This is a genomic window from Phenylobacterium sp. (assembly GCF_016124325.1).
Taxonomy (GTDB): Bacteria; Pseudomonadota; Alphaproteobacteria; order Caulobacterales; family Caulobacteraceae; genus Phenylobacterium.
Window position 1 is genome coordinate 55,495 of sequence record NZ_WGNY01000014.1, and the last position, 55,998, is coordinate 111,492.

The 55,998-nt window shown below is 71.7% G+C and carries 48 protein-coding genes (1 of these 48 only partly in view); 24 read left to right on the top strand and 24 right to left on the bottom strand.

The annotated features are described in order from the left end of the window. Nucleotides 1–299: the final stretch of a phosphate/phosphite/phosphonate ABC transporter substrate-binding protein gene (phnD, locus tag GC203_RS07225; RefSeq protein WP_293452850.1), read on the top strand. 697 nt of this gene lie to the left of the window's left edge; 299 of the gene's 996 nt are visible here — the last part of the coding sequence; the start codon falls outside the window, past its left edge; it ends in the stop codon at nt 297–299. A gap of 172 nt (nt 300–471) precedes the next feature. Here the strand turns inward: phnD and GC203_RS07230 are convergent, their stop codons facing one another. Both GC203_RS07230 and GC203_RS07235 read right to left on the bottom strand, forming a co-directional pair. Then, nucleotides 472–891, bottom strand: a complete 420-nt coding sequence (locus GC203_RS07230) for a PaaI family thioesterase (protein WP_293452852.1) — start codon at nt 889–891, stop codon at nt 472–474. Between the two features lie 4 nt (nt 892–895). Next, nucleotides 896–1,327, bottom strand: a complete 432-nt coding sequence (locus GC203_RS07235) for a PaaI family thioesterase (protein ID WP_293452854.1) — start codon at nt 1,325–1,327, stop codon at nt 896–898. 72 nt (nt 1,328–1,399) lie between these two features. Here GC203_RS07235 and GC203_RS07240 point away from each other — a divergent pair, with 72 nt between their 5' ends. Together GC203_RS07240 and GC203_RS07245 are read left to right on the top strand one after the other, a co-directional pair. Continuing rightward, nucleotides 1,400–2,413 carry a ligase-associated DNA damage response exonuclease gene (locus tag GC203_RS07240; protein ID WP_293452856.1) on the top strand — a complete coding sequence of 338 codons (1,014 nt, stop codon included), beginning with the start codon at nt 1,400–1,402 and terminating at the stop codon, nt 2,411–2,413. 141 nt (nt 2,414–2,554) lie between these two features. Further along, nucleotides 2,555–4,177, top strand: coding sequence for a cisplatin damage response ATP-dependent DNA ligase (locus GC203_RS07245; RefSeq protein WP_293452858.1), 1,623 nt, complete (start codon nt 2,555–2,557; stop codon nt 4,175–4,177). A gap of 9 nt (nt 4,178–4,186) precedes the next feature. Here GC203_RS07245 and GC203_RS07250 read toward each other — a convergent pair whose 3' ends face one another. Next, nucleotides 4,187–4,714, bottom strand: a complete 528-nt coding sequence (locus GC203_RS07250; RefSeq protein ID WP_293452859.1) for an HAD family hydrolase — start codon at nt 4,712–4,714, stop codon at nt 4,187–4,189. Between the two features lie 83 nt (nt 4,715–4,797). Here GC203_RS07250 and GC203_RS07255 point away from each other — a divergent pair, with 83 nt between their 5' ends. The 6 genes from GC203_RS07255 (at nt 4,798) to argE (ending at nt 10,932) form a co-directional block, all read left to right on the top strand. After that, nucleotides 4,798–6,582, top strand: coding sequence for a dipeptide ABC transporter ATP-binding protein (locus GC203_RS07255; protein ID WP_293452861.1), 1,785 nt, complete (start codon nt 4,798–4,800; stop codon nt 6,580–6,582). A gap of 308 nt (nt 6,583–6,890) precedes the next feature. After that, nucleotides 6,891–7,499: a PEPxxWA-CTERM sorting domain-containing protein gene (locus tag GC203_RS07260; RefSeq protein ID WP_293452863.1), complete on the top strand. Its 609-nt coding sequence runs from the start codon at nt 6,891–6,893 to the stop codon at nt 7,497–7,499. Nucleotides 7,500–7,689: 190 nt separating this feature from the next. Then, on the top strand, nt 7,690–8,898 hold the full coding sequence (locus GC203_RS07265) for a threonine ammonia-lyase (RefSeq protein ID WP_293452865.1): 1,209 nt from the start codon (nt 7,690–7,692) through the stop codon (nt 8,896–8,898). Between the two features lie 11 nt (nt 8,899–8,909). Continuing rightward, entirely contained in the window at nt 8,910–9,422 is a 513-nt protein-coding gene (locus tag GC203_RS07270; RefSeq protein WP_293452867.1) for an FKBP-type peptidyl-prolyl cis-trans isomerase, read from the top strand. 6 nt (nt 9,423–9,428) lie between these two features. Next, nucleotides 9,429–9,704 (top strand): hypothetical protein, encoded by a 276-nt coding sequence (locus GC203_RS07275; protein WP_293452869.1) that lies wholly within the window; start codon nt 9,429–9,431, stop codon nt 9,702–9,704. A 58-nt stretch (nt 9,705–9,762) separates the two neighbouring features. Continuing rightward, entirely contained in the window at nt 9,763–10,932 is a 1,170-nt protein-coding gene (argE, locus tag GC203_RS07280; RefSeq protein WP_293452871.1) for an acetylornithine deacetylase, read from the top strand. Between the two features lie 173 nt (nt 10,933–11,105). Here argE and GC203_RS07285 read toward each other — a convergent pair whose 3' ends face one another. Beyond that, complete coding sequence (locus tag GC203_RS07285; RefSeq protein WP_293452873.1) at nt 11,106–12,125, bottom strand: glycosyltransferase family 2 protein; 1,020 nt, start codon at nt 12,123–12,125, stop codon at nt 11,106–11,108. A 33-nt stretch (nt 12,126–12,158) separates the two neighbouring features. Between GC203_RS07285 and rfbC the strand changes: the two genes are divergently transcribed. Then, nucleotides 12,159–12,713, top strand: coding sequence for a dTDP-4-dehydrorhamnose 3,5-epimerase (rfbC, locus tag GC203_RS07290; protein ID WP_293452875.1), 555 nt, complete (start codon nt 12,159–12,161; stop codon nt 12,711–12,713). A gap of 197 nt (nt 12,714–12,910) precedes the next feature. On the opposite strand, the gene GC203_RS07295 is transcribed toward rfbC, so the two are convergent. The 5 genes from GC203_RS07295 to GC203_RS07315 all read right to left on the bottom strand — a co-directional run bounded on the left by GC203_RS07295 (nt 12,911) and on the right by GC203_RS07315 (nt 17,268). After that, nucleotides 12,911–13,252 (bottom strand): DUF1330 domain-containing protein, encoded by a 342-nt coding sequence (locus tag GC203_RS07295; RefSeq protein ID WP_293452876.1) that lies wholly within the window; start codon nt 13,250–13,252, stop codon nt 12,911–12,913. A gap of 58 nt (nt 13,253–13,310) precedes the next feature. Beyond that, nucleotides 13,311–14,447, bottom strand: coding sequence for a tRNA epoxyqueuosine(34) reductase QueG (gene queG, locus GC203_RS07300; protein WP_293452877.1), 1,137 nt, complete (start codon nt 14,445–14,447; stop codon nt 13,311–13,313). Beyond that, a complete protein-coding gene (locus GC203_RS07305; protein WP_293452879.1) occupies nt 14,428–15,117 on the bottom strand; it encodes a glutathione S-transferase family protein in 690 nt (229 codons plus the stop codon). The genes queG and GC203_RS07305 overlap by 20 nt, the downstream gene beginning before the upstream one ends. Before the next feature lie 68 nt (nt 15,118–15,185). After that, entirely contained in the window at nt 15,186–16,133 is a 948-nt protein-coding gene (locus GC203_RS07310; RefSeq protein ID WP_293452881.1) for a cation diffusion facilitator family transporter, read from the bottom strand. 52 nt (nt 16,134–16,185) lie between these two features. Next, nucleotides 16,186–17,268: a citrate synthase/methylcitrate synthase gene (locus GC203_RS07315; RefSeq protein WP_293452883.1), complete on the bottom strand. Its 1,083-nt coding sequence runs from the start codon at nt 17,266–17,268 to the stop codon at nt 16,186–16,188. An 80-nt stretch (nt 17,269–17,348) separates the two neighbouring features. Here GC203_RS07315 and GC203_RS07320 point away from each other — a divergent pair, with 80 nt between their 5' ends. Further along, nucleotides 17,349–18,512, top strand: coding sequence for a citrate synthase (locus GC203_RS07320; RefSeq protein WP_293452885.1), 1,164 nt, complete (start codon nt 17,349–17,351; stop codon nt 18,510–18,512). Between the two features lie 144 nt (nt 18,513–18,656). Here GC203_RS07320 and gltB read toward each other — a convergent pair whose 3' ends face one another. Both gltB and GC203_RS07330 read right to left on the bottom strand, forming a co-directional pair. Then, the gene (gene gltB, locus GC203_RS07325) at nt 18,657–23,228 is read right to left on the bottom strand and encodes a glutamate synthase large subunit (protein WP_293453190.1); all 4,572 of its coding nucleotides are present in this window, start codon (nt 23,226–23,228) and stop codon (nt 18,657–18,659) included. 92 nt (nt 23,229–23,320) lie between these two features. Next, nucleotides 23,321–24,769 (bottom strand): NAD(P)-dependent oxidoreductase, encoded by a 1,449-nt coding sequence (locus tag GC203_RS07330; protein WP_293452887.1) that lies wholly within the window; start codon nt 24,767–24,769, stop codon nt 23,321–23,323. 219 nt (nt 24,770–24,988) lie between these two features. Between GC203_RS07330 and GC203_RS07335 the strand changes: the two genes are divergently transcribed. Beyond that, a complete protein-coding gene (locus tag GC203_RS07335) occupies nt 24,989–25,789 on the top strand; it encodes an undecaprenyl-diphosphate phosphatase (protein WP_293452888.1) in 801 nt (266 codons plus the stop codon). A gap of 122 nt (nt 25,790–25,911) precedes the next feature. Here GC203_RS07335 and GC203_RS07340 read toward each other — a convergent pair whose 3' ends face one another. Further along, nucleotides 25,912–26,580 carry a 3-oxoacid CoA-transferase subunit B gene (locus GC203_RS07340; RefSeq protein ID WP_293452889.1) on the bottom strand — a complete coding sequence of 223 codons (669 nt, stop codon included), beginning with the start codon at nt 26,578–26,580 and terminating at the stop codon, nt 25,912–25,914. Next, the gene (locus GC203_RS07345; RefSeq protein ID WP_293452890.1) at nt 26,580–27,314 is read right to left on the bottom strand and encodes a CoA transferase subunit A; all 735 of its coding nucleotides are present in this window, start codon (nt 27,312–27,314) and stop codon (nt 26,580–26,582) included. Before GC203_RS07345 ends, GC203_RS07340 begins: the two co-directional genes overlap by 1 nt. A 112-nt stretch (nt 27,315–27,426) precedes the next feature. Between GC203_RS07345 and GC203_RS07350 the strand changes: the two genes are divergently transcribed. The 4 genes from GC203_RS07350 (at nt 27,427) to pbpC (ending at nt 37,775) form a co-directional block, all read left to right on the top strand. Further along, nucleotides 27,427–29,310, top strand: a complete 1,884-nt coding sequence (locus GC203_RS07350) for a monovalent cation:proton antiporter-2 (CPA2) family protein (RefSeq protein ID WP_293452891.1) — start codon at nt 27,427–27,429, stop codon at nt 29,308–29,310. 104 nt (nt 29,311–29,414) lie between these two features. After that, nucleotides 29,415–30,368: a 2-oxoglutarate and iron-dependent oxygenase domain-containing protein gene (locus GC203_RS07355; RefSeq protein WP_293452893.1), complete on the top strand. Its 954-nt coding sequence runs from the start codon at nt 29,415–29,417 to the stop codon at nt 30,366–30,368. Between the two features lie 337 nt (nt 30,369–30,705). Next, nucleotides 30,706–35,733, top strand: a complete 5,028-nt coding sequence (locus GC203_RS07360; RefSeq protein ID WP_293452895.1) for an alpha-2-macroglobulin — start codon at nt 30,706–30,708, stop codon at nt 35,731–35,733. A gap of 41 nt (nt 35,734–35,774) precedes the next feature. Then, the gene (gene pbpC, locus GC203_RS07365) at nt 35,775–37,775 is read left to right on the top strand and encodes a penicillin-binding protein 1C (protein WP_293453192.1); all 2,001 of its coding nucleotides are present in this window, start codon (nt 35,775–35,777) and stop codon (nt 37,773–37,775) included. 221 nt (nt 37,776–37,996) lie between these two features. Here the strand turns inward: pbpC and GC203_RS07370 are convergent, their stop codons facing one another. The 4 genes from GC203_RS07370 to GC203_RS07385 are packed head-to-tail and all read right to left on the bottom strand — an operon-like array spanning nt 37,997 to nt 41,383. Next, nucleotides 37,997–38,623: a carbonic anhydrase gene (locus tag GC203_RS07370; protein WP_293452897.1), complete on the bottom strand. Its 627-nt coding sequence runs from the start codon at nt 38,621–38,623 to the stop codon at nt 37,997–37,999. Next, on the bottom strand, nt 38,623–39,267 hold the full coding sequence (maiA, locus tag GC203_RS07375; RefSeq protein ID WP_293452899.1) for a maleylacetoacetate isomerase: 645 nt from the start codon (nt 39,265–39,267) through the stop codon (nt 38,623–38,625). The genes GC203_RS07370 and maiA overlap by 1 nt, the downstream gene beginning before the upstream one ends. Further along, nucleotides 39,267–39,947 (bottom strand): fumarylacetoacetate hydrolase family protein, encoded by a 681-nt coding sequence (locus GC203_RS07380; protein ID WP_293452901.1) that lies wholly within the window; start codon nt 39,945–39,947, stop codon nt 39,267–39,269. The genes maiA and GC203_RS07380 overlap by 1 nt, the downstream gene beginning before the upstream one ends. Before the next feature lie 56 nt (nt 39,948–40,003). Continuing rightward, entirely contained in the window at nt 40,004–41,383 is a 1,380-nt protein-coding gene (locus GC203_RS07385; protein ID WP_293452903.1) for a PAS domain S-box protein, read from the bottom strand. 235 nt (nt 41,384–41,618) lie between these two features. Between GC203_RS07385 and GC203_RS07390 the strand changes: the two genes are divergently transcribed. Next, nucleotides 41,619–42,854: a CoA transferase gene (locus tag GC203_RS07390; RefSeq protein WP_293452905.1), complete on the top strand. Its 1,236-nt coding sequence runs from the start codon at nt 41,619–41,621 to the stop codon at nt 42,852–42,854. Between the two features lie 215 nt (nt 42,855–43,069). Here the strand turns inward: GC203_RS07390 and GC203_RS07395 are convergent, their stop codons facing one another. Next, nucleotides 43,070–44,362, bottom strand: coding sequence for an HWE histidine kinase domain-containing protein (locus GC203_RS07395; RefSeq protein ID WP_293452907.1), 1,293 nt, complete (start codon nt 44,360–44,362; stop codon nt 43,070–43,072). 280 nt (nt 44,363–44,642) lie between these two features. On the opposite strand from GC203_RS07395, the gene GC203_RS07400 reads away from it, so the two are divergent. The 3 genes from GC203_RS07400 (at nt 44,643) to GC203_RS07410 (ending at nt 45,602) form a co-directional block, all read left to right on the top strand. Beyond that, a complete protein-coding gene (locus tag GC203_RS07400) occupies nt 44,643–44,948 on the top strand; it encodes a hypothetical protein (RefSeq protein WP_293452909.1) in 306 nt (101 codons plus the stop codon). After that, nucleotides 44,945–45,346 carry a hypothetical protein gene (locus tag GC203_RS07405; RefSeq protein WP_293452911.1) on the top strand — a complete coding sequence of 134 codons (402 nt, stop codon included), beginning with the start codon at nt 44,945–44,947 and terminating at the stop codon, nt 45,344–45,346. The genes GC203_RS07400 and GC203_RS07405 overlap by 4 nt, the downstream gene beginning before the upstream one ends. A gap of 73 nt (nt 45,347–45,419) precedes the next feature. Beyond that, on the top strand, nt 45,420–45,602 hold the full coding sequence (locus tag GC203_RS07410; protein WP_293452913.1) for a DUF1328 family protein: 183 nt from the start codon (nt 45,420–45,422) through the stop codon (nt 45,600–45,602). Between the two features lie 47 nt (nt 45,603–45,649). On the opposite strand, the gene GC203_RS07415 is transcribed toward GC203_RS07410, so the two are convergent. Continuing rightward, entirely contained in the window at nt 45,650–46,444 is a 795-nt protein-coding gene (locus GC203_RS07415; RefSeq protein ID WP_293452914.1) for a metallophosphoesterase, read from the bottom strand. Next, a complete protein-coding gene (locus GC203_RS07420; protein ID WP_293452916.1) occupies nt 46,441–47,313 on the bottom strand; it encodes a diacylglycerol kinase family protein in 873 nt (290 codons plus the stop codon). Before GC203_RS07420 ends, GC203_RS07415 begins: the two co-directional genes overlap by 4 nt. Nucleotides 47,314–47,576: 263 nt before the next feature. Between GC203_RS07420 and GC203_RS07425 the strand changes: the two genes are divergently transcribed. The 4 genes from GC203_RS07425 (at nt 47,577) to GC203_RS07440 (ending at nt 50,886) form a co-directional block, all read left to right on the top strand. Next, a complete protein-coding gene (locus tag GC203_RS07425; protein ID WP_293452918.1) occupies nt 47,577–47,879 on the top strand; it encodes a hypothetical protein in 303 nt (100 codons plus the stop codon). A 4-nt stretch (nt 47,880–47,883) separates the two neighbouring features. Further along, nucleotides 47,884–48,273: a DUF559 domain-containing protein gene (locus GC203_RS07430; RefSeq protein WP_293452920.1), complete on the top strand. Its 390-nt coding sequence runs from the start codon at nt 47,884–47,886 to the stop codon at nt 48,271–48,273. A gap of 171 nt (nt 48,274–48,444) precedes the next feature. Next, nucleotides 48,445–49,557, top strand: coding sequence for an alanine dehydrogenase (gene ald / locus GC203_RS07435; RefSeq protein ID WP_293452921.1), 1,113 nt, complete (start codon nt 48,445–48,447; stop codon nt 49,555–49,557). 468 nt (nt 49,558–50,025) lie between these two features. Beyond that, nucleotides 50,026–50,886 carry a dienelactone hydrolase family protein gene (locus GC203_RS07440; RefSeq protein ID WP_293452922.1) on the top strand — a complete coding sequence of 287 codons (861 nt, stop codon included), beginning with the start codon at nt 50,026–50,028 and terminating at the stop codon, nt 50,884–50,886. Nucleotides 50,887–51,003: 117 nt separating this feature from the next. Here the strand turns inward: GC203_RS07440 and GC203_RS07445 are convergent, their stop codons facing one another. The 4 genes from GC203_RS07445 to GC203_RS07460 are packed head-to-tail and all read right to left on the bottom strand — an operon-like array spanning nt 51,004 to nt 55,817. Further along, the gene (locus GC203_RS07445; RefSeq protein WP_293452923.1) at nt 51,004–52,374 is read right to left on the bottom strand and encodes a M20/M25/M40 family metallo-hydrolase; all 1,371 of its coding nucleotides are present in this window, start codon (nt 52,372–52,374) and stop codon (nt 51,004–51,006) included. Nucleotides 52,375–52,423: 49 nt separating this feature from the next. Beyond that, on the bottom strand, nt 52,424–53,356 hold the full coding sequence (locus GC203_RS07450) for an ABC transporter substrate-binding protein (protein WP_293452924.1): 933 nt from the start codon (nt 53,354–53,356) through the stop codon (nt 52,424–52,426). Further along, complete coding sequence (locus tag GC203_RS07455; protein WP_293452925.1) at nt 53,356–53,901, bottom strand: hypothetical protein; 546 nt, start codon at nt 53,899–53,901, stop codon at nt 53,356–53,358. Before GC203_RS07455 ends, GC203_RS07450 begins: the two co-directional genes overlap by 1 nt. Before the next feature lie 8 nt (nt 53,902–53,909). Continuing rightward, nucleotides 53,910–55,817, bottom strand: coding sequence for a TonB-dependent receptor (locus GC203_RS07460; RefSeq protein ID WP_293452927.1), 1,908 nt, complete (start codon nt 55,815–55,817; stop codon nt 53,910–53,912). Between the last annotated feature and the right edge of the window lie 181 nt (nt 55,818–55,998).

Genomic DNA, 55,998 nt, shown 5'->3' on the forward strand with positions numbered 1-55,998 from the left:
CGCTGATCTGGCGCAAGGACCTCGACCCGGAGCTGAAGAAGAAGCTCGGCGACTTCATGTTCTCGTACGGCGTCGGCGACACCGACGAGGCCAAACGCCAGCGGGCGATCCTGGCCCAGATCCAGACCCTGCCCTTCAAGCACGCCGACGACAGCCACCTGATCCCGGTGCGCGAGATGGAGGCGACGGAACAGCTCGTCGAAGCCCGCAACAAGAACGACGCGGCCGCCATCGCCAAGGCCGAGGCCGCCCTGGCCCAGATCGCCAAGGAGAAGGCGGCGCTGCCGCCCGCCCCCTAGGGCTGCGCCGTCCAACGGGTTGTGCGAGCCGCCAACAAGGCGCCTCGTCATCCTCGCCCTTGTGGCGAGGATCCCTCGGCCAGGCGCCATTGCGCCCGGGCCGGGCGCACATGTTGTCGGCCGGCTCATAGGCGCCGATAGAGGGATCCCAGGCACAAGGCCTGGGATGACGCTAGCTCTCGTTCCGCAGCAGGAAGTGGCCGGTCATGCCGGCGACCGGCTTGGCGGGGCTGTCCTGCCAGGCTTCCACCTGCACGTTGGCGACGCGGCGGCCCAGCTTGCGGACGGTGGCCCGGGCGTAGGTGTCCTTGGGGCCCGCCGAGCGCAGGTATTCGATGGTGATGTCTATGGTCTTGGGCACGCGGCGGCCGGGCTGGGCGAGCGAGAGCTGGGCCAGGGCGGCCATCTCCAGGAAGCCGCCGATCACCCCGCCGTGCAGGGCCGGCAGCATGGGGTTGCCGATCAGGTGTTGGGCGAAGGGCAGGACGGCGGTCAGCTCGTCGCCGGCCCGCTCCACCCGCATGCCGAGGAAGCGGACGTAAGGCACGGTCTGCAGGAACGCGTCGAGGCTCTCGATGGCGGCCTGATCCATCGCCTCAACCCCGCGACGTGATCATGAAGGCCGCCTGGGCCGTGGCCACGGGATCGCCGGCGTCGACGTCCCAGGCCTGGGCGCGCACGAAACCCACCGAGCGGGTGATCTTGTAGCCGTGCGCCTCGCAGACGAGGCCCGCGCGCGGGGCGGCGGGGCGCAGGTAGTCGATGCGCAGGTCCAGCGTCGCGATCGGCTGGGGCACGTCGAAGGCGGCGTTGATGGCCAGGCCGCAGGTGTGGTCGATCAGGGCGGTGACCACGCCCGAGGCGATCACCCCGCTCTCCGGGTCGCCGACCAGATCCTCGCGCCACTCCACCCGCATGGTCCCCTTGCCCTTGCCCGATTCCACGAGGGTGAGGCCCAGCGCCGCGGCGTGGGGCACGTGCATGGTCATGCGGTCGCCGAGCGGGGCGGTGTCGTAGGTGTCTCCCATGCTTCCGGTAGGACCCCGCGCCCCTGGGGAAGTCAATGCGCGAGCGCCCGGGCGCGCCTACATTGGCGGGCGATGATCCGGCCGCAGGACCTGCTCTGCCCCAAGCCCGAGGGACTCTACTGCCCGCCGGGCGACTTCTACGTCGATCCCGTCCGGCCGGTGGCGCGGGCGGTGATCACCCACGGCCACGCCGACCACGCTCGCGCCGGCCACGGCGCCGTGCTGGCCACGGCCGAGACCCTGGACATCATGGCCGAGCGCTACGGTGCGGGATTCTCGCGGACGGCCCAGGCCGCGGCCTATGGCGAGGCCGTCCCGCGCGACGGGGTCGAGGTGACCCTGGTCCCGGCCGGCCATGTGCTGGGCTCGGCCCAGGCGGTGGTGCGCTGGAAGGGCCTCACCATGGTGGTGAGCGGCGACTACAAGCGCCGGCGCGACCCTACCTGCCCGCCGTTCGAGCCCGTGGCCTGCGACGTCTTCATCTCGGAGGCCACCTTCGGCCTGCCGGTGTTCCGCCATCCCGACGACCGCGAGGAGATCGCCAGGCTGCTGCGCTCGGCGGCGCAGTTCCCGGAGCGCTGCCACATCGTGGGCGCCTATGCCCTGGGCAAGGCCCAGCGGATCATCCGCCTGCTGCGCGAGGCGGGGTGGGACAAGACCATCTACGTCCACGGCGCGCTGGAGCGGCTGAACGCCCTCTATGAGCGCCACGGGGTCGGCCTCGGCCCGCTGGCGCCGGCGACCACGGGGGCGAAGAAGGGCGACTTCGCCGGGGCCATCGTCATCGCGCCGCCCTCGGCGCTGCAGGACCGCTGGAGCCGCCGCTTCCCCGATCCCGTGGGCGCCTTCGCCTCGGGCTGGATGCAGATCCGCGCCCGCGCCAAGCAGCGCGGCGTCGAGCTGCCGCTGGTGATCTCCGACCACGCCGACTGGGACGAGCTGACCGCCACGGTCGACGAACTGCGGCCTGGTGAACTGTGGATCACGCACGGCCGCGAGGAGGCGCTGGCCCGCTGGGCCAGCCTGCACGACATCTCGGCCCGCGCCCTGGCGCTGGTGGGCTACGAGGACGAGGCGGATGACTGAACCCCACCGCTCATCCCGGCGAAGGCCGGGATCCAGGTGGCAGGGCTCCGACCTGGGCTCCACGCGTGCTGAGGTCGTCCCGGCGCCGTCTCGCGCCCTGGATCTGGGTCCCGGCCTTCGCCGGGACGAGCGGAGGTCGTAGTGCGCGCCTTCGCCGAGATGCTGGACCGCCTGGCGCTGACGCCGTCGCGCAACGCCAAGCTGACCCTGGTGCGCGACTACCTGGCGGAGACGCCCGATCCGGACCGCGGCTGGGCGCTGGCGGCGCTGACCGGCGAGCTTTCGTTCGATGCGGCCAAGCCCGCCTTCATCCGCAAGGCCGTCGAGAGCCGCATGGACCCGCAGCTCTTCTGGTGGAGCTACGACTACGTGGGCGATCTCGCCGAAGCCGTGTCGCTGGTGTGGCCGGCGCGACCGGGCGCCAACCGCGAGCCGGGCCTGGCCGAGGTGATCGAGGGGCTGAGGAGCGCCACGCGCGCCGAGGCGCAAGGCCGTATCGAAGCCTGGCTCGACGCCCTGCCGCAGGCCCGCGAGCGCTGGGCTCTGCTGAAGCTGGTCACCGGCGCGCTGCGGGTGGGCCTGTCGGCGCGGCTGGCCAAGCAGGCGGCGGCCGACGTCGGCGGCGTGGCGGTGGCCGAGGTGGAGGAGCTCTGGCACGCCCTGCATCCGCCCTACGAGGACCTGTTCGCCTGGCTGGAGGGCCGCGCCGAGAAGCCCTCGTCCGAGCATCCGGCCCGCTTCCGCCCGGCCATGCTGGCCCAGGCGATCGACGAGGCCGTCGATTTCGCCCGGCTCGATCCGGCCGACTACGCCGCGGAGTGGAAGTGGGACGGCATCCGCGTCCAGGCCGCGCACGAGGGCGGCGTGCGGCGGCTCTACACCCGCACCGGCGACGACATCTCGGCCACCTTTCCGGACGTGCTGGAGGCGCTGGCGGGCGAGGGGGTGGTCGACGGCGAACTGCTGGTGATGCGCGACGGCCGCGTCGCCCCGTTCTCCGACCTCCAGCAGCGGCTGAACCGCAAGACCGTGGACGCCAAGCTGCTGGCGAAGTTTCCGGCGGCGATCCGCGCCTACGACCTGCTGCAGGCGGGCGCCGAAGACCTGCGCGTCGCGCCGTTCGCCGAGCGGCGCCGGCGGCTGGAGGCCTTCGTGGCGGGTCAGGGCAGTCCGCGCCTGGACCTGTCGCCGATGCAGCCGTTCGAGACCTGGGCCGAGTTGGCCGCCCTGCGCGCCGACCCGCCCGCCGGCGATCCGCAGGCGGCAGAGGGGCTGATGCTGAAGCGCTGGGATTCGGTCTACGAGGCCGGCCGGCCCAAGGGGCCGTGGTTCAAGTGGAAGCGCGACCCGTTCCTGATCGACGCGGTGCTGATGTACGCCCAGCGCGGCCACGGCAAGCGGTCGAGCTACTACTCCGACTACACCTTCGGTGTCTGGACGCAGGACGCCCTGGGCCAGCGGGCGCTGACCCCGGTGGGCAAGGCCTATTTCGGCTTCACCGACGAGGAGCTGATGCGCATCGACAAGTTCGTGCGCGACAACACGATCGAACGCTACGGACCGGTACGATCCGTCCGCGCCGAGCCGCACGCCGGGCTGGTGTTCGAGGTGGCGTTCGAGGGCCTGCAGCGCTCGACCCGTCACAAGAGCGGCGTGGCCATGCGCTTTCCCCGCATCCACCGCATCCGCTGGGACAAGCCGCCCGGCGAGGCCGACGAACTGGCGGCGCTGGAACGCCTGCTCCAGCGGATGGAGGCGCGCTGACCTACGGCTTCAGGGCAGCAGGTCTTCGGCGCGGAGGAACGCCATCAGGTCGCCGCCGGGGAACAGCACGCTCCTGATCCCGGCCCGCATGGCGGCCTCGAGGTCCGACGGCTTGTCGCCCACCAGGAACGAGGCGTCGCGGTCGATCGGCCAGTCCTGCAGCGCCTGGAGCAGCATGCCGGGGTTGGGCTTGCGTAGCGGCGGGTCGGGATGGCGATAGGCCGCCAGCCGGGACTCCGGGTGCTGGGGGGCGTGGTAGAAGGCGTCGATCCGGCCGCCGGCCGCCGCCAGGTCCTGCTGCATGCGGGCATGCAGGTCGTGCATGGCGTCTTCGGTGTAGTAGCCGCGGCCGACGCCGGACTGGTTCGTCACCACGATCACCAGCCAGCCAGCCCTGTTGAAGGCGGCCACCGTCTCGCGCGCGCCGGCGATCCAGCGGAAGTCCTCCCAGCGGTAGACGTAGCCGCGATCCTCGTTGAGCACGCCGTCGCGATCGAGGAACAGGGCGGGCGTCAGTGGCGGCGCGGAATCGGGCAACGCGGGGTCCTGTGGGTCTCGGCAATTCCCAATGCCCGATTCAGCCCCTAGGGTCGCCTGCGTTCTTTGTTGTTGGAGTCGCCTTGGCCGCCGTCCTGACCCTCGACGACCTGCGCGTCGACTTCGAAACCCACGACGGAACGGTCCAGGCCGTGCGCGGCGTGACCCTGAGCGTCGCCCGCGGCGAGACCCTGGGCGTGGTGGGCGAGAGCGGTTCGGGCAAGAGCCAGACCTTCATGGCGGTGATGGGCCTGCTGGCCGGCAACGGCCGGGCGACCGGCTCGGCGCGGCTGCACGGCGAGGAGCTGATGGGCCTGTCGCCGCGCGCGCTCAACCGGGTGCGCGGGTCGAAGATGACCATGATCTTCCAGGACCCGCTGACGGCGCTGACCCCGCACGTGCGCATCGGCGAACAGATCGCCGAGCACCTGCGCCTGCACCTGGGGCTGTCGGATCGCGACGCCAGGGCGCGCGCCCGCGAGTGGCTGGACCGGGTGCGCATCCCCGACGCGGCCCGCCGGCTTTCGCAATATCCGCACGAGCTGTCGGGCGGGATGCGCCAGCGGGTGATGATCGCCGCGGCCATGGCGCCGGGCCCCGACCTGCTGATCGCCGACGAGCCCACCACCGCGCTCGACGTCACCGTCCAGGCCGAGATCCTCGACCTGATGGCCGAACTCCAGCGCGAGACCGGCACGGCCCTGGTGCTGATCACCCACGACATGGGCGTCATCGCCCGGCTGGCCGACCGGGTCTGCGTCATGAAGGACGGCGCCTATGTGGAGGAAGGGGCCGCGGCCGATCTCTTCGCCGCGCCCCGCACCGACTACGCGCGCGACCTGCTGGCCGCCATCCCGCGGCTCGACCGCGCCGACCGCGGCGGCCGGCCGGAGATCGCCCCGGTGGCCGCCGACGCCGCCACCGTGGTGGAGGGCCGCGACCTCAAGGTCTGGTTCCCCGTCCGCGAGGGGGCGTTCGGCAAGCCCCGGATGCTGCGGGCCGTGGACGGGGTGTCGTTCGCGGTGCGCCAGGGCGAGACCCTGGGCGTGGTGGGCGAAAGCGGCTCGGGCAAGTCGACCCTGGCGCGCGCGGTGATCAAGCTGCTGCCGGCCAATGCGGGCGCGATCACCCTGCTGGGGCGCGACATCACCCACGCCGACCGCGCCGCGATCCAGGCCGCGCGCAAGGACCTGCAGATCGTCTTCCAGGACCCGCTGGCCAGCCTCGACCCGCGCATGACCATCGGCGCCTCGATCGCCGAGCCGCTGACCGCCTTCCAGCCCGGCCTGTCCCGCGCCGCCCGCGAGACCGAGGTCCGCGCGATGATGGAGAAGGTCGAGCTGGATCCGGCGCTGATCAACCGCTACCCGCACGAACTCTCGGGCGGCCAGAACCAGCGGGTGGGCATCGCCCGGGCCATGATCCTGAAGCCGAAGCTGGTGATCTGCGACGAGGCGGTGTCGGCGCTGGACGTCTCGATCCGCGCCCAGATCATCGACCTGCTCATCCGGCTCCAGCGCGAGACGGGCCTGGCCATGATGTTCATCAGCCACGACCTGGCCGTGGTGCGCGAGATCAGCCACCGGGTGCTGGTGCTCTATCTCGGCCGGGTCATGGAGCTGGCCGACCGCGAGGCGATCTGGCGCGGCGCCCGCCATCCCTACACCCAGGCGCTGTTGTCGGCCGCGCCGATCCCCGATCCGGCGGTCGAGCGCTCGCGCGTGCGCAAGCGGCTGGAGGGCGAGCCGCCCAGCCCGCTCGACCCCGACGCGGCGTTCCGTTTCGCGCCGTCGAAGCGGGCGGGCGGAACGCCGCCCGAACTGCGCGAAGTGGCGCCGGGCCACCTCGTCGCCGAGTTCGACGCCTAGGTTGAGCACCGGCTCAATATCCTGAGAGCACGACAGATCGTCATGGCCCGGCCTGTCCGGGCCATCCATGAACATTGGCCGTTCAGGCGAGGAAGGCTGCGCCGCCGCCAGACGGGCCGCTGTCCGTGTTCATGGGTCGCCCGGACAAGCCGGGCGATGACGGCGGGGGCGGTCGATCGAGTCATCGACCCCCCAAACCGGCCTCCGTAAGCGGTTCATCACCGCAAGATCACATCGCGTGAGTGTCGCCCGCGGCCGGCGGGGCGCGAGGCTGAGGGTCCCAATCACGGGTCTGGGAGACCTCATTCATGCGTAAGCTCGTCCATCTCGGCGCGGCCCTCGTGGCCGGCGTCTGCGTGGCCCTGGGCGCGGCGCCGTCCTCGGCGACCGTGATGACCATCACCGGCGCACGGGCCAATGTGAATCCGCTGAACCCCTTCGGCGTCGGCCGCTGCGGCCCGGGGCGCAGCACCGTCGACATCCAGCCGGGGCCGGGAACCTCGACCGGCACGTCGAACTTCGGCGACTTCTCCTCCACCCAGAGCCACTGCATCACGCCGCCGCTGCCGACGACGTTCGACTCCGGGATCTTCACCTATGCGTTCGCCAGCGGCGACACGCTGTTCGGCGTCTATGACGGGGCGGTGTCGCTCAGCGACACGCCGGGGATCTTCAGCACCGTCGAGAACCTCGTCGTCCAGGGCGGCACGGGCCAGTTCCTCAATGCGACGGGCTTCATCACGACGATGGGCTCCCTGCAGTTCCTGAACGGAAACGGGGTCTATTCGGGAACCCTGAGCGGGCGCCTGGACGTGCCGGGCGTTCCCGAGCCGGCGACCTGGGCCCTGATGATCGCCGGCTTCGGCCTGGCCGGCGCCAGCCTCCGCTCGCGCCGACGGGCGGCCGCGGCGGCCTGACGCCGCCCGCGAAGCCTTTCCGCCGGCTTCGGGCTTCCGCGCCCCACGCGAGGGGTTCGGGGCCGGCGGAAAGGGGAGCGGGCGCCTTCGATTCCGCGATGCAGCGCGCGCCGTTGCCCCGGCCGCGCGGCGCCGCTAGGTTGCGCGGCCTTTCAACGCCCCCCTGGGGCCTTCATCCCCCGCGACCGACATGACCCTGGCCTTCGACGACATCCTCGCTGCGCAAGCGCGGTTGAAGGGCCACATTGAGCGCACGCCCTGCCGCCTGTCGCGCACGCTGTCGGAGATCACCGGCGCGGAAGTCTGGGTGAAGTTCGAGAACCTGCAGTTCACGGCCGCCTACAAGGAGCGCGGCGCGCTCAACAAGCTGCTGCAGCTGGGCGAGAACGTGCGCGGGCGCGGCGTGATCGCCGCCTCGGCCGGCAACCACAGCCAGGGCCTGGCCTACCACGCCGCGCGGCTGGGCATCCCGGTCACCATCGTCATGCCCAAGGGCACGCCCTTCATGAAGGTGCAGCAGACCCGTGCGCACGGCGCCGAGGTGGTGATCGAGGGCGACGGCTACGACGAGGCGGCGGCGCACGCCCGCCAGCTCTGCGCGGAGCGCGAGCTGACCTTCGTCCACCCGTTCGACGACCTCGACGTCATGGCCGGCCAGGGCACGGTGGCGCTGGAGATGCTGGAGGACGTGCCCGACCTCGAGGTGCTGCCGATCCCGATCGGCGGCGGCGGCCTGATCGCCGGCATGGCCACGGCGGCCAAGCACATCAAGAAGGACATCCACATCGTGGGCCTGGAGCCGGCGATGTTCCCGTCGTTCACCGCCAAGATGCGCGGCGTGCGCACCGCCCAGATCAACGGCGCGTCGACCATCGCCGAGGGCATCGCGGTGAAGGAGGTGGGGGCCCAGACCTACGCCATCGCCCGGCCGCTGATCGACGAGGTGCTGCTGATCGAGGAGCCCTATTTCGAGCGCGGCATCGCCCTCTACTGCAACGTGGAGAAGACGGTCGCCGAGGGCGCCGGCGCGGCGTCGCTGGCCGGCGTGTTGGCCTATCCGGAGAAGTTCCGCGGCAAGAAGGTCGGCCTCGTCATCACCGGCGGCAACATCGACACGCGCCTGCTGGCCTCGGTGCTGACGCGCGAGCTGGTGCGCGAGAGCCGGATCGTCAACCTGCGGATCATCGGCGACGACCGGCCCGGCCTGCTGGCCAACGTCTCGGCCACCATCGGCCAGATGGGGGCCAACATCATCGAGGTCTCGCACAACCGCCTGGCCCTGGACGTGCCGGCCAAGGGCGCCGAGTTCGACCTGATGATCGAGACCCGCGACGCCCAGCACACCCAGGAAGTGATGGACGCCCTGCGCGAGCGCGGCTACCCGCCCCGCGTCGTCTGAAGGACCCGAACATGAAGCGCGCTTTCGCCCTCTTCGCCGCGGCGCTGGCCCTGGCCGCCTGCCAACCCAAGTCGGCCGCGCCCGAACCCGGCGACAAGGCCGAGCAGGTCCAGTCCGAGACGAGCAAGGCCTTCATGGCCAAGGTCGCCAAGGAAGAGGGCGTGAAGGTCCTGCCCTCGGGCCTCGCCTACAAGGTCGTCCAGTCGGGCCCGGCCACAGGCCTGAAGCCCCAGCTCACCGACGAGGTGAAGGTCCACTACGAGGGCAAGCTGGAGGACGGCACGGTCTTCGATTCCTCCTACGAGCGCGGGTCGCCCGTGGCCATGCCGCTCCGGGGCCTGATCCCGGCGTGGCAGCAGGTGCTTCCGATGATGCGGCCGGGCGACATCTGGATCATCTACGTGCCCTCCAACCTGGGCTACGGCGAGCAGGGCGCCGGCGGCATCCCGCCGGGCGCGCCGCTGACCTTCAAGATCGAGCTGATCGACGTCCTGCCGGGTCCGGGCCGCGTCCAGCAGGGCTGACGCGTCTTGGAGGCCGAGGCCTCGCCGATCTTCGTCGTCACGCTTCGCGGGCTGGAAACGCCCGGCGGGCCGCCGCTGGACGTCCTGGCCTTCACCGAGGCGCCCGACGAGGCCGCGGCGATGGCGCGGGCCGTGGGCGAGATGGTTGGCCTGGGCTGGGTCGAGGTCGAGGCCCTGCGCGCCGGCGAGGTGACCGACGAGGCCGCCCTGCCCGAGGATTTCACGGACGCCTTCGCCGCCGCCCGCCGGTTTGGCTGCGCGCCGATCATCTATGATCCCTAGGCGGCGCGGCTTCCCCCTTTCCTTTGAGGCGCGCCCCATACGGGTCTAAGGCTTGCCGATGACGACAGACCTGTACCCCGCCGCCCGCGACCTGCTGGCGAAGCTGGTCAGTTTCGACACCACCTCGCGCGGCTCGAACCTGGCCCTGATCGAGTGGGTCGAGGGCTACCTCGACGGGCTCTCCATCCCTCACCGCCGCGTGCCCAACGCCGAGGGGACCAAGTCGAACCTGATGGCGCGGATCGGGCCCGAGGCCGACGGCGGCGTCGTGCTTTCGGGCCATACCGACGTGGTGCCGGTGGACGGCCAGCCCTGGAGCACCGATCCCTTCACCCTCACCGAGCGGGACGGCCGGCTCTACGGCCGCGGAACCTGCGACATGAAGGGCTTCCTGGCTCTGGCGCTGGCCGCCGCGCCCGAGCTGGCGAAGGGCGGCGTCCGGCGGCCCGTGCACCTGGCCTTCTCCTACGACGAGGAGACCGGCTGCCTGGGGGCGCCGGCCATGATCGAACAGATCGCCGCCCTGGCCGCGAAGCCGTCGGTGGTGGTGGTGGGCGAGCCCACCAACATGGAGGCGGTCAACGGCCACAAGGGCATCGCCAACTTCCACGTCACCGTCACCGGCCGCGAGGCCCACTCCAGCCAGACCCACCTCGGCGTCTCGGCGGTGATGGAGGCGGTGAAGCTGATGAAGTCGCTGACCGACCTGTCGGCGCGGCTGGAGGCCGAGGCCGATCCCGCCTCGCCGTTCACGCCGAAGGGCGCGACCCTGACCATCGGCGTGGTCCACGGCGGCACGGCGCACAACATCCTGGCGCGCGAGTGCCAGTTCGTCTTCGACCTGCGCTGCCCCTCGCCGCTTAGGCCCGAAACGTTGATCGCGCCGTTCCTGGCCGAGGCGGAGGCTCTCGACCGCGACCTGAAGGCGCGCGCGCCCGAGGCCGGCGTGAAGGTGGAGCTGACCTCCAACGTGCCGCCCTTCGCGCCCGAGCCCGACGGGGCGGCCGAGGCCTTCGCCCGGCGCATGGCCGGCGACAACGGCCCGCCGCGGGTGGTGGCCTATGCGGCCGAGGCCGGTCAGTTCCAGGGGGCCGGCTTTTCCACCGTGATCTGCGGGCCAGGCTCCATCGACCAGGCCCACCAGCCGAACGAATACGTTGAGGTCTCGCAGATGCAGCGCGGCGCGCTGTTCATGCGCCGGCTGATCGAGTGGGCCAGCGAGGGCTAGCGCCGCCCCCCTCCGTCCGCTGCGCGGACACCTCCCCCGCTTCGTGGGGGAGGAGCGCCCCTCCCCTGCGAAGCGGGGGAGGGGGACCACGAAGTGGTGGAGGGGGCGCTATCCTCAAGCATATGGAGCCCGTCCGGGCGGGTGAACCGGTATCCACTTCACCCTGACGGGTTTTAGAGCGATCGCAGCGGCCGGATCACCGGTCGGCGGCCCGACAGGTCGCGGGGGTTCCAGGTCATGGCGGCGGCCACCTGGCTGGTGGAGGCCCGCCGCACGGCCTCGCGCCGCTTGGCCAGCATCTTCGGTGCGCCCGCGAAGGCCGCGCGCACGGCCTTCAGGATCAGCCGGATGTGGGGCCGGTTCTCGCGCCGCAGGTAGATGGCGACCAGCGCCGCCAGGTGCAGCGGAACCACCAGCGGCAGCAGCAGCGCCGGCGTGTTCTTGAACAGCACCCAGAAGCGGTTGCGGGTGCCGTGGAACACCGCGAACTCGCTCTTGCGCCCGCCCGACGAGGCCGAGCCCACATGGCCGATCACCGCGCCGGGGACCAGCAGGGTGGGCTCGCCGCGAAGCTGCAGCCGGTAGCCCAGGTCGACGTCCTCGCCGTAGCAGAAGAAGTCCTCGTCGAAGCCGCCCATCTCCAGGAACAGCGCCCGGTCGATCATCATGGCCGCGCCGCAGGGGCTGAACACCTCGCCCTCGTGCGCCTGGCCGTGGTCGGGGTTCAGATAGCCGCCCCGGTAGGGGATGCCGAAGATGCTCATCACGTCGCCCAGGCCGTCGAGCCGGCCCGGCGCATCCTCGGCGAGCTGGACCGAGGTGAAGGCCCGCACCCGGGGGTGGCGGCCGGCCGCGGCGACCAGCTCGGCCAGCCAGTCGGGGCGGGCGTAGGCGTCGGGGTTGAGCAGCACGTACCAGCGGCCGCGGGCCTCGCGCGCGGCCTGGTTGCCCGCGCCGGCGAAGCCCAGGTTGTCGGGGTTGCGGATCAGCCGGACCCAGGGAAACGCCGCGGCGATCTCGGCGTCGCCGGGGTCGGGCGAGGCGTTGTCGATCACCAGGGTCTCGAAGTCGCGGAAGGTCTGGGCGCCCAGCCGCTCCAGGCACGCGCGCAGGGTCGGCCCAGAGTTGTAGGCGATCACGCAAACGCTCAGCGCGGGGTGTTCTGCCTTGTCATCGTCGTTCCGCTGCGCCATGCGACAGCCAAATCCCCGCAAACGTGGAAGCCCATGACGACGATCACGCCGCTCGCCATCCCGGATGTCCTGCTTATCACGCCGAAGCGGCATGGCGATGCGCGGGGGTGGTTCGCCGAGACGTGGAGCCAGAAGGCGCTGGCCGGGACCGTCGCCGACACCACCTTCGTCCAGGACAACCAGGCGTTCAGCGCGGCCAAGGGCGTGCTGCGCGGCCTCCACTTCCAGAAGGCGCCGAACGCCCAGGGCAAGCTGATCCGCGTGCTGCGCGGGGCGATCTTCGACGTGGCGGTCGACATCCGGGCCGGTTCGCCCACCTACGGCCAGTGGGTGAGCGCGACGCTCACCGCCGAGGGCGGCGAGCAGCTCTGGGTTCCGCGCGGGTTCGCCCACGGCTACTGCACGGTCGTCGACGACTGCGAGATCTTCTACAAGGTGGACGGTCCGTACGCGCCCGACAGCGAGGGCGGCGTCATCTGGAACGATCCCGACCTGGCGATCCCCTGGCCCCTCGACGGCGAGCCGATGCTGTCGGCCAAGGACAAGCTGCTCCCCAAACTCAAGGACCTGGGGCCGGTCAGCTTCTGATCGGTCGGACGCGGCCTGCCCGCGGACCGGGAGGACTCCCGTCGTTTCACGAGGAATGCCGTCATCCCAGGCCTTGTGCCTGGGATCCCTCCCGACGCCGCCCGACCGGCGCCCATACGCCCGCGACCCGGTCAGCGGACCGAGGGATCCTCGCCACAAGGGCGAGGATGACGGAGGCGTTACGTCATCCCGAGCGCTCAGCCGGCTTCCGCCAGCTCCGGCGGCAGGACGTCGGTGGCCTTGTGGTCGGCGTCTACGCCTTCGAGCAGGAAGATCGCGCCGTCGGCGTTGTCGGCGCGGTGATGCAGGATCGCCTGGTAGGCGGGCGAATCGTACCAGCCGCGCGCGGCGGGCATGTCCGGGAATGCGATGACGATCAGGACGCCGTCCCAGGCGCCTTCCTTCACCTCGGGCCGGCCGCCGTGGATGATGAAGCGGCCGTCGAACGGGGCCAGCGTGGCGTCGATCCGGCGCAGGTACTCGACCACGCCCGGCCCCATGGCGACGCGGGTGAGATGGCCGATGGCGTAGGCGGTCATGGTCGGGCTCCTCGTTCGGTTCGAACGGCAGGCTGGCCCGGGCGCCTCGGCGCGTCGATTACGCGGCAGGTAGGGCTTCGGCCCACTCCGCGCGGACCTCGGCGTCGGTCTCGGCCGGCAGGCGCGCGTCGCGCAGCGCGGCGAAGGCCGAGGCGTCGAACAGCCGCGACAGGGCCCAGACCGCGGCCCCGCGGACCAGAGGCGACGGATCGTCCAGCAGGCGTTCGGCCTCAGCCGCCAGGGCGGGTTCGCCCGAATTGCCGATGGCGTAGAGCACGTTGCGCACGAAGCGGTCGCGGCCGATGCGCTTGACCGGGCTCTTGGCGAACAGCGCCCGGAAGGCGCCGTCGTCCAGCCGCGCGAGGTCGGCCAGGGTCGGGGCCTTCAGCGCCTCGCGGGCGGCCAGCTTCTGCTCGCGCGCCCGGCTGGCGAACTTGTTCCACGGGCAGACCGCCAGGCAATCGTCGCAGCCGTAGATGCGGTTGCCGAGTGCGGCGCGGAATTCATGCGGGATCGGTCCCTTCAGCTCGATGGTCAGGTACGAGATGCAGCGCCGCGCATCCAGCTGGAAGGGCGCGGGGAAGGCGTCGGTGGGGCAGACGTCGAGGCAGGCGCGGCACGTCCCGCAGTTCATCGGCTCGGGCCGGTCGGGCGCGAGATCCAGGGTGGTCAGGATGCTGCCGAGGAACAACCACGAGCCGAACTCGCGGCTGACGAGGTTGGTGTGCTTGCCCTGCCAGCCGGCGCCGGCGCGCTCGGCCAGCGGTTTCTCCAGCAAGGGCGCGGTGTCGACGAACACCTTCAATTCGCCGCCGAAGCGGGCCTGCAGCCAGCGGCCCAGGGCCTTGAGCCGCGCCTTGATGACGTCGTGATAATCGTCGCCCTGGGCGTAGACGCTGATCGCCCCCTTGGCCGGTTCTCCGAGGATCGCCAGCGGGTCGCCCGCCGGCCCGTAGTTCATCCCCAGCACGATGGCCGAGCGGGCGTCGGGCCACATGGCGCGCGGGTGGGCGCGGCGTTCGGCGGTCTCGGCCATCCAGGCCATCTCGCCGTGGCGGCCCGCGGCGACGAACTCGGCCAGCCGCGCCGCCGCCGGCCAGTCGGCGTCGAGGTCGGCGAAGCGGCAGAGGTCGAAGCCCAGGGCGGCGGCCTCGGCCCGGATCAGGTCTTCGCGGTCAGAAGTCGAGGTCGTCATAGTGACCGGCGGGCGCGAGGCCCGGCCAGCGGTCGGCCAGGAGCGGCCGGAAGCACGGCCGGGACTTCAGCTTCATGTACCAGGTCTTCGCGGTGGGGAAGTCGCGCCACGGCACGTCGCCGAAGTAGTCGATCACCGACAGGTGCGCCGAGGCGGCGAAGTCGGCCAGCGACAGGCGCCGGCCCGCCAGCCAGTCGCGGTCCTGCAACAGGTCTTCCATCATCTGCAGGTGGTTGCGCAGGCCGTCGCGGCCCTGGCGAAGGTTGGCCAGTTCGGGCGCTCCCAGGCGCAGCAACCGCTTCTCGATCTTCTCGTGCAGGATGAAGCCCGAGGCCTCGAACTCGAACTTGCGGTCGAACCAGGTGAGCAGGCGGCGCGCCTCGGCGCGGTCAGCCGCCTCGCGGCCCAGCAGAGCCGGTTCGGGATAGGCTTCCTCCAGGTAGTCGAGGATCGCGCGCGTCTCGCACAGCACCAGCGGCGGCCCTTCGGACGGCGTCTCCACCAGCACCGGGATCATCCCCGACGGGTTGAGCCGGGTCAGCTCCTTGGGCCGCTCCCAATAGCGCACCGACACCTCGGTGAACGGCAGCCGCTTCTCGCCCAGCGCGAGGCGCACCTGGCGCGAGGCCGGGTCGAGCGGGAAATGGTGGAGGGTGCGTTCGACGCTCATCTTCGGGGCGCGCTTCTCTACGCGAATCGGCAGGGTCCCAACAGACGCCCGGCGTCTTAAGGGCTCGTTTACTGCGAGGTTCCGGCGCCGTCCTCGGCGAAGGCCCCGCCATGCGGCTCGGCCCGGCCGCGAGGGTCGGCGTGGATGATGATGTCGGCGGCCGGGAAGGCCTCCAGGATCCGCTTCTCGGCGGCGACCACCACCTCGTGCGCCGCCTCGAGGGTGAGTTCGGGGTCGAGGTCCATGTGCATCTGCATGTGGACGTAAGGGCCGGACGCGCGCGTGCGGAGCTGGTGCACGTCGGTCACCCGCGGGTCGGAGGTGGCCAGGCCCACGATCCGGGCGCGCGCCTCGTCGGGCAGCTCGCGGTCCATGAGCTGGTTCGAGGCCTCGCGGAACACGCCGATCGCGCCCCAGAGCAGGAGGGCGGCGACCGCCAGGGCCGCGCCGGCGTCGAGGCCGTTCACCCCCAGCCAGGCCGAGGCGGCGATCCCGATCAGGGCGATGATGTTGGAGGCCAGGTCGGAGGCGTAGTGCGCCCGATCGCCCGAGACCGCCACCGAGGAGGTCTGCTTCAGCACCCGTGTCTGGGCCGAGATGAGCAGGGCGGTGAGGCCCGTGGAGACCACCATCACCGCGATGGCCCAGCCCTCCTGGCGCAAGGGGTGCGGCCCGACGAAGTCACCCACCGCCTCGCGGGCGATCAGGGCGGCGGAGGCGAAGACCAGGCCGGCCTGCATCAGGCTGGCGAAGGCCTCGGCCTTGCCGTGGCCGAAGCGGTGCTCGGCGTCGGGCGGCTCGGCGGCGTAGCGCACGGCCCAGAAGGTGGCGAGCGAGGCGACGAGGTCGAGGATCGAGTCGGCCATCGAGGCCAGCAGCGCCGTGGAATCCGACGCCAGCCAGGCCGCCAGCTTGATCGCCGACAGCGTCGCCGCCGTCGCCACCGACATCATGGTGATCCGCCGCGTCAGGACGGCGGTCTCGGCGGGGCTCAGGCCGGGGGCGGGCGCGGTCATGGCCATCTGATTAGCCGTCCGCGCGCCGTCCGCCAGCGCAAATGACTCTCAGCTAGGCCGCTTTCCGGGGCGCAGGGCCGACGTAGAGGCTGGCCGGGCGGATGAGCCGGCCGCCGGCGAGCTGTTCGCGGGCGTGGGCGAGCCAGCCGGCGACCCGGCCCATGGCGAAGACGCAGGTGAAGGCGCTGGGCGGGAAGGCGAGCGCCTCCAGCAGCAGCGCGGTGTAGAACTCGACGTTGGTCTCCAGCGACCGGTTGGGCTTGTGCTCGCGCAGGATGGCCAGCGCGGCCGCCTCCACCGCCTCGGCGAACTCCAGCCGTCCCTGGCGGGCGTCGAGCCAGCGCACGGCGGTCTTCAGCGCGTCGGCGCGCGGGTCGCGCACCTTGTAGACCCGGTGGCCGAAGCCCATCAGCCGGTCGCCGCGGGCCAGCGCCGCCTCGATCCAGGCGCGCGCGTTCGCCGGCTCGCCGATCTCGTCCAGCATCTCGATCACCGGCCCCGGCGCGCCGCCGTGCAGCGGCCCCTTCAGCGCGCTGATCCCCGCCAGCACGGCCGAAGTCAGGCCGGCGCGCGTGGAGGCCACCACCCGGGCGGCGAAGGTCGAGGCGTTGAGCCCATGGTCGGCCACGGTGACGAGGTAGGTGTCCAGCGCATCGGCCTCGGCCTTGGTCGCCGGCCGTCCGCGCAGCATGCGCAGGATGTCGGCGGCGTGGCGCAGGGTCGGATCGGGCGCCACGGGAGCCTCGCCGGCCTGGGCGCGGACCACGGCCGCCGTGAACACCGCCGGCGCCGCCAGCAGCCGCAGCGCCACCTGGGCGTCGTCGCCGTCGGCCAGGCGGGCGGTCAGCGCGCGCATCGCCTCGATCGGCGTGCGGTCGAGGAGGCCGGTGTCGAGCGCCGCCACCTCGGCGAACACCTCGACCCGCGCGGCGCCCAGCGCGGCGGGGATGTCGCGCGGCAGGTCCTCGTAGAAGCCGTCGAACAGCAGGCCCACCACATCTTCGTAGGCGGCGTGCCCGGCCAGTTCGTCCAGCGAGCGGCCGCGGACGATCAGGACGCCGTTCGCCCCGTCCACCTCGCTCAGCACGGTTTCGGCGGCGACGACGCCTTCGAGGCCATCGGAAGCAACGATCATGGGAGGTCTCCATCTCTCTTGCGGACGGAGAAAAATGCCTTCAAGCTGTCGGCGTCAATCTTGATCAATATAATCAATATATGACGTCAACCGACTGGATCGCCGCCGAGGAAGCCCGCGACCGCCTGGGCGTGCGGCCCCAGACCCTCTACGCCTATGTGAGCCGGGGGCGGGTCAGCACGCGGCCCGATCCGCACGACCCGCGCCGCAGCCTCTACCGGGCCGCCGACATCGCCGCCCTGGCCGAGCGCAAGCAGAGGAGCCGCAAGCTGTCGGACGTGGCGGCCGGGGCGATCAGCTGGGGCGAGCCGGTGCTGTCCTCGGCGATCACCACCGTCAGCGGCGGGCGGCTCTACTACCGGGGCCGCGACGCCGTCCGCCTGGCCGAGACCGAGACGCTGGAGTCGGTGGCGCGGCTGCTGCGGGGCGGCCATGGGGCGGCCCTGAAGCGCACCGACCGGCCGAAGCCGCCCGATGCGCCCGACATGCGCACGCGCGCGTTCCTGGCCCTGGCCCGGCGGGCGGCCGTCGACGCACCCGCCCTGGGCCGCGCGCCGCTGGCCCTGGCGGTCGAGGCCGCGACCCTGCTCGACGTGCTGACCGACGCTATCGCGGGCGAGGTGGGCGGCGGCGCGATCCACAACCGGCTGGCCTTCGCCTGGGGGCTGGGGCCCGGCGGCCCGGGAGCCGACCTGATCCGCCGCATCCTGGTGCTGGTGGCCGACCACGAGCTGAACGCCTCGGCGTTCGCGGCGCGCGTGGCGGCCTCGACGGGCGCGTCGCTGTCGGCCTCGGCGCTGGCGGGGCTGTCGACCCTGTCGGGTCCGCGGCATGGCGGGGCCACCGCGGCGGTGCGCAACTTCGCGGCCGAAGCGGCGCAGGCGGGGCCGCGCGAGGCGATTCAGGGCCGGCTGACCGACGAACGCAGCCTGCCGGGCTTCGGCCACAACCTCTATCCCGACGGCGATCCCCGCGCCGCCGCCCTGCTGGAACGGTTCGAGCCGCCCGCCGCCCTGGCGCGGCTGAGCGACGCCGTACTGGCCGCCACCGGCCTGCCGCCCAACGTGGACTTCGCCCTGATGGCCGCCTGCGAGGCCTTCAGGCTGCCGGCCGATGCGCCGTTCGCCCTGTTCGCCGTGGCCCGCTGCGCCGGCTGGATCGCCCACGCCATCGAACAGGGCCAGGGCGGCGGGCTGATCCGCCCCCGCGCGCGCTACACGGGGCCGGAGCCGGAGGCGAGCTGAAGCCTTCCCTCCCCCTCGTGGGGAGGGTGGCTCGAGCGCAGCGAGAGACGGGTGGGGAAGTCGTGGCTCCGAGCCTGATCCTGTATTCCCCACCCCGCGCGCCTGCGGCGCGTCGACCCTCCCCATGAAGGGGAGGGAAAGGGCTCAGGCGCGTTCGTGCACGGTCTCTTCGGCCTCCAGGGGATGCTCGAGGCGGCCCACCATCTCCTTGGGGCACACCTGCCAGAACCGCTGCACCGCGACGTCCCAGTTGCGCAGCAGGTCGCTGGCCAGGACCGAGCCGGTCTCGCGGCCGTGCTCCTCCACGAGCTGGCGCAGGACATCCTGCCAGTGCTCGCCGGCGACGCGGCCGCTCACCACGCTCTCGGCGTTCAGCACGGCGGGGAAGCGGTTGTCCGGGTCGTAGACGAACGCCATGCCCCCGGTCATGCCGGCGGCGAAGTTGAAGCCCACGGGCCCCAGGATCACCGCCGTCCCGCCCGTCATGTACTCGCAGCCGTTGGCGCCGCAGCCCTCGATCACCGCCGTCGCCCCCGAGTTGCGCACGGCGAAGCGCTCGCCGGCCACGCCCGCGGCGAACAGCCGGCCCGAGGTGGCGCCGTAGAGCACGGTGTTGCCCAGGATCGCGTTGCGGCTGGCCGCGGTCGCCAGATGCGGCGAGGGCCGGATCACGATGGTCGCGCCCGACAGGCCCTTGCCCACGTAGTCGTTGGCTTCGCCCGTCACCTCCAGGCGCAGGCCCTGGACGGCGAAGGCGCCCAGGCTCTGGCCGGCCGAGCCCCGGAGCTGGACGGTCAGGTGGCCGGGCGGCAGGCCGTCGAGGCCGAAGGTGCGCACCATGTGCGACGACGTCCGCGTGCCGATGGCGCGGGCCGTGTTCTGCACCGTGTAGGTCAGCTGCATCTTCTCGCCGCGTTCCAGCATGGGGGCGGCGTCGCGCACGATCTGGGCGTCGAGGGCGTCGGGCACCTCGTTGCGGCCGGCCATGGTGCAGTAGGGCTTGTTCGGGCCGGGATCGGCCTTCACCAGCAGCGGGTTGAGGTCGAGGTCGTCCAGGTGCTCGCCGCCGCGGCTCACCTGCATCAGGAGGTCGGTGCGGCCGACGATCTCCAGCAGCGAGCGCGCGCCCAGCTTCGCCAGGATCTCGCGCACCTCCTCGGCGATGAAGGTGAAGAGGTTGACCACCTTTTCCGGCGTGCCGGTGAACTTGGCGCGCAGGGCCTCGTCCTGGGTGCAGACCCCCACCGGGCAGGTGTTGGAATGGCACTGGCGCACCATGATGCAGCCCATGGCGATCAGGCTGGCGGTGCCGATCCCGAACTCCTCGGCGCCCAGCATGGCGGCGATCACCACGTCGCGGCCGGTTCGGATGCCGCCGTCGGTCCGCAGCCGCACGAAGTGGCGCAGGTTGTTCAGCGTCAGGACCTGGTGGGCTTCGCTGAGCCCCATCTCCCACGGGCCGCCCGCGTACTTGATCGAGGTCTGCGGCGAGGCGCCGGTGCCGCCGACGTTGCCGCTGATGAGGATGATGTCGGCCTTTGCCTTGGCCACGCCCGCGGCGATCGCGCCGATGCCGGTCATGGCGACCAGCTTCACCGTCACCCGGGCGTCGGGGTTGATCTGCTTCAGGTCGTAGATGAGCTGGGCCAGATCCTCGATCGAGTAGATGTCGTGGTGCGGCGGCGGGCTGATCAGCATCACGCCGGGCGTGGCGTGCCGCAGGCGGGCGATCATCTCGGTGACCTTGAAGCCGGGCAGCTGGCCGCCCTCGCCGGGCTTGGCGCCCTGGCTCACCTTGATCTCGATCTCGCGGCACTGGTTCAGGTACTCGGCGGTGACGCCGAACCGGCCGGACGCGATCTGCTTGACCGCCGAGTTGGGGTTGTCGCCGTTGGGCAGCGGCTGGTAGCGCGCCCGGTCCTCGCCGCCCTCGCCGGAGACGCTGCGCGCCCCGATCCGGTTCATGGCGATGTTCAGCGCGCCGTGCGCCTCGGGGCCCAGGGCGCCCAGGCTCATGCCGGGGGTGACGAAGCGCTTGCGGATCTCGTTGACGCTCTCGACCTCGTCGATCTGGATCGGCGCGCCGTCGGGGCGGATGTCGAGCAGGTCGCGCAGCTGGATGTGCGGCTGCCTGCGCACGCTTTCCGAGAAGCGCTTGTAGATCTGGTAGTCGCCGGTGTCGCACGCCCGCTGCAGGGTGTGGATCATCCGCGCTTCCAGGGCGTGGGCCTCGCCGGCGTGGCGGGCCTTGTAGAAGCCGCCCACGGGCAGGCTGAGCGCCGCCGGGTCCCAGGCCTTGCGGTGCAGCTCCACCAGCCTCGATTCCAGGCCCGCCAGGCCGATCCCGGAGATGCGCGAAGGCATGCCGGGGAAGACCTCGGCCACCAGGCTGCGCGACAGGCCGACGGCCTCGAAGTTGTAGCCGCCGCGGTACGACGAGATCACCGAGATGCCCATCTTGGAGATGATCTTGAGCAGCCCGGCCTCGATGGCCTTGCGATAGTTGAGGCACAGGTCGCGGAGCGACAGTTCGCCGGTCAGGCCGCGCTCCTGGCGGTCGAGGTAGCTTTCCTGGGCCAGGTAGGCGTTGACCGCCGTCGCGCCCACGCCCACCAGCACCGCGAAGGAATGGGTGTCGAGGCTCTCGGCCGAACGGACGACGATCGAGACATAGCTGCGCAGGCCCTTGGCCACGAGCCAGGAGTGGACGCCGCCGGTGGCCAGGATCATCGGCAGGGCCACGCGATCGGGCCCCGATTCCGTGTCGCTCAGCACGATGGTGGAACAGCCGCGCAGCGCCGCCTCCTCGGCTTCGGCGCGGATGCGGTCCAGGCTGGCGCGCAGGGCGTCGCCGTCGCGCGCCTCGTCCGCCGGGATCGGCATGGTGCAGTCGATGAGGGCGAAGTTCTTCTCGCCGATCACCTCCAGCAGCCGGTCGTACATGCCGTTGGTGAGGACCGGGCTTTCCATGACGAAGACGTCGGTCTGCGTCTCGCTCTCGGCGAGGATGTTGCCCAGGTTCTTGAACCGGGTCTTCAGGCTCATGACCGAGCTCTCGCGCAGCGAGTCGATCGGCGGGTTGGTCACCTGGCTGAAGTTCTGGCGGAAGAAGTGGCTGAGCGGCCGGTGGCGGTCGGACAGCACCGCCAGCGGCGTGTCGTCGCCCATCGAGCCCACGGCCTCCTTGGCGTCCTCGACCATCGGAGCGAGGACAAGTTCGAGGTCCTCCAGCGACAGGCCGGCGGCCGCCTGCCGGCGCACCAGTTCCTCGCGCGCATAGAGCCGCGGCTCGGGGCCGGGGCCGATCCGGTCCTCCAGGTCGACGATGTTGCCCAGCCAGCGGTCGTAGGGGTGCAGCGCGGCCAGCCGGTCGATGATGGCCTCCTCGTCGTAGAGGCGGCCCTCCACGAGGTCGACGGCGAGCATGCGGCCGGGCTCGATGTGCGCCTTGCGCACGATGCGCGGTTCGTCGACCCGGCACATGCCGGCCTCCGAACCCACGATCAGCAGGCCGTCCACGGTCTCGGCCACGCGCAGGGGGCGAAGGCCGTTGCGGTCCTTGCCGGCCACCACCCAGCGCCCGTCGGTGGCGCAGACCGCGGCCGGGCCGTCCCACGGCTCCATCACCGCGTTGGAGTAGGCGTAGAGCGCGCGGTGCGCCTCCTTCATCTGCTCGCCCGAGCGGGTGTTCCAGGCTTCCGGGATCAGCAGGGTCTTGGCCATGGGCGCGTCGCGCCCGGCGCGCACCAGCACCTCGAAGGTGTTGTCCAGCGCCGAGGAGTCGGAGCCGCCCGGCTGGATCACCGGCTTCACGTCCTCCTGGTATTCGCCGAAGGCCTGAGCCGCCATGCGGATCTCGTGGCTCTTCATCCAGTTCACGTTGCCCTTCAGCGTGTTGATCTCGCCGTTGTGGGCCAGCATCCGGAACGGCTGGGCCAGCCGCCATTCCGGGAAGGTGTTGGTGGAATAGCGCTGGTGGAAGATCGCCACCGCCGCCTGGAACCGCGGGTCGGTCAGGTCGGGGTAGAAGGCGTCGATGTGCTCGGCGAGGAACATGCCCTTGTAGATCAGCGAGCGCGCCGACAGCGAGCAGATGTAGAAGTCGCGGATGCTGGCCTCGATCACCCGGCGCTCGATGCGCTTGCGGCAGAGGAACAGCGCCCGCTCCAGCGCCTCACCCTCCAGCCCCGGCGGCGGCGACAGCATGATCTGCTCGATCTCGGGCCGGGTGGCGTTGGCCTTCTCGCCGATCACCGAGGTGTCCACCGGCACCTGGCGCCAGCCGTAGATGTAGCAGCCGAAGCGCAGCGCCTCGGCCTCGACGATGGTCCGCGCGGCCTCCTGGGCGCCGAGGTCGGTGCGCGGCAGGAACACCTGGCCCACGGCGATGGGGCCGGGTCGCACCACGTGGCCGATGCGCTCGACGTGGGCGGCGAAGAAGTCCTGCGGGACCGAGACCAGCACGCCCGCCCCGTCCCCGGTCTTGCCGTCGGCGTCGACGGCGCCGCGGTGCCAGACGGCCTTCAGGGCGCGGATCGCCAGCTCCACCACCTCGCGGCGCGGCTTGCCGTCGATGGCGCAGACCAGGCCCACGCCGCAGGCGTCGTGCTGGGCGGTGATGTCGTAGCCGCCGTTGGCCTCCAGCAGGCGGTCGCGATCCGCCTCATATCTCCTCACTTCGTCATGGCCGGGCTCGTCCCGGCCACCCATGAACATCGAGCTCACAGGGCAATCTCCGACATCGGTGTTCATGGGGCCCCGGGACGAGCCCGGGGATGACGGCGAATGAGGGCGTGCGGCCATGACCGTCACTCGGCGGCGACCAGCGCGTCGGCGCTGGCGTGGGCGGTCAGGTAGCGGTGGATGGCCTCGGCGGCGTCGCGGCCGTCGCGGATGGCCCAGACCACCAGGCTCGCGCCGCGCACGATGTCGCCGGCGGCGAACACGCCCGGGATCGAGGTCATCATGCTGCGCATGTCGGCCTTCACCGTGCCCCAGCGGGTGACGGCGAGATCCTCGGCGGCGAAGGCCGTGGGCAGGTCTTCCGGGTCGAAGCCCAGGGCCTTGATCACCAGGTCGGCGCGCAGGTCGAAGTCGGCGCCGTCCACCTCCTCGGGCGACTGGCGGCCGGACGCGTCGGGCGGGCCCAGGCGCATGCGCGCGGCGCGCACGCCGGCGGCCCTGGCGGCCTCGCCGGTCACGGCCCTGGGCGCGGCGAGCCACTCGAACAGCACGCCTTCCTCCTCGGCGTGGCCCACCTCGCGGTCGGACCCCGGCATGTTGGCCCGGTCGCGGCGGTAGAGGCAGGTGACCGAGGCCGCGCCCTGGCGGATCGCGGTGCGCACGCAGTCCATGGCGGTGTCGCCGCCGCCCACCACGACCACGTCCTTGCCCTCGGCGTTCAGCCGGCCGGAGTCGAAGTCGGGAACCTCGTCGCCCAGCCCCTTGCGGTTCGACGCGATCAGATAGTCCAGCGCCGCGACCACGCCGTCCGAGCCGGCGCCGGGGACGGCCATGTCGCGGGCCCGGTAGACGCCGGTGGCGATCAGCACGCTGTCGTGGCGGGCGCGCAGCTGCTCCAGCGTCGCGTCGCGGCCGACCTCGAAGCCGAGCGCATATTCCACCCCGCCATCGGCCAGGCGGCGCGTGCGGCGCTCCACCACCTCCTTCTCCAGCTTGAAGCCGGGGATGCCGTAGACCAGCAGGCCGCCAGGCCGGTCGTGGCGGTCGTAGACCGTGACCGCATAGCCCAGTTCGCGCAGCCGCTCGGCCGCCGCCAGCCCCGCCGGCCCCGCGCCGACGATCCCGACCGACCGGCCGCGCGCCGGCCCGGGCGTCAGCGGGCGCACCCAGCCCTCCTCCCAGGCCTTGTCGGTCAGGTAGCGCTCGACCGCGCCGATGGTGACGGTGCCGTGGCCCGACTGCTCGATCACGCAATTGCCCTCGCACAGCCGGTCCTGCGGGCAGATGCGGCCGCAGATCTCGGGCATGGCGTTGGTGGCCTGCGACAGGGCGTAGGCTTCCTCCAGCCGGCCCTCGGCGGTCATCCGCAGCCAGTCGGGGATGTTGTTGTGCAGCGGGCAGTGGGTCTGACAGAATGGCACGCCGCACTGCGAGCAGCGCGAGGCCTGCTCGGCCGCCTTGGCGTCGATGAAGTCGCGGTAGATCTCGTGGAAATCGTGCGCGCGAGCGTCGGCGGCCCGCTTCTCCGGGGTCGCCCTGGGCGTGACGGTGAACTTCAGCATGCGCTCGGCCATGGCGCCGTTTCTCCCGGGTCCGAGCGCGCCATCTACGGGCCTCGATGGGCCCTGGGAAGGTGATAATCCAATTAGTAGACCAAATGAGTCGCGCGCTGACGCCAATGTTACATCGTGAGCCGATCGAGCGCTGGATATAGTCCAATTATGGGATGAACGGCTTATTCACCATAATCGGCGCCTTTCGGCGTCGCCGAACCTGTGTTGGAGCGCGTCGCCGTGTCGGACTGGGCCTATGCCGTCATCCTTGGGATCATCGAGGGCCTGACGGAGTTCATCCCGGTCTCGTCCACCGGGCATCTGCTGCTGGCCAAGACCTTCATGGGCCTGCCGGACGGCTTCTGGGACACCTTCGCCGTGATGATCCAGCTGGGCGCGATCCTGGCGGTGGTGGTGCTCTACTTCACCAAGCTGTGGACGGCGCTGATCCGCCTGCCCACCGACCCGGCGGCTCGCCGTTTCGCGATCAGCGTGCTGATCGCCTTCGCGCCCTCGGTCGTGGTGGGGCTGATCGCCTATGACGTGATCAAGCAGATCCTGTTCGAGAGCCCCATGGTGATCTGCGTGTCGCTGATCGTGGGCGGCGTGGTCCTGCTGGTCATCGACCGCCTGGCGCCGCCCGCGCGGGAGCACGACGCCACCCAGCTTCCCTGGCTCACCTCGCTCGGCGTGGGCTTCTTCCAGGTGCTGGCGATGATCCCGGGCGTGTCGCGCTCGGGCGCCACCATCGTGGGCTCGATGCTGCTGGGCGTGGAGAAACGCGCCGCCGCCGAGTTCTCGTTCTTCCTGGCGATCCCGACCATGGTGGCGGCCTTCGCCAAGGACGCCTGGGAGAACCGCGGCATGCTGGACGGCGGCCACGCGGGCGTCATCGCCGTGGGCTTCGTCGTCTCGTTCCTCGTCGCCATCGTGGTGATCCGCGCCATGCTGGCGATCGTCACCCGGCACGGCTACGCGGTGTTCGGCTGGTGGCGCATCGCCGTGGGCGGCGCGGGCCTGGCGGCCCTCATGCTGCGCTAGAGCCTTTCCCGTTCAAATGGAATCATCTGAACGGGATAAAAAGGCTCTAAATCAAGGATTTGAGCGCGATCTGATCGCAAAACCGCGTTCCACTTTTGCGGATCGCGCTCTAGGCTTGGGTCCTAGGCGGCGACCGTCTCGGCGACCTTGAACGCCGCCTCGGTCTTGGCCTTCACCTCCTCGACGGTGACGCCCGGCGCGAGCTCGACCAGCGTCAGCGGGGTCTTGCCGCGGTTCACCTCGAACATGCCCAGGTCGGTGATCACCACGTCCACCACGCCCTGACCGGTCAGCGGCAGGGTGCAGGCGTTGAGCAGCTTGGGCGCGCCCGACTTCTCGACGTGCTCCATGACCACGACCACGCGCTTGACGCCGGCCACGAGGTCCATGGCCCCGCCCATGCCCTTGACCATCTTGCCGGGCACCATCCAGTTCGCCAGGTCGCCGTTGGCGGCCACCTGCATCGCGCCCAGGATGCTGAGGTCGATGTGGCCGCCGCGGATCATGGCGAAGCTGTCGGCCGAGTTGAAGAAGCTCGACGACGGCAGGGCGGTGATCGTCTGCTTGCCGGCGTTGATCAGGTCGGCGTCGGCCTCGCCCTCGAAGGGGAAGGGGCCCATGCCCAGCATGCCGTTCTCGCTCTGCAGCGTCACCGAAACGCCCGCCGGGATGTAGTTGGCCACCAGGGTCGGGATGCCGATGCCCAGGTTCACATAGAAGCCGTCCTGCAGCTCGGTGGCGGCGCGGGCGGCGATCTGGTCGCGGGTCCAGCCCTTGGCGTCCTGGGGCATCAGACTTCCTCTCCGGCGGCGGCGCCCTCGGCGGTGCGTTGGCGGGTGGTGAGCTGCTCGATGCGCTTCTCGAAGGCCGCGCCCTTCACGATGCGGTCGACGAAGATGCCGGGCGTGTGGATGTGGTCGGGATTGATCTCGCCGGTGGGGACCAGCTCCTCGACCTCGACGACCGTGGCCTTGCCGGCCGTCGCCATCATCGGATTGAAGTTCCGCGCGGTCATCCGATAGACGAGGTTGCCCTCGTGGTCGGCCTTCCAGGCCTTCACGATCGACAGGTCGGCGGTCAGCGCCCGCTCCATGACATAGAGCTCGCCGTCGAAGTCGCGGACTTCCTTGCCCTCGGCAACCTGGGTGCCGACGCCGGTCTTGGTGTAGAAGGCCGGGATGCCCGCGCCGCCGGCCCGGATGCGCTCGGCCAGGGTGCCCTGCGGGTTGAACTCCAGCTCCAGCTTCCCGGAGAGGTACAGTTCGGCGAACAGCTTGTTCTCGCCGACGTAGCTGGAGATCATCTTGCGGATCTGGCCGCCGCCCAGCAGCACGCCCAGGCCGAAGCCGTCGACGCCGCAGTTGTTGGAGATTACGGTCAGGTCCTTGACCCCCGAGTCGCGGATCGCCGCGATGAGGTTTTCCGGAATGCCGCAGAGGCCGAAGCCGCCGGCCATGATCGTCATGCCGTCGAAGAGCAGACCGCTCAGCGCTTCGACCGCGTCCTTGCGTACCTTGTCAGCCATGGCCGCCTGATACGCCGCAATCGCGCCCTTGAGAACCGGGCGTCCACAAAAATTCATCAGTTGATGATTAGGCCGGCGCGTCGCTCGGTAGAGACTTCCACCCGGAGCCGTGATGCACGCCAACTCCCCGCTCGTTCAGGCCATGGTCTACCTCGCGGCCGGCGTGGTCTCGGTGCCGATCGCCAAGCGGCTCGGCCTCGGCTCGGTGCTGGGCTATCTGATCGCCGGCGCGCTGGTGGGTCCGTTCGGCCTCCACCTCGTGGGCGACGTGACCGACGTGGCCAGCTTCGCCGAGTTCGGCGTGGTGATCCTGCTGTTCCTCATCGGGCTGGAGGTGCGGCCCGCCCTCCTGTGGCGGATGCGGACCTCGATCTTCGGACTCGGGGCCGCACAATTGATCGCGAGCGCCGCGGCGGTGGGCGCCGTCGCCTACGGTTTGGGCGTCGACTGGCGGGTGGCCGTGGCGGGCGGCCTGATCCTGGCCATGTCGTCGACGGCCATCGTGCTGCAGAGCCTGGAGGAGAAGGGCCTGCGCCAGGGCCCGGTGGGCCAGGCCGCGTTCGGCGTGCTGCTGTTCCAGGACCTGGCGGTGATCCCGCTGTTCGCGGTGCTGCCCCTGCTGGCGGTCCACCCCGCCGCCGCCGAGGCCGCCGCGCGGCTGGATGCGCCCGGGGTGTTCGAAAGCCTGCCGGCGTGGGAGCGCACGCTGCTCACCCTGGGCGCCGTGGCGGTGGTGGTCGGGGGCGGCCGCTATCTCGTGCGGCCCCTGTTCCGGTTCATCGCCGCCGCCCGCCTGCGCGAGATCTTCACCGCCACCGCGCTCTTGCTGGTGGTGGCGGTGGCCGCGCTGATGGAGATGGTGGGCCTGTCGCCGGCGCTGGGCGCGTTCCTCGCCGGGGTGGTGCTGGCCGAGAGCGAGTTCCGCCGCGAGCTGGAGACCGACATCGAGCCGTTCCGCGGCCTGCTGCTGGGCCTGTTCTTCATCACCGTGGGCGCGGGCCTCGACTTCGGCCTCATCGCCGCCCGGCCGGTGCTGATCGTGGCCCTGACCCTGGGCCTCATGGTGCTGAAGGGGCTGGCCATGTGGGGCGTGGGCCTGGCCTTCGGCTCCACCCGCCGCGACGCGCCCACCATCGCGGTGTCGCTGGCCCAGGGCGGCGAGTTCGCCTTCGTGCTGCTGACGTTCGCAGCCACCGTCCATGTGCTGACCCGGGAGGCGGCGGCCATCGCCAGCGCCGTGGTCGCGCTCTCCATGGCGCTGACGCCGGTGGCCTTCGCCGTCTACGAGCGGCTGGTGCTGGCCCGCGTCCAGCGTCGGGCCGAGCCGGAGGACCTGCCGTTCGACGACGGCGCGCCGGACGCGATCGTCGCGGGCTTCGGCCGTTTCGGCCAGATCGCCACGCGCCTGCTCACCGCCAACGAGTTCAGGGTGGTGCTGCTGGATTCGTCGATCGAGCAGATCGAGACGATCCGCCGCTTCGGGTGGGCGGTGCACTACGGCGACGCCAGCCGGCTGGACCTGCTGCGCGCGGCGGGCGCCGACAAGGCCAAGCTGCTGCTGGTGGCCATCGACGACCGCGACAAGGCCGTCGAACTGGTCAAGGCCGCCACCGAGTACTTCCCCAACCTGACCATCATCGCCCGGGCCTATGACCGGCGCCACGCCTACGAGCTGATCCGGGTGGGTGGGGACGAGGTCGAGCGGGAGACCTTCGAGAGCGCCCTGGCGTTCGGCCGCCGGGCGCTGGTGCGGCTGGGCCTGTCCGAGCGCAGGAGCAAGAAGGCCGTGGCCGTGTTCCGCGAGCACGACCAGGCGCTGCTGCAGAAGCTCGCGCCGGTCTACGGCGAGGAGGAGCGCTACGCGATGGCGGCGCGCGACAGCCGCGCCACCATGGAGAAGCTGCTGACCGCCGAGATGCGGCGGCTGTCCAAGGAGGAGGCGGAGGAGGCCGACAACGACGCCCAGGCGGCCGCCCGCCGCGCGGCGGCCGGCTGAGCCGGGGCCACCGGGAGGGCGATTCGTGCGCCCCGGGGCTCCATCGGAGGCACAGTCTTGCGGAGGCGCTGGAGGCCGGCGAGGCCGCGGTGTAGAAAGCGGCCATGAGCCAAGCCCTCGCCATCCAAGACCAGATCGAACCCGTCTCCTTCGCGCTCTACGCCGGGGACTTCGACGCCTTCACCCAGAAGCTGGGCGACAGCTTCGCCCGCTGGGGCTTCGCGGTGATCAGCGACCACGGCCTGGGCCAGGCGAAGATCGACGCGGCCCTGAAGGAGACCAAGGCGTTCTTCGCCCTGCCCGAAGAGACCAAGATGAAGTACCGGCTCTCGGTCTCGGGGCAGCGCGGCTACACGCCCTTCGGCATCGAGACCGCCAAGGGCCATGAGCACTACGACCTGAAGGAATTCTGGCACGTCGGCCGCGACCTGCCGCCCGGCCACCCGTTCCGCGACCACATGGCCGACAACCTGTGGCCCGACGCCGAGCTGCCCCAGTTCCACGAGAAGGTGCAGTGGCTCTACACCGCGCTGGACGCCATGGGGCTGAAGGTGCTGGAGGCGGTCGCCACCTACCTGCGCCTGGACCGCCACTACTTCGACTCGACCGTCGACGTGGGCAATTCGATCCTGCGCCTGCTGCACTATCCGCCCGTGCCGCAGGACGGCCCGCACATCCGCGCCGGCGCCCATGAGGACATCAACGTCATCACCCTGCTGCTCGGCGCCGAAGAGGCCGGGCTGGAGGTGAAGGACCACGATGGGCGCTGGATCGCCATCAACCCGCCGCCCGGCGCCCTGGTGATCAACATCGGCGACATGCTGCAGCGGCTCTGCAACAACCGCCTGCCCTCGACGACCCACCGCGTGGTCAATCCGGCGCCGGAGCGGCGCGGCTTCCCGCGCTACTCGACGCCGTTCTTCCTGCACTTCAACTCGGACTTCCTGATCAAGACGCTGCCCAACTGCGTCGACGCGGCCCACCCGGATCTCTACCCCGAGCCGATCACCGCCGACGGCTACCTCCAGGAGCGCCTGAAGGAGATCAAGCTGGCCTAGGGTACGATGGGGTCAGGTGGAATCACCTGACCGCTGAATCGTGCTCGAGATTCAAAAGTATGGAGCGCGCCCCGGGCTGAAGGCTCGCTCAACAGCTTGAAAACCTCATAGGTCGTCATGGCCCGGCTTGTCCGGGCCATCCATGAACGCTGCGCGCGTAGGCCAGGACGCCGCGCCGCCGCCGCCGAACTGGCCGCTGTCCGTGTTCATGGGTCGCCCGGACAAGCCGGGCGATGACGACGAGGGTTGTTTGATTGAGCCCTCGACGCGGCCGAGTAGCGTTGACGCGCCCGGCCGCGCGGGGTCCCATCCACCCTGAGTGGAGTTCGGAGGGGCCATGTCTCAGGGCGACGGATCGCAGCCGCAGGACCCCCGGCCGGGCTGGCGCGGCTGGATCGACCGTCTGCGGACGGGGCGCGTGCCCGTCGTGGCCGCGGCCCTCGTCGCGATCGCCGCGTTCGGCGGCGGCGCGCTCGCCACCGGCCTGATCCAGTCCCTGACGCATCCGGCCGCCGCGCCGTCGGCCCAGGCGGTCTCCGGGCCGGGCTGGTCGCTGTTCGGCAAGCCGCGGCCGGCCGACGCGCGCCGCCGCGGAATCCCCAAGCCCGAGGACTTCGCCGTCTGGCGCTCGCGCATCGACACCTCGGCCGCCCAGCCGCGCGCCTGCGTGCAGATGAGCCGCCCGCTCGACCCGACCAAGGCCTACGGCGACTTCGTGCTGGTGTCGCCCGAGCTCGACGCCAAGCCGGCGGTGACCGTGAAGGATGACGAGCTCTGCGTCTCCGGCGTGGGCTTCGCCGACCGCACCATCGCCCTGCTGAAGGGCCTGCCCGCGCTCTCGGGCGAGACCCTGGCGAAGAACGCCGAGGTGGCCTTCAACTCGGGCGACAAGCCCCCCTATGTGGGCTTCGCCGGCGAGGGCGTGATCCTGCCGCGCGAGGAGGCCGACGGCATCGGCATCGAGACGATCAACGTCTCCAAGCTGTCGATCGAGGTCTGGCGCGTGGTCGACCGCAACCTCGTGCGCCGCTCGATCAGCGCGCCCGAGCCCACGGCCGAGGGCGAGTATCCCGGCTATTGGGGCGACGACACGCCCCGCGGCGAGGGCCGCCGCGTCTGGAAGGGCGAGGTGACGGTGCGCGGCGCCCAGGGTCAGAAGGCCACCACGGTCTTCCCGCTGGGCGCGGTGCTGAAGGAGATGAAGCCCGGCGGCTACGTCATCATCGCCCGCGACGCCTCGGGCGGGCGCGACCTCAAGGCCGACGACGACGAGGACGGCTACGATCCCAATCCGCCGGCCCAGGCCCGGCGCTGGGTGATGTTCACCGACATGGCGCTGACCGCCTACCAGGGCTCGGAGGGGCTCGACGTGGTGGTCCGCTCGCTGCAGTCGGCCAAGACGCTGTCGGGCCTTCGGGTGGCGCTGGTGGCGGCCAACGGCGAGGACCTGGCCGAGGGCAAGTCGGACGCCTCGGGCCGCGTGCGCTTCGACAAGCCGCTGCTGAAGGGGGAGGGCGCCGAGACCGCGCGCATGGTCATGGCCTATGGCGCCCAGGGCGACCTGGCGGTGCTCGATCTCGACCGCGCGCCGGTGGACCTGTCGCGCCAGGGCGTCGGCGGGCGCGTCGACGGCCCCACGGCCGGCGGGCCGGTGGACGCCTATCTCTACGCCGACCGCGGGGTCTACCGGCCCGGGGAGACGGTGCATCTCAACACCCTGCTGCGCGACCGTGAGGCCCGCGCGATCAAGCAGCGCAAGGGCGCCATCGTCGTGCGCCGGCCCTCGGGCGTGGAGCTGATCCGCTACACCTTCGACAAGGTCCCCTACGGCTCGGCCGCGGCCAATGTGGAGCTGCCGAAGAACGCGCCGCGCGGGCGCTGGAAGGCCACGGTCGAGATCGATGGCCTGGACCAGCCGGCGGGCGAACTCACCTTCGCCGTCGAGGACTTCGCGCCCCAGCGCCTGGACGTGACGACCAAGGGCGACGAGCAGGTTCCGCTGCGCGCCGAGGAGACGCGCGCCATCGAGGTGTCGGCCCGCTTCCTCTATGGCGCGGCCGGCGCTGGCCTGCAGACCCAGGGCGAGGCCCGCCTGCGGGTCGACGCCAACCCCTTCCCGCAGTTCGAGGGCTATGAATGGGGCGACCAGCGCGAGCCCTTCGACGAGCAGTACCTCGACCTGGAGACCACCGTGACCGACGGCGAGGGCCACGCCGTCCTGCACCTGCCCACCTACGCCGCCCACGACAGCGCCCAGCCGCTGGAGGCCCTGGTGACCGCCTCGGTGTTCGAGCCGGGCGGGCGGCCCGTGCGCGAGAGCGCGACCTTCAAGGTGCGCCCGGCGGCCTACTACCTCGGGACCAAGGTCGACGTGGGCGAGGCGGTGGGCGGCAAGGATCCTCTGGTCAGCCTCGACGTCATCGCGGTCGATGCGTTCGGCCGCCGCAAGGCCCAGGCCGGCGTCGAATACCGCCTGATCGCCGAGACCTGGAACTACGACTGGTTCCAGCAGGACGGCCGCTGGCAATGGCGGCGCACCAGCCGCGACGTGGTGGTGCAGAAGGGCGCGCTGAACGTGGCCGCCGCCCAGCCGGCCCGCATCGCGCGGCGCCTGGGCTGGGGCGACTACCGTCTGGAGCTCACCGGCCCCGACGGCGCCTCCAGCGTGATCCGCTTCGCCGCCGGCTGGGGCGCGCCCGCCCGCGACGTCGAGGCGCCCGACATGGTGCGCGTCTCCGCCGGGACGAAGGCCTACGCCCAGGGCGACACGGTGGAGATCACCCTGAAGCCGCCCTACGCCGGCGAGGCGCAGATCGCCGTGGCCACCGACCGCATCGTCGACTTCAAGACCGTCAGCGTCACCGACAAGGGCGCGACGGTGAAGCTCAAGTCCGACGCCTCGTGGGGCGGCGGGGCCTATGTGCTGGTCAGCGTGATCCAGCCGCGCGACGCGGTGACCGCGCCCAAGCCGCGCCGGGCGCTGGGGCTGGTCTATGTGCCGCTCGATCCCAAGGGGCGGAAGCTGGACGTGGCCCTGGGGACACCGGCCAAGGCAGGCTCGAAGGCGGCGCTCGACATCCCCGTGACGATCAAGGGCGCGGGCTTCGCGGGCAAGGCGCGGGTGACCGTGGCCGCCGTCGACGAGGGCATCCTGCGGATCACCAAGTTCAAGAGCCCCGATCCGGTGAAATGGTACTTCGGCAAGCGCGCGCTGGCCGTCGACTACCGCGACGACTACGGCCGCCTGCTCGATCCCAACCTGGGGGCGCCGGCCAACGTCAACTTCGGCGGCGACGAGATCGGCGGCGAGGGCCTGACCGTCACGCCGATCCGCACCGTGGCCCTGTGGTCGGGCGTCATCGAGACCGACCGCGCCGGCCGCGCGGTGATCCACCTGCCGGCGCCCGACCTCAACGGCGAGCTGCGGCTGATGGTGGTGGCCTGGACCGACGACGCGGTCGGCGCGGCCTCCAAGCCGCTCACCGTGCGCGAGCCGGTGGTGGCCGAGCTGAACCTGCCCCGCTTCGTGGCCCCCGGCGATCACGCCTTCGCGACGCTGGAGCTGCACAACCTGGAAGGCAAGCCGGGCGACTACACGGCCACGATCTCGGGCCAGGGCGGCTTCCTCGCCGCGCTCAAGCGGGTGTTCGCCCTGGCGGTGGGCCAGCGCACGGTGGAGCGCATCGCCTTCGCCGCGCCGCGCGTGGCCGGGATCGGCCAGGTGAGCTTCAAGGTGACGGGGCCCGGCTTCTCGACAGGCCGCGACATCCCGATCCAGAGCCGGCTGGGCTGGGGCAAGGTGACCCGCGTCACCACCACCCTCCAACAACCCGGTCAGGCGTTCGCGCCCACGCCCGACCTGCTGGCGGGCCTGGCGGCGGGCGATACGACCCTCCAGGTCAGCTACTCGCCCTTCCGCGGCTTCGATCCGGGGCCGATCGCGGAGTCGCTGTCGCGCTATCCCTATGGCTGCACCGAGCAGCTCGTCTCCCACGCCTATCCGATCCTCTACGGGCGCGAGATCGACGCCAAGCTGGCCCGCACCACGCCTGCGCTGAACCAGGCGGTGTCCCAGCTCCTGGACCGCCAGAGCCTCGACGGCGCCTTCGGCCTGTGGCGGGTGGGCGACGCCCAGGCCGATCCCTGGCTGGGCGCCTACGCCACCGACTTCCTGCTGGAGGCGCGCAGGCTGGGCGCGCCCGTGCCGCAGGCGGCGCTGGACCGGGCGATGGCCGCCATGCGGCTCGTCTCGCGGCCCGACGGCTACGCCAACGTCGCCTACCGCCTGGACTATCCCGACTGGTGGGCGGCCACGCCCAAGGCCTCGCGCGAGGCCACCGAGCGGATGCGCCGGCGCGCCTCGGCCTATGCGCTCTACGTGCTGGCCAAGGGCGGCCGCGGCGACCTGGGCCGCCTGCGCTGGTGGCACGACGTGGCCATGAAGTCCGAGGCCTCGCCGCTGGCCAAGGCCCAGGTGGGCGCGGGCCTGGCCCTGATGGGCGACCGGGCGCGGGCGCATTCGGCCTTCCGCCAGGCCGCCGCGTCCCTGGGCTGGAAGGACCAGACCGACTGGTACCAGAGCCCCTTGCGCGACCTCTCGGCCGTGATCGCCCTGGCCTACGAGGCCAACGAGACGGCGCTGGCCCGCTCGCTCCAGGGCCGCCTCGAAGGCGCGGTGAAGGACCCCGACGACCTCAACACCCAGGAGCAGGCGCGCCTGCTGCAGGCCGCCCACTTCATGCTGCGCGCCGCCGGGCCGGTGAAGATCGAGGCGAGCGGCGCCACGCCCCTGGCCTCGGCCGGCGGCGCCCCGCGCTGGTCGGTGGGGCGGCTCGCGGGCGTGCGCTTCGCCAACGCCGGGACCGGCGCGATCTGGCGCACGGTCACGGTCTCGGGCGCGCCCGTCCAGGCGCCGGCGGCGGAAGCCCGCGGTCTCACGCTCGACAAACAGCTCTTCACCCTGAAGGGCGCGGCGGTCGATCCCTCGGCCGTGCGCCAGGGCGACCGGGTGGTGGTGCGCGTCTCGGGCCGCTCGCAGCAGTCGCGCAGCCTGGCGCTGGTGGTGGACGATCCGCTGCCGGCCGGCTTCGAGATCGAGACGGTGCTGGGCGCGGGCGACGCCCAGGACGGCCCGTTCCGCTTCCTCGGCAAGCTGACCGACGCCAGCGTCCAGGAGGCGCGCGACGACCGCTACGTCTCCGCCGTCGACCTGGCCGGGAACAAGGAGTTCGCCTTCGCCTACATCGCCCGCGCGGTGACGCCCGGCGAGTTCCTGCTGCCCGGCGCCGAGGCGCGCGACATGTACCGTCCGGCGGTCAGCGCCCGCACCGCCGCCCGCCGCACGGCCATCGCGCCGGGGCCGTGAGCGTGCTGATCCGTCGCCTCACCCAGGGGCTGATCGGTTTCATGGCGTTGCAGACGGCGGCGTTCGCGCTGGACGTGGCGTTCCCGCCCGACCTGACGCGGGCCGACAGCGCCTCGCCGGTGGTGCTGGACCGTCACGGCGGCTGGCTGCGGGCGCTGCCGGTGGAGGACGGCCGCTGGCGGCTGCGGGCCGACCTCGACCGCACCGACCCCACGTTCCTGAAGCGCGTCGTGGCGGTGGAGGACGCGCGGTTCTGGATCCATCCGGGCGTCGATCCGCTGGCCGTCGTGCGCGCCGCCGGCTCGGCGCTCGTGCGCGGCCACGTCGTCTCCGGCGCCTCCACGCTGACCATGCAGACCGCCCGACTGCTGGAGCCCCGGCCTCGAACGCTCGGGTCCAAGCTGGTCGAGGCGGCGCGCGCCGTGCAGCTCGAGGCCCGCTTCTCCAAGCGCGAGATCCTCGGCCTCTACCTCACGCTCGCGCCCTACGGCGGCAACCTGGAGGGCGTGCGCGCCGCCAGCCTCTCGTACTTCGGCCACGAGCCCGAGAGCCTCACCAACGCCGAACAGGCCCTGCTGATCGCCCTGCCGCAGTCGCCCGAGGCCCGCCGGCCCGACCGCCATCCCGTGGCCGCCCGCGCCGCGCGGCGCCAGGTGCTGGCCCGCATCGCCCGCGCCGGCGAGATTCCATCGCAAGCGGTCGCCGAGGCCGACGCCGATCCCCTGCCGGGCCGGGCCGTCTTCCCGGCGCGAGCCTGGCACGCCGCGGGCGAGCTGGCGCGGGCCGCGCCGCCCGGCCAGTCCACGGTGGTCTCGACCCTCGACGCGGCGCTTCAAGGGCGGCTGGAGGATCTGGCCCGCGCGGCCGCCGCCGCCGAGGGCCCGCAGGAGACCGCGGCGATCCTGGTGGTGCAGATTGACGGGCGCGCGGTGCGCGGCGCGGTGGGTTCGTCGGGGCTGTCGGCGCGCGGCGGCTGGATCGACATGACCCGCGCCCTGCGCTCGCCCGGCTCGACGCTGAAGCCCTTCATCTACGCCTTCGCCTTCGAGGAGGGGATCGCCGCGCCCGACACCCAGATCGACGACGCCCCCCTGCGCTTCGCCGACTACCAGCCCGAGAACTTCGACCGGGTGTTCCACGGCAAGGTCACCGCGCGCGAGGCCCTGGCCCAGTCGCTGAACGTGCCGGCGGTGGCCACGCTCGCCAATGTGGGGCCCGAGGCGTTCGAGGCGCGGCTGACCGGCGCCGGGATCACGCTGAAGCGCCCCAACGCCGAGACCCGCGCGCCCGGCCTGGCCCTGGCCCTGGGCGGGGCGGGGATCAGCCTGCGCGACCTGGCGCTGCTCTACGCCGCCCTGGGCGACGACGGCGTGGCCAAGCCGCTGGCCTGGACCGAGGCCGAGGCGGCGCGCGTGCGCCGCCAGCCGGGCCGCCGTCTGGTCCGCGCCGAGGCCGCCCACCAGGTGCTGGACATCCTGCGCGAGACTCCGCCACCCGAAGGCTCGGGCCCCGCCGCTCTGCTGCGCGGGCGCCCGGCCATGGCCTACAAGACCGGCACCTCCTACGGCTTCCGCGACGCCCTGGCCGCCGGGGTGGTGGGCGGCTACGCCGTGGTGGTCTGGACCGGCCGCGCCGACGGCGGCGCGCGTGGCGGCGTCACCGGCCGGGACTCCGCCTTGCCTCTGCTCTTCCAGGCGGCCGACCTGCTGGGCGCGCCGCCCGCCGCCCCGCGTCCGATCGCGCCGCGCGCGGCGCCGCCGGCGTTGCAGGCGCTGAAGACCGGCAACGGGGGGCCGCGCCTGATCTTCCCGCCGGACGGGGCGACCGTGCAGGTGGAGGGCTTCGGGCCACGGGCGCGCGGACTGTCGCTGGCGGCGCGGGGCGCCGACCTCGCCTGGTACGTCGACGGCAGCCCGCTTGCGGCCGAGCCGGTCGGTGGGCGGGTGATCTGGCGTCCCGACGGACCGGGGTTCTACGGCGTCACGGTGGTGGACGGCGAAGGCCGTCAGGCCAAGGCGCGCGTTCGGGTGAAGGGCGGCTAGAGCAACAAATTCCGAGGGCCGGCCTTAGTTTGAAGGCCCGATCAATGGATTGAAAACATTATGAATCGTCATGGCCCGGCTTGTCCGGGCCACCCATAGACGCCGAGCGAGCGTGTCGGGACGCGGCATCGCCGCCACCCAAGCCGGCCGATGTTCGTGTTCATGGATCGCCCGGACAAGCCGGGCGATGACAATGGGGGTCGCTTGATCGAGTCCGCAGCCTAACCGTCGAGCTTGGCCAGGTCTTCGGGCCCGCCCACGGTCACGTTGAGGTCGGTCACCAGCCCGCTCGACAGCGTGTAGACCCAGCCGTGCACCTTCAGCGGCTGGTCCCGCTTCCAGGCCTCGGTGACGAAGACGTCGGAGGCCACGTTGCGCACCTGGCGGATGACGTTCAGCTCCACGAGCCGATCCCACTTCTCCCGTTCGCCGGGCAGGGCCTCCAGCTCGTGACGGTGCTCGTGGTGCACCTCGCGGATCGGGTGCAGCCAGTGGTCGACCAGGCCGCGCCGCTGGCCGTCGACGGCCGCGGCCACGCCGCCGCAGCCGTAGTGGCCGACCACGAGGATGTGCTTCACCTTCAGCACGTCGACGGCGAACTGGAGCACCGACAGGTAGTTGGCGTCCTGCGGCGGGGCCAGGTTGGCCACGTTGCGGTGGACGAACAGCTCGCCGGGGTCGAGCCCGACGATCTCGTTGGCCGGAACGCGGCTGTCGGCGCAGCCGATCCACAGATACTCAGGCGCCTGCTGGCCCTCCAGGCGCTTGAAGAAGCCGGGGTCGACGGCGACCTTGCCGGCCGCCCACGCGCGGTTCTTGGCCTTCAGCTCGTCGAGGGAATGGGGCATCACGCTGGCTTCGCGTCCGGTTGGTTGTTCGGGTGCGCGGCCTGGAAGGCCGGGTTCTGGGCGGCGCGGGCGGCTACGCCGGCGATGGCCGGCCAGGCGCTGACGTCCACCTGGTAGCGGTTGGCCGAGTAGACCTGCGGGATCAGGCAGCAGTCGGCGATGGTGGGCGCGTCCCCGAAGGCGAAGACGCCCCCGTGCCGGGCCACCAGCGGCTCCAGGGCGTCGAAGCCGTCGCGGATCCAACCTTGCGTCCACTCCAGGATCGCCTCCTGCGACAGGCCGAGCTTGTGCAGCTTGCGGCCCACGCGGGTGTTGTTCAGCGGATGGATGTCGCAGGCGACGATCGTGGCCATGGTGCGCACGGTCTGCCGGTCCATGGCCGAGCGCGGCAGGATCGGCGGCTGCGGCCGGGTCTCCTCGAGCCATTCCAATATGGCGAGGCTCTGGGTCAGCACGTGGCCGTCGCCGAGGTCGAGCGCCGGGGTCAGGCCCTGGGGGTTCACCGCGCGATAGGCCGGCTCGCGCTGCTGGCCGGCCAGCAGGTCGACGGCGGCGTAATCGTAGGCCACGCCCTTCAGCGCCAGGCCGATGCGGACGCGATAGGGCGCCGTGGCGCGCCAGGCGGAATGCAGCGTCCAGGCCATCAGGTCACCTCGAAGGCGAGCCGGCCCACGCCGTCCACCTCTCCCTCCACGCGGTCGCCGCGGACCAGCGGCCCGACGCCCTCGGGGGTGCCGGTGAAGATCAGGTCGCCGGGCATGAGCCGCCACAGCTTGGAGGCTTCGGAGACGATCTCGGGCAGGTTCCAGATCATGTCGGCGACCACGGCGTCCTGACGGGTCTCGCCGTTGACCGACAGGGTGATGCGGCCTTGCGGCGCCGGCCCGCTCCAGCGGCGGATCGCCGAGATCGGCGCGGAATCGTCGAAGGCCTTCGCCGCGTCCCAGGGCTGGCCCTTGTCGCGGGCCGCGGCCTGCAGGTCGCGCCGGGTGAGGTCGACGCCGACGGCGTAGCCGAACACCAGGTCCAGCGCCGCGTCGGGGGCCACGTCGGCGCCCTCCGCGCCGATCGCCACGACCAGCTCGATCTCGTGGTGCAGGTTGGCCGTGCGGCTCGGATAGGCCGGGTCGCGGCCCGGGGTCACGACGGCGTCGGCCGGCTTGGTGAAGAAGAACGGCGGGTCGCGGTCGTCGCCGCCCATCTCGCGGCGGTGGGCGGCGCAGTTGCGTCCCACGCAGAGGATCCGCCGGACCGGGAAGGCCGCGGTCTCGCCCTCCACGGGGACGACGGGCTGCGGCGGCGGGGCGATCGCATAGTCGGCCATGCGCCGCGTTTAGGCCTGCCGCGCCCGGAAGGAAACCCTACGCTGCGGCGCCCTCGTCAGGCCTCGGCGTCGAACGGCCCCGGCGTCTCGCCGGGCGGCGGCAGCTTCGCCTCCAGCGCGCAGCGGAAGCCGTCGGGCGCGTAGGTCATCGCCGCCTGGCCGCCGAGCTCGCTCTTCAGGCTGCGCTCGATGAGCCGCGAGCCGAAGCCGCGGCGGGTGGGCGGCCTCACGGGCGGACCGCCGGTCTCGACCCAGGTCAGGGTGAGGTGGTGATCGGCTTCGTCCAGCGTCCAGTTCAGGGCCACGCGGCCCTCGTCGTTCGACAAGGCGCCATACTTCACGGCGTTGGTCGCCAGCTCATGCAGCACCAGCGCCAGGGTGAGCGCCGCGCCAGGAGGCAGGCGCGCCGAGGGGCCCCTGGCGGTCACGCGGGTCGAATTGGCGGCGGCGAACGGGCGCAGCGCGCGTTCGGCCACGGCCGCCAGATCGGCGCCGTGCCAGCGCTCGCGCGTGAGCAGGTCGTGGGCCTGCGAAAGGCCCATAAGCCTGGCCTCGAACTTCTCGTAGGCGGACCGCGGCTCGGGTTCGGCGCGCAGGGTCTGGGACGCCATGGATTGTACGGTGGCGAGCGTGTTCTTCACCCGGTGGTTCAGCTCGTTGACCAGCAGGCGGAGCTGTTCCCGGTGGCGCGCCTGCACGCCCTCGGCGGCCTTGCGCGCGGAGATGTCCTCGATGATCGAGACGAAATAGTCCGGCTCGCCGGAGGCCTTGCGCACCATGGCCGCGGTCAGGTGCGCCCAGACCGGCTCCCCCGACTTGTGCACATAGCGCTTCTCGGCGCTCAGCATGTCGGTCGCGCCGTCGGCCAGGTCCTGGGCCCGCGCCACGTCGGCCGCCAGATCCTCGGGATGGGTGATGTCCTGGAAATTCAGCTCCAGCAGCTCTTCGTGATCGTAGCCCACCAGGGTGCAGAACCGGTCGTTGACTTCGAGGAACCGCCCGTCGGGCGCCACCCGGGCCACGGCCATGGCGGCCTGGTCGAACACCGCGCGATAGCGGGCCTCGGCGGCCTCCAGGGCCATGCGCGCCTCCACGGCGGCGGTCACGACCTCGGTGTACAGCACCAGCCCGCCGATCCGGCCGGCCTCGTCGCGCCAGGGGCCGATCGACCAGCGGATCCATTCGAGGCGTCCGTCCCGGTCCACGAACGGGTCGGCGTCATGGCTGAACGAGGCCCCGTCGCGCAGCACGTCGGCATGGATGTCGCGCCAGCGTTGGGGCACCTCCGGAAAGACATCGTAGTGGCGGCGCCCCACCAGCGGCGTGTCGCCGGGCAGGCCCTGGTCGGTCAGGAACTGGCGCGAAGCCGCCATGTACCGCATCTCGCGGTCGAAGATCGCCACGCCCAGGGGCGCCTGGGCAAGCGCGGTCAGCACGCTCGACGGGGCCGAGAGCGGCAAGGCCGTATCGGCCGGCTTCGAACTGTCCGATCCGGGCTGCGTCCTGTGACTCCGCTGTCCTGGCGGGCGCCTGCGCCAGCCTCGCCGATCTGCGGGACAGCGTAGCATTGGCGGCCGCACCCGCGCCATGCGGCGCGATGCGCGACCCCGGCGCCGTCGCGGCGGACTGAGCTCTTGGTCGCGCTACGTCACCGCGGGTATGGCATGCATCATGACCGACACCGCCGCCGCCGCCGCCTCTTCAGCCGCCCCCCCGCCGGGCCCGCTCTCCGATCTGGTGGTGATCGAGATGGGCACGCTCATCGCCGGACCGTTCTGCGGCCAGATCCTGGGCGACTTCGGCGCCGAGGTGATCAAGATCGAGGATCCCAAGACGGGCGACCCCATGCGCCAGTGGGGCCGCAGCCTGCCCAAGGGCCTGTCGCCCTGGTGGCCGGTGATCGGGCGCAACAAGAAGTCGGTGGGGCTGAACCTGCGCACCCCCGAGGGCCAGGCGCTGGCGCGCGAACTGATCGCCGGCGCCGACGTGCTGATCGAGAACTTCCGGCCGGGTGCGATGGAGAAGTGGGGCCTGGGCTACGAGGCGCTGGCCAAAGTCAACCCGCGGCTGATCATGGCCCGGGTGTCCGGCTTCGGCCAGACGGGTCCCTATTCGCAGCGCGCCGGCTACGGCCTGATCGGCGAGGCCATGGGCGGCCTGCGCTATGTGACCGGCGAGCCCGACCGGCCGCCCGCGCGCGCCGGCATCTCCATCGGCGACAGCCTGGCGGCCATGCACGCGGTCATGGGGATCACCATGGCGCTGCACCATCGGGAGCGGACCGGCCTGGGCCAGGTGATCGATGCGGCCCTGTACGAGAGCGTGCTGGCGGTGATGGAGAACCTGATCACCGAGTACGACCTGACCGACTATGTCCGCGAGCGGTCGGGCTCGATCCTGCCCGGCATCGCGCCCTCGAACGCCTACCCTTGCGCCAACGGCGAGATGATCCTGATCGGCGGCAACGGCGACAACGTCTACGCCCGGCTGACCGAGGCCATGGGCCGTCCCGACCTGAAGACCGACCCCAGGTTCGTCGATCACGCCAGCCGCGGCGCGAACCAGCAGGAACTGGACGGGATCATCGCCGACTGGACGGCGGGCTTCGCCCTGCCCGACCTGCTCAAGCTGCTGGAGGACAAGGGAATCCCGGCCAGCCGGGTCTACCGCGCCCCCGACATGCTGGAGGACCCGCAGTTCGCCGCCCGCGAGGCCATCGTCTCGGTGGAGCATCCGGTCTTCGGGCCGGTGCGGATGCAGAACGCCTTCCCGAAACTCTCGGCCACGCCCGGGCGCGTGCGCTGGCCCGGCCCGGCCCTCGGCGCCCATACCGACGAGGTGCTGGCCGCGCGCGCGGGATGCTCGCCGGAGCGGCTCGAAGCCCTCAGGGCTCAGGGCGTCATCTGAACGGAACAAGACAGCCCGCGGCTCGCGCCGCGGGCGGTCCGTGGAAGTCGGGTCGCCTGTTTCCGGGCGAGGTCCCATAGCCGCCGGTCCGGCCCCCGCGAAACGCTACGCCGCGGGCCTTCGTGAGGCGGGGATAGAGGTTCCGGGCGGCTTTGCGGAGGCGGCGCCTTGTCCCAGCGCGATCTCGCCGCGCGGCAACGCGCCGCTTCGCGAGGTTAATTCGCCGCGAGCAGCTCGGCGACCGCGGCGGCCACCTGGGTGACGTCGTAGGGCTTGCGGATCACGGGGGCGTCGAAGCCGCCCGGCGCGCCGCCGGTCTCGCCGTAGCCGGTGGCGAACACGAACGGCACCTTGCGCGCGGCCAGGGCCTCGGCCACCGGCGTCACCGAGCGGCCATTGAGGTTGGCGTCGAGCACGGCCGCGTCGATCGGGCGGTCCAGCAGCGCCAGCGCCTCCTCGAGTTCGTAGGCCGGCCCAATCACCGTCGCCCCGGCTTCGGACAGCGCCGTTTCCAGTTCGAGCGCCAGCAGGACCGCATCCTCGACGATCAACACCCTGGCCCCCTTCAGGCTGGGGCGCGTGCGTGTGACGTCCACCGTCTCGGTGACCCGGGCGGCGGGCGCCTCGGGCACGATGTCCGGGCGCTCGGCCACGGCCGCGGCGCCGGCGCGGATCTTCGCCTGCACGCCGCCCGGCCGGAAATCGACCTTGGCGTGGCCGTTGAGCTCGCGTCCCGTCACCTGGGCCAGCAAGGTCGTGCCGAAGCCCTCGCGGATGGGCGCGCTGACGGTCGGCCCGCCGCTTTCGCTCCAGGTCAGTTCGAATCCGCCTTCGGGCGCGGATTTCCAGCGGACGTCGACGCGCCCGGTGTCGGTGGAGAGCGCGCCGTACTTCACCGCGTTGGTGGCCAGTTCGTGCAGCGCCAGCGACAGCGCATTGGCCGCGCGGGGGGTCAGGAACAGCTCCGGCCCGTTCCAGCTCGTCTGGCCGGGGGCGATCGCGCCCAGTTCGGCCGTGGCCAGATGGTCGATGGCCGCGCCGCGCCAGCGGGCGGCCGTGAGCAGCTCGTTGGCCGAGGCCATCGCCTTGAGACGGCCGCTGAACGTGGCGAGGAAGGCGTCGAGCGAGGTGGTGCGCTTGGCCGTCTGCTGGGCGAGCGCCTGCACGGCGGCCAGCACGTTCTTCACCCGGTGGTCCAGTTCGGCCATCAGCTGCTGGCGCTGGTCCTCCTTGAGGTGGGCCTGGCTGGTGTCTTCGACGATGGCGAGGGTGCGCACGGCGTGGCCCTGCGCGTCGCGCTCGATCACGCCGGCCACGCGCAGCCAGACGGTGCGCTGGTCGTCGGGGCGGATGTGGCGGAACCGGACGTCGTAGGTCTCGCCGTTCTGCAGGTCGCGGCGGCGCTGCGCGTCAAGGGCCTCGAGATCGTCGGGATGGGCGTATTTGTAGAACGCCGTGCCGCCTTCCGCCGGGAACTCGCCGGACGGCAGTCCGGTGATGGCGGCCATCAGCGGACTGACGACGAAGACATCGCGCAGCAGGTCCCATTCGAATGCGCCAAGACCGCCGCCTGAAGCGCGGCCTCCAGGCGCTTCCCGTCCAAAGCTAGGTCCGGCGTGCGCGTCATCGCGGCAAGATAGGAAATGCGGCCTGGTTGCGCGACGGTAAACGACGATTCGATCCTTCGGCTCCCGGCTATGCTTTGCGCGCCCCGAAGGAAGCCCTATGTTGGCCGCTTGAGGCTTGGCCTCGATCTGGTTCAGTCCACCCACCGCTAGGAGAACTTGCATGCCCGCCAAGGCTGTATCGGCGACGACCGAAGACGCGGCTATGGCGGCCGAAGACGCCGCCAAGCTGAAGGCCGACATCCAGAAGGCCGTGGCCGACGCGGTGAAGCGCGTCGAGGCCGCCGCCCAGCAGAGCCTCGAGCAGGTCCGCGCCCAGAGCCGCGTCTACGCCGACGCGGCCGGCGAACAGCTCGACGAGGCGGCCCGCGTCGCGAGCGAACAGATCCGGGCCCGCCCGCTCGCCGCCACGGGCGCCGCCCTTGGCGTGGGCGTGCTGATCGGCCTGCTGCTCGCGGCCCGCCGTTGATCGTCAGACGCGTCCTGAACCTCGCCGCCGCCGTCGCCGCGGTGGCTGCGGCCGCCGGCGTTTGCGTGGTGGCGGCGTCCTACGCCGTCTTCGCCCTGGCCCGGGTCTGGCTGGGTCCGGCGGGCGCGGCGGCCGTCGTGGCCGCCATCTTCGCCCTGATCGCCGTGATCGTGGCCGCTGTCGCGGTCCGAGCCGCCTCGCCGAAGCCGCCGCCGAAGGGCGAGGAATCGCAGGTCGACAAGCTGATCGGCATGGCCAAGGAGCGTCCGTTCGCGGCCATGGCCGCCGCGGCGGTGGCGGCCGCCGCGGTCATTACGGTGTCGATCCGCAATCCCGGCGCGCTCACCACCATCCTCAGCGCGTTCGTGGCCGGCAACGCCGCCCGCCCCCGGAAATAGCGCGGAACGCTACTCCAGCTTCCGACGTTGCCTTCTCCGCGGACGCGTCGGTCCGTATGCGAGGAGACCTATCATGCTCGGCTGGGCCCTGACATTTCTGGTGGTGGCTCTGATCGCCGCCGTTCTCGGCTTCACGACGGTGGCCGGCGCCGCGATCGGCATCGCCAAGATCCTGTTCTTCGTTTTCCTGATCCTGTTCCTGGTCTCGGTCGTCGCCCACATGGTCCGTGGCCGGCCGGGTTCCGGACCGCTCTAGAGCCCTTCTGATCCCCTCACGATGCCGCATCGTGAGGGGGAAGGCCTCTAGCCCGGTGAGGACCTCGGGCGCCGGTCGAGCGCCCAGGTCCGCCAGGGCTCCATGTGCGAGCCCGTCCACCCCAGCGCCGTGACCCGGAACACCGCGTCGTCCACCTCGATCACATTGAAGCCCGGCGGCGCGCCGCGTTCGCGCACCGACAGCGTGCCCGCGCCCACCGCATAGGTGCGCTCGTCGCCGAACGGATAGGGCCGGGCGAAGGGCGCATGGACATGGCCGGACAGCACCAGGTCCACTTCGCCGTCGGCGAATCGCCGGGCCGCCCGTTCGCCGCCCCAGACCCGCGCGGTCATGGGGCCGCCCAGCATCTCGATCAGAGGGTGGTGGGCCACCACGATCCGCACCAGGTCGTCAGGCTGGAACCATCGAGCGGCCTCCTTGGCCTGCCGCCCGGCGATCTGGCCCTTCGACCAGTTCAGACGCGGCTGCGCGCCCCGCGCGGTGTTGACGCCGCGCGCCGCTACGCCGCCGGCGCGCCAGCCCTGCGCCGGGGCGGGCCCGATGTGGCGCTCGTAGCGGCGGAAGGGCGCGGCGATCCGCTCGGCCCAGGCGAGGTAGGGGGCGTCGTGGTTGCCGGGCGTCACCAGAGTGGGGGCCGTCAGCGCCGCCAGCCACTCCGCCGCCGCCTCGAATTCGTTCACCTCGCCGAACCGGGTCAGGTCGCCCGACACCACGATCAGGTCGAAGGCGTGCTCGCGCAGCCAGTCCGTCGCCCCCGCCAGCGCCGGCTCGTGCTGGTCGCCGAAGTGGATGTCGGACAGGTGCGCGATGATGCGTTTCACGGGGCGCGCGCCCTCAGTTGCGCAATGAATCCCGCCTTCGGCTTGGGCGGCGCGATTACCCGGCACACCGCCGGCTCGAACCGCGCCTCGGTGAGCTGGGACAGCCGCACCAGCTCGCCGTCCACCAGGGCCGGGGCCCCGCCGTCGGCCCAGATGTTGGCCACCTGGCAGGCGCGGCCCTCCACCGCCGGGTCCATGCGCCAGTCGCCGACCAGGGCCGCGGCGCCCAGCCGCAGCGCCTCGCCCGCGCCGTGGATGTTCAGGGCCTCGGCCTCCAGCGCCTGGGCGGTGTCGTCCATCACACGCGAGGCGGTCGGACACATCAGGATCAGGGCCTCGGTTTCGCTGCGCGGCCCGCCGTCCAGGCTGTAGCGCAGCCGGCCGGCGAAGCTCTTGTCGAGGGCCGCCAGCGCGTGCGCCAGGGCCTCGCGCGCCTTGCCCTCCCGCGCCGCTTCCCGCGCCGGGGCCCACAGCGCCGGCGCCCCCACGATAGCGGCCACCAGGAAGCGTCGGCCGTCGATGTCGCCGCCCGCCAGCGTCTTCTCCGTTCCGTGCTCCAGCGTCTCGCGCAGCGCCTCGGCCCAGGGGCGCGCGCCATAGATGGCGTGCGGCAGCATGTTCATGGTCCCGCCGGCCAGCGGCGCGATCGGCGGGCCGTCCATGCCGGCCATCTCGGCCGCCGCGCGCGCGGTGCCGTCGCCGGCCAGCACCACCAGCAGGTCGGGGGCGGCGTCGATCGCGGCCTTGAGCGCGCCCTCCACGTCCTTGGGCGCGCAGGCGGATATGCGGACCTCCGCGCCGGACTTGGCCAGCAGCGTCTTCAGGACGTCGGGCGCGTCGCGGGCCACGCCGCCGGCGGCGGTGTTCACCACGGCTTCGATACGGGACAGGCGCGGCCGGGTCGCGGCGGGCGGGGAATTTTCGGGGTCGGACGGCGACGGCAGGGGGAGGATCCTGTCAGGGCGATGGCGGGTTGCGGCGCGCAGTATCGGGGCGCCGGCGGCGCGGGCCAAGGGCGGAACGGCGCGGCGGAGGGCGGGTTCCCCCGAACTACCCAAAATGAGAACAAAAGATGAACAATCTGTCGCTTCCGGCGCGGCGACCTGCTTTCATGCGGCCGCGAGGCTCTTCCATGCGCACCATACCCTTCAACAAGCTGGCCGTGATCGGCGACCATCCCCGCTGGCCCGGCTGCCGCCTGATGCTGACCTGCGCCGCCTGCGGCTGGACCAAGGGCTACAACCCCGCCCGGGTGCTGGCCCGCCTGCAGGAGCTGCGCGCCGGCGGCTACACCACCCCGCTCGACCAGGTGGCCCGCCGCGTCCAGTGGCCTTGCCCCGGCTGCCACCGCCTGCACTGGCGCGTGGCCTTCGCCCTGCCCGACAACCCCGACCCCCGCGAGACGCGACGGCTGGCGGGGCGGTATCGGAACTGAGATCATGGATGCGCCGGCCGAAACCCGGGACCTCGCGCGCCGCCTCCGGCGAAACATGAGCCTGCCGGAGGTGTTGCTCTGGCGCGCGCTCAAGGGACGTCGACTCGCTGGCCTCGGTTTTCGTCGTCAGCACCCGATCGGGACCTATGTCCTCGACTTCTACTGTGCTGAACATCGCCTCTGCGTCGAGGTCGACGGGCGCGACCACGATGTCGGCGGACGTCCGGCACGCGACCGGCTCCGCGATGAGTGGCTTGCGGCCAAGGGAATCCGCACGCTGCGCCTGCCCGCGCGCATCATCCTGCAAGAGGTCGATGATGCGGCCCGAACGATCCTCGCCTTCCTTCGCGAGGCGGATGCTCCCCCTTCGGGGGAGCTGTCGCGAAGCGACTGAGGGGGTCATCAGCGACCTCGCAACGGCGATTTCTGAGCGGACCTCCTCCGGCCCTCCGGGCCACCTCCTCCAATGGAGGAGGATCGGACTTCGCATCATCCCCTTGACCCGGCAACGCTGTTCCCCCACACCGCCACAAGCCCGCAATATCCGCCCCTGAAGGAGCCGCTCATGCGCGTCGGTGTGCCTCGCGAGATCAAGCCGGACGAATATCGTGTCGGCCTCACCCCCACCGCCGTGCGCGAGTACGTGACCCACGGCCACGAGGTGGTGGTCGAGACCGGCGCCGGCGACGGCGCGGGCTATCCCGACGCGGCCTATGTCCGGGCCGGCGCGACGATCCTCCCCGACGCCGAGGCGGTATTCCGCGAGGCCAGGATGATCGTGAAGGTGAAGGAGCCCCAGGCGGTGGAGTGGGCGCGGCTGACCCCCGACCACATCCTCTTCACCTACCTGCACCTGGCGCCCGATCCGGCCCAGACCGAGGGCCTGGTCCAGTCGGGCTGCGCGGCGATCGCCTACGAGACCGTCACCGACGCCAACGGCGGCCTGCCGCTGCTGGCGCCCATGTCGGAGGTGGCCGGCCGCATCGCCGTCTTCTCGGCCGGCGAGACCCTGCTGAAGCACAACGGCGGCATGGGCCTCCTGATCTCCGGCGTGCCCGGCGTGCCGCCCGCGCGCGTCTGCATCCTGGGCGGCGGGGTGGTGGGCGCCAACGCCGCGGTGATGGCCGCCGGCCTCGGCGCCGAGGTGGTGATCCTGGAACGCTCGATCCCGCGCATGCGCTACGTCGACGACATCTTCGCCGGCCGCGTGATCACCCGCTATTCCACCATCGACGCGGTGGAGGAGGAGATCCTCAAGGCCGACGTGGTGATCGGCGCGGTGCTGACCGCCGGCGCCGCCGCGCCCAAGCTGGTGCGCAAGGAGCACCTGTCGCAGATGAAGCCGGGCTCGGTGCTGGTGGACGTCTCCATCGACCAGGGTGGCTGCTTCGAGACCAGCAAGCCCACCACCCACAAGAACCCGACCTATACGATCGACGGCGTGGTCCACTACTGCGTGGCCAACATGCCGGGCGCCGCGCCGCGCACCTCGTCGGAAGCGCTGGTCCATGCCACCCTGCCGTTCGGCTTGCAGCTCGCCGACAAGGGCTTGGACGCGCTGAAGACCAACAAGCACCTGGCCAAGGGCCTCAACGTGCTGGCCGGCGAACTGACCCACCCCGCCGTCGCCGCCGCCTTCGGCAAGCCCTTCGTCGACCCTTACGGCGTCTGGGCGTAGGGACCACGAAAGGCGCGAAAAACGCGAAAGAAATCAGAGCGCGGAGCGCTCGGCCCCCTCTCGCGGTTCAGGTTGGCGACTTGGTCAACCAGCCCTGTCGTCATCGCCCGGCTTGTCCGGGCGACCCATGAACAGGGGCGTCGGCCGGTTTGGCGCCGCCGCCGCGTCCTGGCTTGCCCGCGTGGTGTTCATGGATGGCCCGGACAAGCTGGGCCATGACGATCTATAATGTTTTCAGTCTGTTGATCGGGACCTGAATCCGAGCCGGAAGCTCGACCCCGCCTTCGCGACGCCGGGCGGGGGCCGCCGGCCTTCAGTGTTTTCCGTGTCTTCTGTGGTTCCAAAAACACGACCCCGGCCCCCCAACGAGGCGCGCTTCGTGTCTTTCGTGGTTCCCCTCCGCTGAAATATCGCCGCAACATGAGGCCCCCTGCCTAGGCGGCGGGTAACGAAAACCGGGAGGCCCCCATGTGCGACGACGAGATCAACCCCTGGCTCCAGGCTGACCCCGCCATCTCCCGGCGCGCCTTCGGCGCCGGCGTCGGCGCCCTGGCGGTGCTGAGCGCGGCCGAGGCCCGCGCCATGGCCGAGGTCACCGCCAAGGACGTGGTGGTGAAGACCGCCGACGGCGAGGCCGACGCGGTGCTCCTCTATCCCGCTGGCAAGGGGACCTGGCCGGCCGTGCTGATCTGGACCGACATCCTGGGCCTGCGCCCCGTGTTCCGCGAGATGGGCCGCCGGCTGGCCGCCCAGGGCTATGTGGTGCTGGTTCCCAACCCCTTCTACCGCTCGGCCAAGCCCGCCGAGTACGCGGGCCTGAACTTCGGCGAACCCTCCGGCCGCCAGACGCTGATGGGCTATCGCATGGCGATGCCGGACGCGGGCGTGGACAACGACGCCAAGGCCTATCTCGCGTTCCTCGACGCCCAGCCGCAGGTGGACAGGAAGAAGCCGGCCGGGGTCCAGGGCTACTGCATGGGCGGTCCGCTGACCTTCCGCACGGCGGCGGCCGTCGCCGACCGCATCGGGGCGGCGGCCACCTTCCACGGCGGCGGGCTGGTGACCCCGCAGCCCAACAGCCCCCACCTGCTGGTCGCCAAGTCCAAGGCCAGCTACCTGGTCTGTGTGGCCAGGAACGACGATGCGCGCGCGCCTGGCGACAAGGAGGTACTGAAGAAGACCTTCGCCGACCTGAACCGTCCGGCGACCGTCGAGGTCTACGGCGGCGACCACGGTTGGACCGTTCGCGGCAGCGCCGTCTACAACGAGGCCGAAGCCGAGCGCGCCTGGGCCGAGCTCACCAAGCTCTACAAGGCCAGGCTGGGCTGATCCTCCTCCTCTGGAGGAGGTGGCCCGAAGGGCCGGAGGAGGTCCGCTCAGACCTCTCGCCGCCAACCCTCCTCAGTCGCTCCGCGACAGCTCCTCCAGAGGAGGAGCATCCCCGCCCTACTTCGCCGTTCCGCCGCGCTCGAAGGTTCCGGGCGCGCCGGGGAACACCACCGGGCTCTCGAAGCCGTCGGGGCCGATGGCGCTGACGCCGAAGAACCAGTCGTCGATGACGACGTTCGGCAGCCTGACCGTGCCTCCGGTTCCCACCGCCCGCGAATAGCGCCACTGCGGATCGGTGGTCCCGCGCCACCAGACGCGGTAGGCGGCCGCGTCCTTGGCCGGCGTCCATTTGACCGTGGTGTCGGGGCCGACGGCGCCTTCGATCTCAACGCCCGTCGGCGGGGCCGGCGCCATGGCGAGCGCGGCCATGGTCACCACGTTCAGGCGCGTCACCTGGGCCAGGTAGTCGAAGTCCACGCCCTCGATCACGTCGCCGTACTTGATCCCGTGCTCGGTGCGCAGGTTCTGGTGCTGGCGCGTGTAGTTCTCGGCCGCCTCGGTCACCCGCACGGCCGGGAAGCCGGCGGCGAGCATCTCCACCTGGTCGCCGCCGCGGCCGAAGCGGTCGGTGCGGTAGATCATCTTCACGTCGAGATTGGTCAGGTACTGGTCGGCCAGCCGGTCCATGAAGCGGGCGAGGTTGCGCGAGGGGCTGTCGACCTCGCCGCCGTTGTAGCGCCGCCGGTTGGCCTGCTCGGGCGTCTCGGTGCTGCGCGTGCCTTCGGAGAAGACGCGGACGTGGGTGTTGTCGCGCACGCCGCCCATGCCCTCGGTGTTGCCGACGATGTCGTTGTTGAGGTCGGCCTCGACGCGCCAGCCCTGGGCGAGCGCGTAGTCGGCCAGCACCTTGCCGCCCAGCAGCCCTTCCTCCTCCCCGGAGAGGGCGGCGAAGACCAGGGTGGCCGGGTATTCGTGCTGGCAGAGCGCGCGGGCCGCCTCGATCACGGCAGCCGTGCCCGAGCCGTCGTCGTTGGCTCCGGGCGCGTCGCCGGTGAAGTCGTTGGCGTCGGAGTTGCGGCTGTCGTAGTGGCCGCTGATCACGATGACGCGGCCGGGATCGGTGGTCCCCGGCAGGACGCCCAGGACGTCCATGATCTCGGTGGGGCCGGCCAGGCGAGGGGCCGTCATCACCTGGGAGGGCGTCTCGACCTTGAGGCGTCCGCCGCAATCCTTCGATATTGAATTGAATTCCGAAGCAATCCAGCGGCGAGCCGCGCCGACGCCGCGCTTGTCGGACTTGGTGTCGGATCCCGCGTGCCGGGTGCCGAACGACACGAGCTTCTCGATCGTCGCCCGCTGGCGCTGCGGCGAGACCTGTGCGGCCACTTCCTTCAACAGCGGCTGCTCGCCGCCCAGCGGCTGGGCGAACGCCGGCGCGGCGACGGCAAGGGCGAGGGCGAGGGGGGCGAAGAGGGGAGCGTTGCGCATGGCGCGGGACCTTGCCGCCCGCCGGTCCCGATCGCAAGCGTCCACGCCGTCACGACCCGACGCGCGTCCAGAACCGCCCGGCATGGCCGAAGTCGAAGGCGCCGGGGTGGAGAATCTCGGCCAGAGCCTCGGCGGATTCCACCAGCCGCGGGCCGGGCCGGTTGAACAGATGGTGGCCGTCGGCGGCGAAGACCCGGCCCTCGCGTACGGCGCTCAGGGCGCGCCAGCGAGGATCGCGGGCGAGCGGGCCGAGATCGGTCAGGGTCCGGGGAATCTGGAAGCCACAGGGCATCAGCACGATCACGTCGGGATCGGCGCCGGTCAGCGCGTCCCAGGCCAGCCAGGGCGAGTGCTGTCCGGGCGTGGCGAACAGGCTTTCGCCGCCCGCCAGCGCAATGAGCTCCGGGATCCAGTTGCCGGCCGCCATCAGCGGCTCGATCCACTCGATGGCGGCCACGCGGGGGCGGGCCGGAATCCCGGCCGTGCGACGTGCGAGGTCCTCGAGCCGGTGACGCAACGGCCGCACTCGCGAGGCTACGTCCTCCAGGGACAGGCCGAGGGCTGCGCCCACCTCGGCGAAATCGCCCCAGACGTCCGACAGGTCGTCCGGCGCCAGCGAGACAAGCACCGGCGCCGCGCCGGTCCAGGCGGCCAGGGCCTCCTCGAGGTCGAGCGGGGTGACGGCGCAGATCGCGCACTGGGTCTGAGTGAGGATCACGTCGGGCTCCAATTCGCGCAGACGGACCGCGTCGACCTCGTAGGCCGACAGGCCCTGCCGGACGATCTCCTGCACCCGCCGGTCGATCTCGGCGGACGGCAGGCCCTTTTCCAGCTTGGTGCGCGTGAGCGCCGGCAGGGCGCGCACGGGCGCGGGGAAGTCGCACTCGTGCGATCGCCCCACCAGCCGATCGCAGAAGCCCAGCGCCACCGCGATCTCGGTGGCGCTGGGGAGCAGCGAGACGATCCGCGGGCCGTCGCCCATCAGGCCAGCCTCGGGCTCAGCGGGCGGTGGGGGGCGAGCCCCGGCGCCGCCCGCTGGAGCGTCAGGCTCGCCAGGAGCAGCACCGCGAACCACAGCGCGTCGGACACCGCGACCTGGGCGACGATCGCCGGCGTAAAGGTGTCGAGTCCGCCGGTCACCCGCGCCGCGGCGAGGAGCAGCGCCTCATAGGCGACGAACCCGGCGACGAAGCCGGCGCAGAGGCGCAGGACGCCGCCCGTCGCGACGCCCACGGCGCGCGCGACCTGCTGGGCCAACAGCGCGGCGGCCAGCAGGCTTGCGCCCTGCCCGAGAGCCTGGCCCGTGTGCGGATAGCCCAGCAGGCCGAAGCCGATCGCCTGGTTGGCCGCCCAGGCGCCGATCACGGCGAGGGCGGCGCGACCGGGCGGCAAGGTCGCCGCAGCGATCGCCGCCAGCGCGGTGAACGGCATCAGGCAGGACGCCGCGAGGCTGCCCGCCACGGTGACGACGGCGAGCACGACCGGCCAGGCCGCGGCGCGCCAGGGGGAGAGGTCCGTCCGTCCCATGGCGCGCCTCAGAAGCTCGTCCGCAGGCCGGCGTAGACGCCGCGCCCGGGAGCCACGAAGCTGAACACCTCCTCGTAGCGCGCGTCGAAGAGGTTCTCGACGCGGGCGAAGGCGCGGACGCGGTCGGTGAGCCGCCATTCCCCGTTGAGGTCGACCAGGGTGTAGTCGTCGAGCCGCACGCGCACCGGAACAAAGGACGGATCGGTGAAGGCCAGATCGTCCTGGGCGCCGTTGTAGCGCACGACCAGCGTAGCCGAGCCGCGATCCCCGGGATCCTGCCAGGTCAGGGCGAGGCTGGCGATGTCGTTGGGCCGGCGCACTTCCACCTGGCCGTTCTCGCGGGCGTGCAGGCGGGTGTAGGCCGCGTCGATCAGGAAGGCCCCGAACCGCACGCGGGCGAAGGCTTCGAGGCCGCGCTGCTTCGACTTCGTATCGCGGTTGGCGGGCGAGGCCACGAACAGCGGCGGTGGGAAGGTGGTGTAGATTTCGTCCTTCAGCGTGCTGTGGAACCAGGTGGCGCCGATCAGCGCCGCGCCGTCCATGAAGGTCTGCTCGGCGCCAGCCTCCCAGCCTTCGGACGTCTCTGGCCTGAGGTCGGGATTGCCGATGTAGCGGCCGTCCACATAGCCGAAGAGTTCGCCGAACCCGGGATTCTTCACGCCCGAGCCGGCCGCGGCCCGCAGGCGCAGACCCGAATCGAAGCGATAGCTGCCCTGGACGCGGTAGGTGTCGGCGTTCCTGAACCGGTTGTTGTCGTCGTGGCGGAAGGAGGCGCCCAGCGCGAGCCGGTCGTTGGCCCAGAGGTCGTAGGCGGCGACCACGCCCACATTGTCGATGTGACGCCAGCCGTTGAAGGCGAAGCCGGAGGGGTCCGCATTGCGGGCGCGCTCGCGTTCGGCGTCGACGGCGAGCGTCACCTCCTGGCGGATCGCGCCGGTCCCGAAGCGGTAGGTGGTCTCGTACGAGGCCTTGGTCCGTCGTCCGCGATCGCCGTAGCTGGGCGCGTCGAAGTCGAAGCCGTCGCGTTTGGTGTAGGCCGCCTGGGCCGAGATCGCCTGGGTCCAGCGGCCGTCCAGCAGCGACAGCTCGCCCCGGGCGAGGCCGTAGAGCGTATGGTTCTTCACATAGGAGCCAGGACTGTCGACCGTGTAGCCGAAGCTGGCGCTGGTGGGGTCGAAGTCGCTGTTGTTGATATCGTCGCGGCTGCGGGAATAGCGGCCCACGAGGTCGAGGCGGAAGGTTTCCGAGGGCGACCAGCGGGTCTTGCCCGAGAGGCTCCAGTTGGCCGAGCCGATGTCGCGTTCGCCGCCGCGGGCGTTCGGCGCGCCGTCGGTTCGGAACTGCGAGGCCGAGACGGCGTAGTCGAGATCGCCCACGACGCCGGCAGCCCGCGCCGCCGACGCGACGGTTCCGAACGAGCCCCCCTCCGCCCGCAGGCGGACCCCGGGGGCCTCGGCGCCCGACAGGGTGATGTAGTTGATCACGCCCCCGATGGCGTCGGATCCGTAGAGCGCGCTCTGCTGGCCGCGCAGCACCTCGACCTTCACGCCCTCGTCGGCGATCAGCGCGCCGAAGTCGAATTCGCCGGCGTAGGGGTCCGACACCTCGATGCCGTCCACCAGGGCGAGGGTGTGGTTGGCCTCCGCCCCGCGGATGCGGATCTGCGTGAGGCCGGCGACGCGGTTGACGGCCAGGCCGGGCGCATCGCGCAGGATGTCGGAGACGAAGCGCGTCTGACGCTGTTCGAACGCGGTGTCGTCCAGCACCGTGGCCGAACCGCCGATCTGGTCGGCGCGCAAACCCTCGCCGTTGCGCGAGGCGGTGACGACCACCTCGTCCACGGCGGACTCGGCGCAAGCGGAATGGGCGGGTGCGATCGCCGCGGCTGCGGCGAACAGGAGAAGGCGGGTCTTCATGGTGGGATCTGGCCCCGGCGTCGTGCGACGTGGCGGGAGGCCTCCGCCCTCCGGGCGGTCGCGCGTCCGGCGGCCGGACGCATGGCGCCCGCCGGAACACGCGAAGGCGGCCCCCGCCGCTGGTTCGTCGCTCCGACGAGTTCGACCCGCGCCACGGCCAATCCCTGAGCCACGGCTAGAG

Excerpts from the sequence above, each read along its gene's own strand:
- GC203_RS07230 (WP_293452852.1), bottom strand. The coding sequence starts at position 891 with ATGGATCAGGCCGCCATCGAGAGCCTCGACGCGTTCCTGCAGACCGTG.
- GC203_RS07235 (WP_293452854.1), bottom strand. The coding sequence starts at position 1,327 with ATGGGAGACACCTACGACACCGCCCCGCTCGGCGACCGCATGACCATG.
- GC203_RS07240 (WP_293452856.1), top strand. The coding sequence starts at position 1,400 with ATGATCCGGCCGCAGGACCTGCTCTGCCCCAAGCCCGAGGGACTCTAC.
- GC203_RS07260 (WP_293452863.1), top strand. The coding sequence starts at position 6,891 with ATGCGTAAGCTCGTCCATCTCGGCGCGGCCCTCGTGGCCGGCGTCTGC.
- GC203_RS07265 (WP_293452865.1), top strand. The coding sequence starts at position 7,690 with ATGACCCTGGCCTTCGACGACATCCTCGCTGCGCAAGCGCGGTTGAAG.
- GC203_RS07270 (WP_293452867.1), top strand. The coding sequence starts at position 8,910 with ATGAAGCGCGCTTTCGCCCTCTTCGCCGCGGCGCTGGCCCTGGCCGCC.
- argE (WP_293452871.1), top strand. The coding sequence starts at position 9,763 with ATGACGACAGACCTGTACCCCGCCGCCCGCGACCTGCTGGCGAAGCTG.
- GC203_RS07285 (WP_293452873.1), bottom strand. The coding sequence starts at position 12,125 with ATGGCGCAGCGGAACGACGATGACAAGGCAGAACACCCCGCGCTGAGC.
- rfbC (WP_293452875.1), top strand. The coding sequence starts at position 12,159 with ATGACGACGATCACGCCGCTCGCCATCCCGGATGTCCTGCTTATCACG.
- GC203_RS07295 (WP_293452876.1), bottom strand. The coding sequence starts at position 13,252 with ATGACCGCCTACGCCATCGGCCATCTCACCCGCGTCGCCATGGGGCCG.
- queG (WP_293452877.1), bottom strand. The coding sequence starts at position 14,447 with ATGACGACCTCGACTTCTGACCGCGAAGACCTGATCCGGGCCGAGGCC.
- GC203_RS07305 (WP_293452879.1), bottom strand. The coding sequence starts at position 15,117 with ATGAGCGTCGAACGCACCCTCCACCATTTCCCGCTCGACCCGGCCTCG.
- GC203_RS07310 (WP_293452881.1), bottom strand. The coding sequence starts at position 16,133 with ATGACCGCGCCCGCCCCCGGCCTGAGCCCCGCCGAGACCGCCGTCCTG.
- GC203_RS07315 (WP_293452883.1), bottom strand. The coding sequence starts at position 17,268 with ATGATCGTTGCTTCCGATGGCCTCGAAGGCGTCGTCGCCGCCGAAACC.
- GC203_RS07320 (WP_293452885.1), top strand. The coding sequence starts at position 17,349 with ATGACGTCAACCGACTGGATCGCCGCCGAGGAAGCCCGCGACCGCCTG.
- gltB (WP_293453190.1), bottom strand. The coding sequence starts at position 23,228 with ATGTTCATGGGTGGCCGGGACGAGCCCGGCCATGACGAAGTGAGGAGA.
- GC203_RS07330 (WP_293452887.1), bottom strand. The coding sequence starts at position 24,769 with ATGGCCGAGCGCATGCTGAAGTTCACCGTCACGCCCAGGGCGACCCCG.
- GC203_RS07340 (WP_293452889.1), bottom strand. The coding sequence starts at position 26,580 with ATGCCCCAGGACGCCAAGGGCTGGACCCGCGACCAGATCGCCGCCCGC.
- GC203_RS07345 (WP_293452890.1), bottom strand. The coding sequence starts at position 27,314 with ATGGCTGACAAGGTACGCAAGGACGCGGTCGAAGCGCTGAGCGGTCTG.
- GC203_RS07350 (WP_293452891.1), top strand. The coding sequence starts at position 27,427 with ATGCACGCCAACTCCCCGCTCGTTCAGGCCATGGTCTACCTCGCGGCC.
- GC203_RS07355 (WP_293452893.1), top strand. The coding sequence starts at position 29,415 with ATGAGCCAAGCCCTCGCCATCCAAGACCAGATCGAACCCGTCTCCTTC.
- GC203_RS07360 (WP_293452895.1), top strand. The coding sequence starts at position 30,706 with ATGTCTCAGGGCGACGGATCGCAGCCGCAGGACCCCCGGCCGGGCTGG.
- pbpC (WP_293453192.1), top strand. The coding sequence starts at position 35,775 with ATGGCGTTGCAGACGGCGGCGTTCGCGCTGGACGTGGCGTTCCCGCCC.
- GC203_RS07370 (WP_293452897.1), bottom strand. The coding sequence starts at position 38,623 with ATGCCCCATTCCCTCGACGAGCTGAAGGCCAAGAACCGCGCGTGGGCG.
- maiA (WP_293452899.1), bottom strand. The coding sequence starts at position 39,267 with ATGGCCTGGACGCTGCATTCCGCCTGGCGCGCCACGGCGCCCTATCGC.
- GC203_RS07380 (WP_293452901.1), bottom strand. The coding sequence starts at position 39,947 with ATGGCCGACTATGCGATCGCCCCGCCGCCGCAGCCCGTCGTCCCCGTG.
- GC203_RS07390 (WP_293452905.1), top strand. The coding sequence starts at position 41,619 with ATGACCGACACCGCCGCCGCCGCCGCCTCTTCAGCCGCCCCCCCGCCG.
- GC203_RS07395 (WP_293452907.1), bottom strand. The coding sequence starts at position 44,362 with ATGGCCGCCATCACCGGACTGCCGTCCGGCGAGTTCCCGGCGGAAGGC.
- GC203_RS07400 (WP_293452909.1), top strand. The coding sequence starts at position 44,643 with ATGCCCGCCAAGGCTGTATCGGCGACGACCGAAGACGCGGCTATGGCG.
- GC203_RS07410 (WP_293452913.1), top strand. The coding sequence starts at position 45,420 with ATGCTCGGCTGGGCCCTGACATTTCTGGTGGTGGCTCTGATCGCCGCC.
- GC203_RS07425 (WP_293452918.1), top strand. The coding sequence starts at position 47,577 with ATGCGCACCATACCCTTCAACAAGCTGGCCGTGATCGGCGACCATCCC.
- GC203_RS07430 (WP_293452920.1), top strand. The coding sequence starts at position 47,884 with ATGGATGCGCCGGCCGAAACCCGGGACCTCGCGCGCCGCCTCCGGCGA.
- ald (WP_293452921.1), top strand. The coding sequence starts at position 48,445 with ATGCGCGTCGGTGTGCCTCGCGAGATCAAGCCGGACGAATATCGTGTC.
- GC203_RS07440 (WP_293452922.1), top strand. The coding sequence starts at position 50,026 with ATGTGCGACGACGAGATCAACCCCTGGCTCCAGGCTGACCCCGCCATC.
- GC203_RS07445 (WP_293452923.1), bottom strand. The coding sequence starts at position 52,374 with ATGCGCAACGCTCCCCTCTTCGCCCCCCTCGCCCTCGCCCTTGCCGTC.
- GC203_RS07450 (WP_293452924.1), bottom strand. The coding sequence starts at position 53,356 with ATGGGCGACGGCCCGCGGATCGTCTCGCTGCTCCCCAGCGCCACCGAG.
- GC203_RS07455 (WP_293452925.1), bottom strand. The coding sequence starts at position 53,901 with ATGGGACGGACGGACCTCTCCCCCTGGCGCGCCGCGGCCTGGCCGGTC.
- GC203_RS07460 (WP_293452927.1), bottom strand. The coding sequence starts at position 55,817 with ATGAAGACCCGCCTTCTCCTGTTCGCCGCAGCCGCGGCGATCGCACCC.